This window comes from Myxococcaceae bacterium JPH2 (assembly GCA_016458225.1).
GTDB lineage: Bacteria > Myxococcota > Myxococcia > Myxococcales > Myxococcaceae > Citreicoccus.
In genome coordinates this window covers 172,192-229,862 of the sequence record JAEMGR010000006.1, presented here as the reverse complement: position 1 = coordinate 229,862, position 57,671 = coordinate 172,192, and the positions used below count along the sequence as shown (strand labels likewise).

Annotated in this window: 46 protein-coding genes and 1 tRNA gene (2 of these 47 only partly in view); 27 read left to right on the top strand and 20 right to left on the bottom strand. The window is 68.6% G+C overall.

Going from position 1 to position 57,671, the window contains the following annotated elements; all coding sequences use genetic code 11:
• Together JGU66_13585 and JGU66_13580 are read right to left on the bottom strand one after the other, a co-directional pair.
• On the bottom strand, positions 1–278 hold the start of the coding sequence (locus JGU66_13585; GenBank protein MBJ6761801.1) for a TetR family transcriptional regulator. 334 nt of this gene lie to the left of the window's left edge; 278 of the gene's 612 nt are visible here — the first part of the coding sequence; the start codon lies at positions 276–278; its stop codon lies off the left edge, out of view.
• 54 nt (positions 279–332) lie between these two features.
• Positions 333–1,517 (bottom strand): FAD-dependent monooxygenase, encoded by a 1,185-nt coding sequence (locus tag JGU66_13580; GenBank protein MBJ6761800.1) that lies wholly within the window; start codon positions 1,515–1,517, stop codon positions 333–335.
• Between the two features lie 307 nt (positions 1,518–1,824).
• On the opposite strand from JGU66_13580, the gene JGU66_13575 reads away from it, so the two are divergent.
• The gene (locus tag JGU66_13575; protein MBJ6761799.1) at positions 1,825–2,094 is read left to right on the top strand and encodes a hypothetical protein; all 270 of its coding nucleotides are present in this window, start codon (positions 1,825–1,827) and stop codon (positions 2,092–2,094) included.
• A gap of 194 nt (positions 2,095–2,288) precedes the next feature.
• A complete protein-coding gene (locus tag JGU66_13570; protein ID MBJ6761798.1) occupies positions 2,289–3,371 on the top strand; it encodes a helix-turn-helix transcriptional regulator in 1,083 nt (360 codons plus the stop codon).
• A 15-nt stretch (positions 3,372–3,386) separates the two neighbouring features.
• Here JGU66_13570 and JGU66_13565 read toward each other — a convergent pair whose 3' ends face one another.
• Together JGU66_13565 and JGU66_13560 are read right to left on the bottom strand one after the other, a co-directional pair.
• A complete protein-coding gene (locus JGU66_13565) occupies positions 3,387–4,100 on the bottom strand; it encodes an iron-containing redox enzyme family protein (GenBank protein ID MBJ6761797.1) in 714 nt (237 codons plus the stop codon).
• 80 nt (positions 4,101–4,180) lie between these two features.
• The gene (locus tag JGU66_13560) at positions 4,181–4,993 is read right to left on the bottom strand and encodes a GNAT family N-acetyltransferase (protein MBJ6761796.1); all 813 of its coding nucleotides are present in this window, start codon (positions 4,991–4,993) and stop codon (positions 4,181–4,183) included.
• 264 nt (positions 4,994–5,257) lie between these two features.
• Between JGU66_13560 and JGU66_13555 the strand changes: the two genes are divergently transcribed.
• Both JGU66_13555 and JGU66_13550 read left to right on the top strand, forming a co-directional pair.
• Positions 5,258–10,438, top strand: a complete 5,181-nt coding sequence (locus tag JGU66_13555) for a DUF4011 domain-containing protein (protein ID MBJ6761795.1) — start codon at positions 5,258–5,260, stop codon at positions 10,436–10,438.
• Between the two features lie 13 nt (positions 10,439–10,451).
• On the top strand, positions 10,452–12,014 hold the full coding sequence (locus tag JGU66_13550) for a DUF4041 domain-containing protein (GenBank protein MBJ6761794.1): 1,563 nt from the start codon (positions 10,452–10,454) through the stop codon (positions 12,012–12,014).
• A 16-nt stretch (positions 12,015–12,030) separates the two neighbouring features.
• On the opposite strand, the gene JGU66_13545 is transcribed toward JGU66_13550, so the two are convergent.
• Positions 12,031–14,775 carry a hypothetical protein gene (locus JGU66_13545; GenBank protein ID MBJ6761793.1) on the bottom strand — a complete coding sequence of 915 codons (2,745 nt, stop codon included), beginning with the start codon at positions 14,773–14,775 and terminating at the stop codon, positions 12,031–12,033.
• The gene (locus JGU66_13540) at positions 14,772–15,899 is read right to left on the bottom strand and encodes a DNA repair exonuclease (GenBank protein MBJ6761792.1); all 1,128 of its coding nucleotides are present in this window, start codon (positions 15,897–15,899) and stop codon (positions 14,772–14,774) included. Before JGU66_13540 ends, JGU66_13545 begins: the two co-directional genes overlap by 4 nt.
• 397 nt (positions 15,900–16,296) lie before the next feature.
• Here JGU66_13540 and JGU66_13535 point away from each other — a divergent pair, with 397 nt between their 5' ends.
• From JGU66_13535 to JGU66_13510, 6 genes are all read left to right on the top strand, one after another.
• The gene (locus JGU66_13535) at positions 16,297–17,223 is read left to right on the top strand and encodes a response regulator transcription factor (GenBank protein MBJ6761791.1); all 927 of its coding nucleotides are present in this window, start codon (positions 16,297–16,299) and stop codon (positions 17,221–17,223) included.
• Positions 17,224–17,415: 192 nt separating this feature from the next.
• Positions 17,416–18,009 carry a sigma-70 family RNA polymerase sigma factor gene (locus tag JGU66_13530; GenBank protein MBJ6761790.1) on the top strand — a complete coding sequence of 198 codons (594 nt, stop codon included), beginning with the start codon at positions 17,416–17,418 and terminating at the stop codon, positions 18,007–18,009.
• Complete coding sequence (locus JGU66_13525) at positions 18,002–18,385, top strand: hypothetical protein (protein MBJ6761789.1); 384 nt, start codon at positions 18,002–18,004, stop codon at positions 18,383–18,385. The genes JGU66_13530 and JGU66_13525 overlap by 8 nt, the downstream gene beginning before the upstream one ends.
• Entirely contained in the window at positions 18,382–19,116 is a 735-nt protein-coding gene (locus JGU66_13520; GenBank protein ID MBJ6761788.1) for an ImmA/IrrE family metallo-endopeptidase, read from the top strand. The genes JGU66_13525 and JGU66_13520 overlap by 4 nt, the downstream gene beginning before the upstream one ends.
• A gap of 2 nt (positions 19,117–19,118) precedes the next feature.
• Complete coding sequence (locus JGU66_13515; protein ID MBJ6761787.1) at positions 19,119–20,300, top strand: hypothetical protein; 1,182 nt, start codon at positions 19,119–19,121, stop codon at positions 20,298–20,300.
• Positions 20,301–20,513: 213 nt separating this feature from the next.
• The gene (locus JGU66_13510) at positions 20,514–22,463 is read left to right on the top strand and encodes an ATP-binding protein (protein MBJ6761786.1); all 1,950 of its coding nucleotides are present in this window, start codon (positions 20,514–20,516) and stop codon (positions 22,461–22,463) included.
• A 78-nt stretch (positions 22,464–22,541) separates the two neighbouring features.
• Here JGU66_13510 and JGU66_13505 read toward each other — a convergent pair whose 3' ends face one another.
• Both JGU66_13505 and JGU66_13500 read right to left on the bottom strand, forming a co-directional pair.
• A complete protein-coding gene (locus JGU66_13505) occupies positions 22,542–23,153 on the bottom strand; it encodes a HAMP domain-containing histidine kinase (protein MBJ6761785.1) in 612 nt (203 codons plus the stop codon).
• Positions 23,154–23,391: 238 nt separating this feature from the next.
• Positions 23,392–23,685, bottom strand: coding sequence for a hypothetical protein (locus JGU66_13500; protein ID MBJ6761784.1), 294 nt, complete (start codon positions 23,683–23,685; stop codon positions 23,392–23,394).
• 212 nt (positions 23,686–23,897) lie between these two features.
• On the opposite strand from JGU66_13500, the gene JGU66_13495 reads away from it, so the two are divergent.
• Together JGU66_13495 and JGU66_13490 are read left to right on the top strand one after the other, a co-directional pair.
• On the top strand, positions 23,898–24,761 hold the full coding sequence (locus tag JGU66_13495; protein MBJ6761783.1) for a hypothetical protein: 864 nt from the start codon (positions 23,898–23,900) through the stop codon (positions 24,759–24,761).
• 99 nt (positions 24,762–24,860) lie between these two features.
• Positions 24,861–26,342 (top strand): DUF5066 family protein, encoded by a 1,482-nt coding sequence (locus JGU66_13490; protein MBJ6761782.1) that lies wholly within the window; start codon positions 24,861–24,863, stop codon positions 26,340–26,342.
• Positions 26,343–26,406: 64 nt separating this feature from the next.
• Here the strand turns inward: JGU66_13490 and JGU66_13485 are convergent, their stop codons facing one another.
• On the bottom strand, positions 26,407–27,726 hold the full coding sequence (locus JGU66_13485; GenBank protein MBJ6761781.1) for a hypothetical protein: 1,320 nt from the start codon (positions 27,724–27,726) through the stop codon (positions 26,407–26,409).
• Between the two features lie 162 nt (positions 27,727–27,888).
• Here JGU66_13485 and JGU66_13480 point away from each other — a divergent pair, with 162 nt between their 5' ends.
• On the top strand, positions 27,889–28,287 hold the full coding sequence (locus JGU66_13480) for a hypothetical protein (GenBank protein MBJ6761780.1): 399 nt from the start codon (positions 27,889–27,891) through the stop codon (positions 28,285–28,287).
• Positions 28,288–28,301: 14 nt separating this feature from the next.
• Here JGU66_13480 and JGU66_13475 read toward each other — a convergent pair whose 3' ends face one another.
• On the bottom strand, positions 28,302–28,760 hold the full coding sequence (locus JGU66_13475; protein MBJ6761779.1) for a GNAT family N-acetyltransferase: 459 nt from the start codon (positions 28,758–28,760) through the stop codon (positions 28,302–28,304).
• A gap of 284 nt (positions 28,761–29,044) precedes the next feature.
• On the opposite strand from JGU66_13475, the gene JGU66_13470 reads away from it, so the two are divergent.
• The 3 genes from JGU66_13470 to JGU66_13460 all read left to right on the top strand — a co-directional run bounded on the left by JGU66_13470 (position 29,045) and on the right by JGU66_13460 (position 34,290).
• Positions 29,045–30,757, top strand: coding sequence for a hypothetical protein (locus tag JGU66_13470; GenBank protein ID MBJ6761778.1), 1,713 nt, complete (start codon positions 29,045–29,047; stop codon positions 30,755–30,757).
• Positions 30,758–30,934: 177 nt separating this feature from the next.
• Positions 30,935–31,969, top strand: a complete 1,035-nt coding sequence (locus JGU66_13465) for a DJ-1/PfpI/YhbO family deglycase/protease (protein MBJ6761777.1) — start codon at positions 30,935–30,937, stop codon at positions 31,967–31,969.
• A gap of 200 nt (positions 31,970–32,169) precedes the next feature.
• Complete coding sequence (locus JGU66_13460; protein ID MBJ6761776.1) at positions 32,170–34,290, top strand: S9 family peptidase; 2,121 nt, start codon at positions 32,170–32,172, stop codon at positions 34,288–34,290.
• A gap of 489 nt (positions 34,291–34,779) precedes the next feature.
• Here the strand turns inward: JGU66_13460 and JGU66_13455 are convergent, their stop codons facing one another.
• Positions 34,780–35,181 carry a VOC family protein gene (locus JGU66_13455; GenBank protein MBJ6761775.1) on the bottom strand — a complete coding sequence of 134 codons (402 nt, stop codon included), beginning with the start codon at positions 35,179–35,181 and terminating at the stop codon, positions 34,780–34,782.
• 86 nt (positions 35,182–35,267) lie between these two features.
• On the opposite strand from JGU66_13455, the gene JGU66_13450 reads away from it, so the two are divergent.
• On the top strand, positions 35,268–36,071 hold the full coding sequence (locus tag JGU66_13450; GenBank protein ID MBJ6761774.1) for a TetR/AcrR family transcriptional regulator: 804 nt from the start codon (positions 35,268–35,270) through the stop codon (positions 36,069–36,071).
• 643 nt (positions 36,072–36,714) lie between these two features.
• On the opposite strand, the gene JGU66_13445 is transcribed toward JGU66_13450, so the two are convergent.
• Positions 36,715–36,921, bottom strand: a complete 207-nt coding sequence (locus JGU66_13445; protein MBJ6761773.1) for a cold-shock protein — start codon at positions 36,919–36,921, stop codon at positions 36,715–36,717.
• Between the two features lie 302 nt (positions 36,922–37,223).
• Here JGU66_13445 and JGU66_13440 point away from each other — a divergent pair, with 302 nt between their 5' ends.
• The 4 genes from JGU66_13440 (at position 37,224) to JGU66_13425 (ending at position 40,422) form a co-directional block, all read left to right on the top strand.
• Entirely contained in the window at positions 37,224–37,766 is a 543-nt protein-coding gene (locus JGU66_13440; protein MBJ6761772.1) for a periplasmic heavy metal sensor, read from the top strand.
• Between the two features lie 36 nt (positions 37,767–37,802).
• Positions 37,803–38,327: a hypothetical protein gene (locus tag JGU66_13435; GenBank protein ID MBJ6761771.1), complete on the top strand. Its 525-nt coding sequence runs from the start codon at positions 37,803–37,805 to the stop codon at positions 38,325–38,327.
• A gap of 14 nt (positions 38,328–38,341) precedes the next feature.
• Positions 38,342–39,022 (top strand): response regulator transcription factor, encoded by a 681-nt coding sequence (locus JGU66_13430; protein MBJ6761770.1) that lies wholly within the window; start codon positions 38,342–38,344, stop codon positions 39,020–39,022.
• 113 nt (positions 39,023–39,135) lie between these two features.
• A complete protein-coding gene (locus JGU66_13425; GenBank protein MBJ6761769.1) occupies positions 39,136–40,422 on the top strand; it encodes a HAMP domain-containing histidine kinase in 1,287 nt (428 codons plus the stop codon).
• A 54-nt stretch (positions 40,423–40,476) separates the two neighbouring features.
• Here JGU66_13425 and JGU66_13420 read toward each other — a convergent pair whose 3' ends face one another.
• From JGU66_13420 to JGU66_13400, 5 genes are all read right to left on the bottom strand, one after another.
• Positions 40,477–41,292 (bottom strand): carboxypeptidase regulatory-like domain-containing protein, encoded by an 816-nt coding sequence (locus JGU66_13420; GenBank protein MBJ6761768.1) that lies wholly within the window; start codon positions 41,290–41,292, stop codon positions 40,477–40,479.
• A gap of 96 nt (positions 41,293–41,388) precedes the next feature.
• Complete coding sequence (locus JGU66_13415) at positions 41,389–42,243, bottom strand: ABC transporter permease (GenBank protein MBJ6761767.1); 855 nt, start codon at positions 42,241–42,243, stop codon at positions 41,389–41,391.
• Positions 42,240–43,232: an ABC transporter ATP-binding protein gene (locus JGU66_13410; protein MBJ6761766.1), complete on the bottom strand. Its 993-nt coding sequence runs from the start codon at positions 43,230–43,232 to the stop codon at positions 42,240–42,242. The genes JGU66_13415 and JGU66_13410 overlap by 4 nt, the downstream gene beginning before the upstream one ends.
• A 33-nt stretch (positions 43,233–43,265) precedes the next feature.
• The gene (cyoE, locus tag JGU66_13405; GenBank protein ID MBJ6761765.1) at positions 43,266–44,150 is read right to left on the bottom strand and encodes a protoheme IX farnesyltransferase; all 885 of its coding nucleotides are present in this window, start codon (positions 44,148–44,150) and stop codon (positions 43,266–43,268) included.
• 304 nt (positions 44,151–44,454) lie between these two features.
• Positions 44,455–46,803, bottom strand: coding sequence for a tetratricopeptide repeat protein (locus tag JGU66_13400; GenBank protein ID MBJ6761764.1), 2,349 nt, complete (start codon positions 46,801–46,803; stop codon positions 44,455–44,457).
• Between the two features lie 209 nt (positions 46,804–47,012).
• On the opposite strand from JGU66_13400, the gene JGU66_13395 reads away from it, so the two are divergent.
• The 4 genes from JGU66_13395 (at position 47,013) to JGU66_13380 (ending at position 52,514) form a co-directional block, all read left to right on the top strand.
• Positions 47,013–47,088, top strand: a tRNA-Ala gene (locus JGU66_13395).
• Between the two features lie 97 nt (positions 47,089–47,185).
• On the top strand, positions 47,186–47,794 hold the full coding sequence (locus JGU66_13390; GenBank protein MBJ6761763.1) for a DUF2760 domain-containing protein: 609 nt from the start codon (positions 47,186–47,188) through the stop codon (positions 47,792–47,794).
• A gap of 51 nt (positions 47,795–47,845) precedes the next feature.
• A complete protein-coding gene (locus JGU66_13385; GenBank protein MBJ6761762.1) occupies positions 47,846–49,708 on the top strand; it encodes an Hsp70 family protein in 1,863 nt (620 codons plus the stop codon).
• Between the two features lie 25 nt (positions 49,709–49,733).
• Positions 49,734–52,514 carry a hsp70 family protein gene (locus JGU66_13380; GenBank protein ID MBJ6761761.1) on the top strand — a complete coding sequence of 927 codons (2,781 nt, stop codon included), beginning with the start codon at positions 49,734–49,736 and terminating at the stop codon, positions 52,512–52,514.
• Positions 52,515–52,592: 78 nt separating this feature from the next.
• On the opposite strand, the gene JGU66_13375 is transcribed toward JGU66_13380, so the two are convergent.
• From JGU66_13375 to JGU66_13365, 3 genes are all read right to left on the bottom strand, one after another.
• The gene (locus JGU66_13375; protein MBJ6761760.1) at positions 52,593–52,976 is read right to left on the bottom strand and encodes a hypothetical protein; all 384 of its coding nucleotides are present in this window, start codon (positions 52,974–52,976) and stop codon (positions 52,593–52,595) included.
• 223 nt (positions 52,977–53,199) lie between these two features.
• Positions 53,200–54,999, bottom strand: coding sequence for a bifunctional metallophosphatase/5'-nucleotidase (locus tag JGU66_13370; GenBank protein ID MBJ6761759.1), 1,800 nt, complete (start codon positions 54,997–54,999; stop codon positions 53,200–53,202).
• A 44-nt stretch (positions 55,000–55,043) separates the two neighbouring features.
• Positions 55,044–56,303, bottom strand: coding sequence for a phytase (locus JGU66_13365; GenBank protein ID MBJ6761758.1), 1,260 nt, complete (start codon positions 56,301–56,303; stop codon positions 55,044–55,046).
• Between the two features lie 150 nt (positions 56,304–56,453).
• Between JGU66_13365 and gmd the strand changes: the two genes are divergently transcribed.
• Positions 56,454–57,428, top strand: coding sequence for a GDP-mannose 4,6-dehydratase (gene gmd / locus JGU66_13360; protein ID MBJ6761757.1), 975 nt, complete (start codon positions 56,454–56,456; stop codon positions 57,426–57,428).
• On the top strand, positions 57,429–57,671 hold the 5' end (the start) of the coding sequence (locus JGU66_13355; protein ID MBJ6761756.1) for a GDP-mannose 4,6-dehydratase. 693 nt of this gene lie beyond the right edge of the window; only the first 243 of its 936 coding nucleotides appear in the window; its start codon is at positions 57,429–57,431; the stop codon falls past the right edge of the window.

Sequence of the window (57,671 nt, the reverse complement as noted above, 5' to 3'; positions counted from 1 at the left end):
CGGAGCATCGCCTCGATGGCCTGACGAATGGCCGTGAAGGGGGGCTCGTCCGGGGGTCTCGACTCCAGCAGGCGGATGAAGAGCGGATCGTACTCGTCCCCGACGAGGGCTTCCTTGTTCGGGAAGTAATTGAAGAGCGTGCCGAGCGAGACGTCCGCCGCGCGGGCGATCTCCTCGGTCGTCGTCTGGTCGTACCCCTGCTGCGTGAAGAGCTGGAGGGCCGCGCGTTGAATGGCCGCGCGCGTGGCCCGCTTCTTCCGCTCGCGCAGACCTTCCACGGGAGGCGTCGTCGGCGTGGGAGGGCTCAGGAGTGTCTCCGCATGGGCTGGACTCTACCCTGCGCACTCCTGCACACGAGCGCGAACGTCGGTCAGGTTGCGGCTCAGGCATCCGGCGGCGGCGGCCACGGGCCACAGGCGCGTGGCCAGGTTCCGCGCGCGGATTCCATACCCCGTGGCCGGGACGAGCAGCGAGGCCGCCAGCGTGCTGTTGCGCTGCTTGGGCGCCACCCAGGTCCGGTGGTCGGCCTCGTACTGACGGAAGGCCAGGCGGTGGTCGCTCGGATGCGCGGCCAGCGCCTTCGCCAGCGTGAAGGCTCCAGCCATGGCCAGCGAGGAACCGTCGCCAAACAGCGAGATGCAAGACGCGGCGTCTCCCAGCAGCGCGATGCGGCCGTTGGCCCACTGGGACAAGCGCACCTGGCTGACGGAATCGAAGTAGAGCTCGGAGGTGGCTTGGATGGACCGCCGCAGCTCGGGGACTCGCCACGTGTCGTCCGAGAACGCGTCCGTCAGCAACCGCTTGTGCTGGGGGGTGTCGCGGTGGTCAAAGCCCTCTTCGAGCGGGGCTCGGAACATGAACGCCGCCAGCGCCTTGCCTCGCGACGGATGGAGGGAGATGGCCCGGCCCGGCGTGTTGTACAGGATGACCTCTCGCGCATCGTCGAGCGGTCGTTCCAGCGGCAGGGTCGCGATGAAGATGCCCATGTGCCGCACGAAGTCCGACTCGGGACCGAAGGCCAGACGACGCACCGCCGAGTGCAAGCCGTCCGCGCCAATCACCAGGTCGAACCGACGCGCCCCGGCCTGTCCGAGGGTGACGTCCACGCCGTGCGCGTCCTGGCTCAGCCCGGTGATGGAGTCGCCGAAGAGGAACTCCGCCGAGTCCTGGCTCGCCTGATACAGGATGGTGGCGAGATCGCCGCGAGGCAGCTCCACCTCGCGGCTCCCGCTCGCGCGCTGGAGGGCCCGCAGGTTGACCCGGCCCACCTCGTGCCCCGAGCCATCGATGAAGCTCAAGGCCGAGACCTGCGTGGCCGCGTCGCGCAGGCGGGGCATGAGGCCCATCTGCTCGGCCACCGCCACCGCGGGCCCTCGGACGTCCACGGGGCTGCCACTGGAGCGCAGCGCGGCGCCGCGCTCTACCACGGTAGGACGGAAGCCGCGCCGTGCCAGCCAGTACGCCAGCGTGGGCCCTGCGATGCCTGCTCCGGAGATCAATACGGTCGGGTGGCTCATGCTGCGCTCCTGTCGGTGTCTCAGCCACCATCCTGGGCGGCGGCTAAATTTGTAGCGACTTCAAAAATAAAATCACTACAATCTCTCCAGCCACTTCGACGCACACAGCCGTCCCCAAGGGAGTCCCGCCCTGCCAACAGCTCGACAGGCCGAGGCCATGCGTCCCATTCCCGGACAGGCCACGCCTCCGAGAAGAGCATCCATTCGGCCCATCAAAATCCAACCGGGCGCCACCCCTCCGGGCACCCTGGACACCAGACACACCGCGAGTAACATTCGCAACGCCTCTCAAGCCAAGGAGTCCCAGATGCTGCGCAAGCTCGTTTGTGGAGTCGCGGTGAGTTTCGCCTTCGTGGTGGGAATGGCTGTCCTTTCGTCCTCGCAGAGCGCCGCGAGCGAAGTCTCGATGAATGATGCGGCACTCGTTTCAACCGCGCCTGGCAGCGAGGCCTCGGATGAGAGCGGTCTCGAGCCGGCCCGGCTGCTGGGCTGCTGCACGGGAGATGGGCAGTTCTGCATCAACACGGCGGCCTGTCAGGCTCGCGGCGCCGGCGTCTGCGGCGCGCCCTGTAACTAGACACCCGATACCCAGACATCAGGGCCCTGGGTCGCGTTCTCCAGGGCGCTGGCGTCATGGCGCATGCCCTATCTGTTCAGTTCGCGCAATACCCCCAGAAAGGGAGGGCGAAATCTGCAGCCCGGACCTATGGAGAGGGTCCCACATGCGAACCGTCGGGGTTGCCTGACCAGGAGATGAGGATGCTCCGTTCCATGACGCATTCTGCCCAGGAGCAAGTGCTCCGGGAGCGGGTCATCACGACCCTCCACAGCTCGCTGTCCCTCACGGACTCGCTCGAAGCCGCGCGAGAGCCCCTGCTGGAGCTCATCCCGGCCGACGCCTTCGCCATGTGCCTCATGCGGGTCTCACCGGAGCTGAGCTTCCAGTGGCTCGTCCCGGGTCCGCCCATCCCTCTCATGGCGGAGTACGCCAGCCTGTCCGACCACGACTTCGTCCGGCCGCCCATCTTCGCGCAGCCCAACGTGGTCTTCCGCGATCCGGAGATGCTGACTCGCAAGGAGTACGACCACAACCTGCTCTACCAACGCAGCCGCGAGCTGGGTCTGGGCCTGGAGCACGTCATGGCCGTCCTGCTCCCCATTGGCCCCGGCTTCGTCTGCGCGGTCGCGCTCTACCGCACCCGGCGCCGCGCGTTCTCCGCGCAGTGTGCCAACAAGCTCTCCAGATTGACCGCGACGCTTGGGGATGCGGTGCGCAACTGCACGGACTTCGAGGCCTACACCACCGGCGCGCGCCTCCTGGAAGGGCTCTACAACCACCCAGACAGGGCGTTCCTCATCGTGGAGCCCCACCGGCATGAGGTGGCGCGTTCCCAATACGCGACCACCCTCCTGGAGCGCTGGTTCGCCCGGTCCGACTTCGCCTCCTCGGGACTTCCTTGCGTGCTCGAGGACCACCTGGCGGCCCTGGTTGGCATGCCTCCGGACCTGCGTCACGGCCGGGACACGTGGGTCATCCTCCATGACGATGTCTACCGCCTGGTCCGGTTCCTCGAGCTGCCCGCTGCCGAGGGCCCTCGGCAGTGGGCCCTCCTGATGCACGAGATCCCCACCTCCATCCCGCTCCCCATGGAGATGCGGCGCAAGCTCACACCTCAGCAAGCCAAGATTGCGGAGTACGTGCTCCGCAACTGGCAAGTTGGAGCCATCGCCGGGGAGCTGCACATCTCGGAGTACACCGTGGAGACCCACATGCGAGAGATTCGCAACCGGCTGGGAGTCGACAGCCGCGCGGACCTCATCTACCAGGCCGCGCGTCTCAACCGGCCTGTCTGAGACAAGGGGCCTGCGCTATCCCGCGAGTCGGTAGCGGACGGGCTCCTCCTCCGCGCGGAAGATGTTCGGGTAGAGGTTCCGGACGACCCGCGCCGAGAGGAGGATGGCCGCCCGGTCCTCCGGAGCCGTCAGCCCTCCGAGCACGCGCGACATCTCGTCCACGTGGTCTCCGTCGAGCTCCCCGTGGCTGCGCAGGAACGTCACCGACTTGTGGATGTTGGGAATGGCCGCGACCTCCAGCAAGCGCGCCGCCCCCACTCCCGCCCGCGTCTGCGAGAGGTACTCCAGCACATACGCGGTCCCCAGGACCGCCGTGGGCACGCCCGAGCGTGACGTGAAGAAGTTCCATCCGGTGTAGGCGTCCACCGCGGGGCTCCGCGTCGCCGCCTCCACCTGCGCTCGCGAGCACCCCAGGTTCTTCAGGTCGGACAGCAACCACCGCTCGTGGCCCCGCTCCTCGCCCGCCTTCTGGATGAGCAGCTCCGCCAGCTCCGGGTTCCGGCCCGAGCGCTTCAGCCGCACGCCCGCATCACCGAGGATCGGCGTGCTCCAGCGGGCATAGTGATACGTCTGGATGAGATAGTGGATGTAACCCGCGGTGTCGATGGTGCCATTGAAGAGGCGGCTGGCGTCCGGATGCGCATCCACGGCCGCCACGAGTCCTCGCGCCTCTTCGTCCAGCACCGCCACCCACTGCGTCCCCGACTGATTCTGCGTCTGCGTTTGCACGGACGTCTCCTGTCCTGGCGCGGGCTCGCGCCTGGCTGCTGCGTGTTGAAAGTGAAGGGAAAGAAGGATTCGCCCCAGGCCTAGACGGCGGGGCTCACGCGGGGGTGCAGCGCCTGGAAGCGAGCCAGGGTCGCCGCCGGGACCTCATCGAGCGTGACGATGAGCGGCAGCGTGAACCAGTCGAAGTAGGCGTCGTAGAGCGGCTTCGCGATGAAGCGCGCGCCCAGCTTCTTGGCGAAGAGCAACGGCGCCTTGGGCAGCCGCAGCCCCTCCAGCCTCCCCTGCTCCGCCTGCGCTCGCTCGTCGGGCGTGTAGAAGGGGCTGCGCGGATGCGTCGAGGCCTGCCACGGGTCGGGCACCTCGACCCGCCAGCGAGAACTCACCCAGCCCTTGGACTCGGCCACCCGCCAGGACAGCCGCGCGTCGTCGTGCGAGTCCGTCTCCAGGTTCGCGGACCCAATCCAGTGCGTCACCCCGCGCCGACGACTCTCGGCATAGAGCCCCGCCTGGAGCCACGCGAGCGCCTCCGAGCGCCGCCACTGCGGCAACACGCAGAAGCGCGAGGGCTCCGCGAACACCCGCTCTGGCCCGAAGAGGCTCGAGAGGTCCAAGCGCTGCTCCATGTCGAGGCCGGTCGTCCCTCCCGCGTTGGCCGCCACCTCCGCGTTCGGCAGCAGCAGTCGAACGGTCGCCACGGCCTCGGTGCCGGCGTAGACGTTCACATGCAACGTGGTGTCGAGCGTGTCGAAGCACGTCACTTCGCGCCGCGACGGGGATGCCTTGCCCGACAGCAATCCCAGCTCTCCTCCAAACACCGACCAGCGGATACGGGCTGCGTCATCCAAATCCCGCTGGGTGGTGGCAACACGCCAGCGCCATTCTCTGCACGGCATAGGACTCTCCTGGTAGCGAGACGAGGTCGGTGTCTCACCGCCTCTGCACCTTCTTTCGCGGCCGTGGGCTGAAGTTCGAGCCGGCTCGTTATCTGGCGCGAACCGAACATCCGCACGCGCCCTTCCGCGACTGGAAACACCTGGGGTCCGCGAGCCCCGTGTCAATACCGTCCCCGAGGGATCCTCCTGGTTCGAGGAATGGGCCAGAACCCGCGGTACCCGGTCGCTCTTCTTCATGACGACCCGGGGGAGGGGCATGGCGTCATGAATCCGAACGAGGCGCATCTGCTGAAGGAGCTTCAACGGCAGCGCACCCGGCTTCTGGACCTGAGCACATCCAACCGGCTCCTCCACTTCAGACACACCGCGAGGACGTCGCTGCGCGTGGTGGATGAGCTGCCCGGCATCATCTTCGAACGCCTGAGCAATCACCGTGTGCTCACGTTCCTGCCCATCCCCGAGCCCGCGCGCGCGACACCTCTCCAGGACTCCGGCGTGCTCACGATGAAGGCGGTCGAGTCACCCGCGGCCTCACGGCAACGCCTGGCCTTGCAAGAGGCCGAGCGCCTGGGCATCGACACCCGGTTCGACTTGCCGCTGGCGCCAGCGGATGAGCCCGCCTCGCGAAAGCACCACGACCGACACCTCCAGACGCTCTTCTTCCCCGAGGAGCTGGAGGCACACCTGCACAAGCTCCAAGGGCTCGCGCAGATCGCCATCCAGGAGACGGGAGCCAACCTGCTCCACATGGTCTTCGGATTCCTTCGGTGGTTCGAGGCCGCCGATCGCCACCAGGAGAAGCCTCACAGCGCACCCTTGCTGCTCATGCCCGTGAGCCTCAAGCGAGGACCCGCCGACGCGCGCACCCAGGTCCATGCCTACGAGGTGGACTACAACGAGGGCGAGTCCATCGAGCTGAACCTCACGCTCAGCGAGAAGCTGAAGCAGGAGTTCGGGATCGCGCTGCCCCCCTTCACGCCCGAGGAGGGACTGGAAGCCTATTTCGCAAAGGTGAATGCACTGCTCCAGGAAGTGCGCCCGGGCTGGGGCCTGGAACGACAAGTCACCGTGACGCTGTTGTCTTTCGGACGCCTCCTCATGTGGAGGGACCTGGAGCCCAGCCGCTGGCCCCAGACGAGCCCCTTGCTGGCCAGCCCTCAAGTGCAGACCCTGCTCGGAGCCCGAAGCGAAGCACTCCCCTCAGGAGATGCGACGGCGGGCCGCGCAGCGCGACGCGGCGAGGTCTATGACCTGGACACGCCCGCGCTCGCAGCGCAGCTCCCGCCCCTCATCATGGACGCGGACAGCAGTCAGCACAGCGTCCTGGTCGATGTACTGCGCGGCGAGAGCCTGGTCGTGCAGGGCCCGCCTGGCACCGGCAAGTCCCAGACCATCACCAATCTCATCGGCGCCGCGCTCGCCGCGGGAAAGACCGTGCTCTTCGTCACCCAGAAGCTGGCCGCGCTAGAGGTCGTGTCGCGGCGCCTTCAGGAGGCAGGCCTCGGGGACTTCTGTCTGGAGCTGCACAGCCACAAGACCCAGAAGCAACAGTTCATGGAGGACCTGCGCAGGCGCGTGGGACGCCGTCATGCCGCCGTGACGAGCAGCACCTTGGGAGCCCAGGTCTCGACTGCCATTGGCAACCTGCGAGCGCACACCGAGCGGCTCCACAAGCCCTTCGGGGCACTCGGCGTGTCTCCGCATGACATCTTCTGGAAGGTGGGGCGCGCCGAGTCGGAACTCCAGGCCGCGCTCGCGGAAGTGAAGGACCTCCGGTTCGCGACCGCGGAGACGCTGTCAGCCTCGACACTGGATGAGCTTCGCGAAGCGGTCCGTGGGCTCGCGGCGCAGTTGGCGGAGATTCGGCGGATCGCCCCACTGCCCTCGGACCATCCCTGGTTCGGCGTCACGAATCCTCGCCTCTCCGAGCGGGACTGCCATCAGCTCATCGAACGGGTGGTGGCCTGGGAGGAAGCCGGGCTGCGATTGGGGAAGAGCGTGGAGTCCTTCGCGCCGCTCACGGGCGTCCACCTGCGCGACAGCGCGCTCGCCGCGGATGCCCTGGTGTCCACGGTGCAGCTCCTCTCTGCGCCACCCAGCGAGAGCATCCCCGGGCTGATGCCGGCCCTCCTCGACACCATGAGACGAGAAGCGCTGCGCTCACTCCTCGATGCCATCGAGTCGGTGCAGCGGAAGTGGACGGACCTGGAAGCGGGCTGGCGCCCACGCGAGGACCTGACCACGGCGGTCCTGCGCACCGCGGAGTCAGGGGTCGAAACGTGCCTGCGCCTCTTCACGCCCGACACCTCCCTGGTCACCGTCGGACGTGCGCGTGAGTCCGTCGAGCAGGCCGTGCTGGCGGTGGCGTCGGGAGCGGCCTTCGCGGAGGCCCTCACGCCAGGACTCGGCCTGGAAGGGCCCCTGCGGCCTCCGGAGCTCCAGGCACTCGCCCGGGTCGTGGATGCGATGGCCGAGCTGGATGAGAGCACCCTCGAGTGGCGAGAGGCGCGGTGGCTCCCCCGTGAAGCGGAAGACCTGCTGCGGTCCGCGGCAAGCACGTGCGCGGACCTGAAGGAACAATCGCGGGCGCTCGCGGTCCGGTTCATGCCCGACCTCGTCCCGCCCCTGGCGACGCTGAGGGCGCATGCGGTCGCGGTCGCCACCCCGCCCTTCATCCCCTGGTTGTCGAAGGGCTGGCGTGCCGCGCGGCGCGATTTCCGAGCCATGGCCCATGGCGTCCGCCCGTCACGGCCCACGCTCATCCAGGCGTACAACGACTTGCTGGCCCACCACGCGGCAAGGCAGCGCTTCGAGGAGGATGCCGCGCTGAAGGACCTGCTGGGGACTCGATTCCAGGGCGTCGAGACCCGCTTCGATCGAATCCTCGCGTGGGTGGATGTCTATCGAAAGGTGGATGCCCTGGCGCTGCCGCTGGGGGACGCAGGCGCTGCGTTCGCCCGAGCGGCGAGGGAGCTGCCCGCGAGCTCTTGGCGCGAGGCCCTCGCCAAAGCCAGGGTGCGCGGCGACGACCATCTCCGGGCCCGGGACGTCGGCACGACGGTTCAAGCGGCGGCGACCCGCATGAATCTGCCCAACGCGCCGTGGAACACCGACCCTGCATCAAAGACGCACGCCAGCCTGGAAGCACTCCAGCGACATCTGGACGAAGTGCTGGGATGGGCACGCCAGGGAAGTGCGGCCCCTGAGCTGTCGCTGTCTCAGCTTCTCGCGCGGGTACGGAGCCTCCGGGAAGCCTGTGAAGCGGCGGACCAGTTGGTGGAGCACTCCGCGGCGGCGCAGCTCCTCGGCGTGGCGTATCAAGGCAGAAAGACCTCCACCTCCGGCGCTCGGCGTGCGTTGCAGTATGCCGATGAGGTCATCGCCGCGCCCCTTCCGGCGGGCCTGGCGGACTGGCTGCTCCGTGAGGACACCTCACGGCGACATGCGACGCTGAGCGCCTGTGCTCGCGACCTGGCAACGCGACTTGGCGACTACCGGGAGTGCGCGAGCCAGACGTGGAGTCTGGCCGGAATGTCCCCAGGGACCTGGGAAGACGCCGCCTCCGAGGCGCCACTCACCGGAACGGTGAAGCGGTTGCAACGTGCGAAGACCCGAGCGTCCACCCTTCCCGGCTGGGCCGCGTATCAGCGCCAGCGCCACGCGGTCGCACGCCTGCACGGGGCCGAAGCGTTCCTCGAGCGCATCGACTTGCGCCCCTCCCTCGCGGCGTCGCAGGTGGGCACCGCCTTCGAGGCCGTCTTCTTCCGCTCGTTGGCCGAGGCCGTGCTGCGAGACGAACCCGAACTCGACGCGTTCACCGGAGCCATGCAGACGGCCCGGAGAGAGGACTTCGCGCGACTGGACGCGGAATGCATCCGGCAACAAGGTCCGAGCCTCGCCCGTCAGCTCGGCCGCCGTCACGTCCCCGCTGGCGTGCATTCAACGAAGGTGGCGGGCCTGACGGAGATCCACCTCATCCAGCATGAGCTGGGCAAGAAGCAGCGCCACGTCCCCATTCGCGAGCTGGTCCAGCGCGCGGGCAATGCACTCCAGGCACTGATGCCCTGCTTCATGATGGGCCCGCAGTCCGTCTCCCAATACCTGCCTCCAGGCCAACTGCAGTTCGACCTCGTGGTGATGGACGAGGCCAGCCAGCTGCGTCCGGAGGACGCGCTCGGGGCCATCGCGCGCGGCAGGCAACTCGTCGTGGTGGGGGACCCGGAGCAGCTCCCGCCGACGAGCTTCTTTGCTCAGCTCGAACACGAGGACAGCGACTCGAACGACGACGCCGAGGGTGGACAGGAGGCACGCGGCCCCTCGCTGTTGGACGAGTCCGAGAGCATCCTCGTGGCGGCGGCGCAGTGCTTCCCCATGCGGATGCTGCGGTGGCACTACCGCTCCAGGCATCCGGCGCTCATCGCCTTCAGCAACAAGGAGTTCTACGACGGGGACCTGATTGTCTTCCCGGCACCCGGCATGCACCTGGACGGCCTGGGCGTCCACTTTCGCCGCGTGGAGGACGGACTCTATGAGTCCAACCGCAATGAGCCCGAGGCCCGCGCGGTCGTCGAGGCGGTGAAGGAGCACGCGCGCACCCGACCGCAAGAGAGCCTGCTGGTCGTCACGCTGAACTCGAAGCAGCGCGACCTCATCGACGAGTACGTGGCAGCGGAAGAGAAGAAGGACAAGGACCTCGCGGCCTTCTTGGCGCGCTGGGCCCACTCTCCCCTGCCCTTCGAGGTGAAGAACCTGGAGAACGTCCAGGGCGACGAGCGGGACGCGGTCTTCGTCTCGGTCACGTTCGGCCCAGATCGGGAGAGACGCTTCCGCAAGAACTTCGGGCCCATCAATCAAGCCGATGGTTACCGGCGATTGAACGTCCTCTTCACCCGCGCCCGGTGCGCCTTGACGGTGTTCGCGTCCTTCGACCCCACGGACCTCGAGTTGAGTGAGAGCAGTCCCCGGGGGATGCGCGTCCTGCAGAGGTATCTCCTCGAGGCGCAGGGCGCGGTGGTGGCGCATGGGGTTGGCAGCGGGCGACCTCCGGACTCGGACTTCGAGGTCGCTGTCGCGAAGGCACTCGCGGACCATCACTACGAGGTCGTGCCTCAGGTCGGTGTCGCGGGCTACTTCATCGACCTGGCCATCCGGCATCCCCTGCACCCGGGGCGCTACATCCTCGGCGTGGAGTGCGATGGCGCGCGGTATCACAGCTCACGCTCAGCCCGAGACCGCGACCGCCTGAGAGACCAGGTGTTGATGGGCTTGGGATGGAAGCTCCACCGCATCTGGTCCACGGACTGGTTCCGGTCCCCCGAGGAGAGCGTGGCGCGGATCCTCGAACGAATCGAGACCCTGCTCCGAGAGGAAGACGCGGCGAGATTGCCTCCCGTCGTCCCTGAAGAAGCTCCCGCGGAAAACCAGATGCGCGCGGTCAGTGTTTGACCAGGAGACAGCCATGCCCATGATGCTCATTGGACTCGGATTGCTGACACTTGTTCTCGGGGGACTGTGGTTCCAGTCTCGCGGTCGCCTCCAGGCCTTGCAGGAGCGGTTCAAGCCCATCCTGGACCTGGAAGCGGAGCGGCGCAGGGTCGCCGAGGAGTTGACGAAGGCCCGCGCGGATTTCGATGCGGCGTTGGCCTCGGAGCAGAAGCGCGTCCGTGACGAACTCGCGAAGGCGCGGAACGAGGCGGACAGCGCGCTCGCCTCGGAGCAGAAGCGCGTGGCGACCCAGCTCGCGCGAGCCAAGGCGGACGCGGAGCAGGCCATCGCCGCCGAGCAGACCCGGGCCAAGGCGGAGTCCGACCGCATTCGTGACGAAGCGGCTCGCACGGCGCAGAGCGCCACGCGCGCCATGGAAGAGGCCGAGTCTCGACGCAAGCAGGCCACCACCGACCGGAACATCCTGGAGCAGAGCCTCGCCCGGCTGAAGCAAGAGCTGAAGGCCTTGGAAGAGGAGGCCGTGCTGCTCTCGTTCGGCTTCTACAAGCCGGTCTATGCCTTTGCTTCGGTCAAGGAGTACGAGCAACGCCTGGATGCGGTCCGGGAGCGCCAGAAGCAGATGCTCAAGGACAAGACCGCCGCCACCTGCTCCACTCAGTGGGAAGTCAACGGCAGCAAGGTCGAAGGAAAGAAGCAGACCGACCGGACGCTGAAGCTGATGCTGCGCGCCTTCAATGGCGAAGCGGACGCATGCGTGGCGAAGGTGACCTACAAGAACGTGAAGGCCATGGAGGCGCGCATCGAGAAGGCCGCGGAGGCCATCAACGGGCTCGTGGAAATCCAACAGTGCGTCATCGCCCAGCGCTACGTGAAGCTGAAGGTCGAAGAGCTGATGCTCGCGTACGAGTACGAGGAGAAGGTGCAGCAGGAGCGCGACGAGCAGCGGCGCATCCGCGAGCAGATGCGCGAGGAAGAGGCCGCCCACCGCGAGCTGGAGAAGGCGAAGCTGGAGGCAGAGCGCGAAGCCCGGCGCGACGCCGAAGCCCTGGAGCGAGCCAAGGCGGACTACGAGCAGGCCAAGGGGTCCGAGCAGCAGAAGCTGCTCGTGCGCATCGCCGAGCTGGAGCGCCGCGTGGCCGAGGACATGGAGAGGCAGCGGGCCATCTCCCAGGCCCAGCTCACCCGAACCGGGCACGTCTACGTCATCTCCAACATCGGCTCCTTTGGAGAAGGCATCTTCAAGCTGGGCATGACCCGGCGGTTGGTGCCGCAGGACCGCATCGACGAGCTGGGAGACGCCTCGGTACCCTTCGAGTTCGACGTGCACGCCATCATCCGGACGTCGGATGCGCCCGCGCTGGAGAACGCCCTGCACAAGACCTTCGCGAACCAGCGCGTCAATCGCATCAATGAGCGCAAGGAGTTCTTCCGCGTCAGCCTGGAAGAGATTGCCGAGGCGGTGCGCAAACACCACGGCGACTTCGAGATGACCCGCCTCGCCGAAGCCGCGGAGTATCGCAAGTCCCTGGCGCTTCTCGACGAGGAGCGCAGAGCACGGGGCGAGCGGGCCGCGTGAGCGCCGGCCCGCTGGCTCACGTCGCCTCGGACGCCTCCACCAGCGCGCGCAGGTCGAACTCCTTGGACCCGCGCAGGCTGCGATAGCGCTCCGGGAAGGCCGTCAGGATGAGCACCTGGAGTGACTCCCCCGCGGCCTCGATGAGTTCCAGCGCGCGCTGATGGCGATTGGCGTCCGTGTTCACCAACGCATCATCCAGCACCACCAGTTGGGGCTCCGCGCGGCGGCCCTGGCTTGCCAGCAGCTCGCCCAATGCCAGCCGCAGCGCGAACAGGGTCTGTTCCTGCATGCCCCAGGAGAAGCTCCCCAGGGCCCGTCCTCCCTCGGGAGTCTGCATCGACGCCCCGCTGAACCCCGCCTCCAGGACGAACGGCTCCACCCGACCCGCGGGCCGCAGATACGCCAGGCGAGCCTGAACCGCCTCCTGGATGGGCGACACGAACGTCCGGTCCATCTGCTCCAACCAGTGACGCACCAGCATGCGGAGCTGCTCCGTCGCCTCGGCCCGCGTCTTGAGGCGCGCATGCTCCTCGGTGGCCAAGGCGAGCCGCTCCTCCATCTCCGCCCACTGCGAGTACACCCCGTCCTCCACCGCCTGACCGAGGAGCGCTTCCTCGCGGACGATTCGCTCCCGCTCCACCGTCTCCGCTCGCTGCACTCGCTCCAGCGTCTCCTGGACGTGACGATGTTGCGTGGCGGCGCGTGCTTCAGGACGCGGGAGCTGCGACAGCAACGCCTTCCTCCCGTTCTCCAAGTGCGCCAGCGCTTCGCCTGCGCTCGCGAGCCGAGCCGAGCACTGCGCGAGCGACATCCCCTCGGCTTCGAGTTGGGCCTCCAGCCGCAGCGACAAGGCCCTCGCCGTCTGCCGCGCGCCATCGCACGCCTGCGTGAGTGACTGAAGCTGACTCTCCGCCTGTCGAGCCTCGGACTCCGCCTCGTCCTTCACCTGCGCCTTCGCCCGCACCTCTTGCTTGCGCGCCTTCAGCTCGTCCGCGAGCGTGGCGAGTTCCGGATACGGGTACGTCCGCAGCGACTCCACGCCCAGGTCGAGCTGTCCCGCCAAGGCTCCAACCTGTCCCGCCAGCTCCCGCTGCCGCTCGCGGAGCGACTCCACGCGCTCGACGTTCGCGGCCGCCAGGAGCGCGGCGAGTGCTCCCTCATGCTTCTCCTGCTCCTGGAGCAACGCTCGGCGTGCCTCACACCTGGCGATGAGTTCCTCCAGGTTCCTCGCACCGTGCTCCATGAGTCGCCGCGACACCTCCTTGCGGTGCTTCTCCACCTCGGCCTGAAGCTTGCCGATCTCCTCGGCCCCCGTGCGCACGCGGACTTCGCCCACGCCGTCGATGCGCAGGCTGGCCGCGCTCACCCCCGCGAAGCGCTTCTGCTCCCCCTTGACCACCGTGTGGTGCTGAGCGTGCCCCTGCGTCTCCCATTCGATGCGCTGCGAACCTTTCGGAACGAAGAGCACCTCGATGCCCTGGGCCTCGAGCCGGTCCTGCGCCTGTCGCTGCTTCCTCTCAGCGTCCTCCACCTTCTTCACATCGCCTTCGGACACGGGCTTCGACGTCGCGGCCCTTCTCCTCAGCTTCTCCACGACGGCCTCCAGGCGCTCGGCCTGGGTGAGCTGTGTCTCCAGCCGTTGCTGCTCCAGCAGCGCCTGACGCGCCTTCTCCAGGAGGCGGCCACGCACCTCCCGTTGCTCGGACGCCCCCTGGGCTTCCACCGCATCCCGGAATGACTCACGCGCGGCGCGACACGCGACCTCCGCCCTTCCCCACGCCTCCCGCGCCTTGAGGCGCTCTGGCTCCTTCGCCGTCGCGGTGGCCTCATGCCGAGCCACGTCAGCCCTCAACGCAAGCAGCTCCCCGTGCTTTCGCGACAGGGCCGCGCATTCCTGCCGCTGTCGTTCCACGTCCTTGTCACAGAGCGCGAGCTGCTGCTCCAACTCCGATTCTCGCGCCAGGCGCTCGTGAAGCAGTGCCCCTTGTGCCTCCAGGGCCTCTCGCTCCTTCGCCAGCCGCGTCCGCGCTTCGGCGGCCTCCTCGAGGGTGCGAGAGTGCCTCGCGGCGGCCTCCTGGCGAGCCTGCAGTGCGCGAGCCTTCTCCTCGAGCGAGGCCACCTCCGCCGCCGCCTTCTCGAGCGCGCTGTCCGCGACAGGCTTCCGGGTCTTCAGCGTGTAGAACTGGTGATAGGCCGCGTCCACCGCCGCCAACAACCGCTGCTCCGGCTCGCTCGTCGCGACGACCCCCACGGCCTCCATGAGTCGTGACTTGAGCGAGGAATCCAACGTCGGCAGCTCGTGCCGCTCGGGAGACTGGTTCAGCCACAGCAAGCGCGCCAGGCCCCAATGCCCCAGCTTCGTCGCGCCCACGGAGGCTCCACTCGCCAGGAGGAACTTCCTCACGTGCTCGTCCGCGGTCTGCGAGTCCGCGAGCCGCTCGAAGCGCGCCCCCGTCCACTCATCCAGGAGACTCGAGGCGCCGTCCAGGAAGCCCTTCTCCAGGCGATAGCGCTTGCCCCCGGCCTCGAACTCCACCGTCACGCGGGGAGACAGCGCCGTCCCCCATGGCCGCAGGTTCTGGACCTCTCGGTCCTTCGTGTTGTGCTTGTCGAACAGCGCGCGCGCCAGCGCGAGAACGAGGCTCGACTTCCCCATCTCGTTGGGTGCGTGGACGACATGGACGCCCACGCCCATGTCCGCAAGCTCCACGGGGTTGCGAAAGCAACGGAAGTGCTGAACGCGAAGCCGGCGGACGATCATCGCCACGCCTCCATCACCAGCTCCGCCAGCAGTCGCCGGGCCTCGAGCCGACCCGACTCCGTGGCCCCCGTGAGCCCAGGTGTCAGGGGTTGGGCCAGGCCCTCCAGAAGCGCCTCCACCAGCGGACTCGAGGCCGCGACCTCGGCGAGCCGCCCTTCCACTTCCGCCCTCGGCATATCGCGTCGCTCGACGATGACGGACAAGACGCCTCGCCCCAGCAACTCCTCGCGGAGTCCCTCCAGCTTCGGCGCCGCATCCTCGGGGGCGGCCCCGTGGGTCCGGATGCGCAGCAACAGCTTCTTCGGCGGGCCCTCGTCCTTCACCCGCTCACGGACCCGCTGGACCTCTCGGTCCACACCTTGCCCCAGGTCCAGGTCGACGGCACACCACCTCAGCGTTCCCGTGGGCACGGGCGTCAGGAGCGGCACCGCCCCTTTCGAGGCAATCTCCACCAGCAACGCCTGCCCCGCCCCCGCCTCGTCGAACTTCGTCGTCTCGTGAGCCCCCGCGTAGGCGGCGCGCTCTTCGTGGATGTATTGCCCATGCCAGTGTCCGAGCGCGAGGTAGTCGAGCCCCGCTCGCGTCACCACATCGGTGGCGATGGGGAAGTCATCCGCCGAGTGCTTCCCGGCGATGCGCAGCGAACCGTGCGCCACCCCGATGCAGATGCCTTCGGACCTGGGGTGCTCGCTCCAAAGCGTCGTCGGGTCCTTCATCCCCTTCTTCTGCCGCAAGGGCGCGGCAAGCAGCACGGCCGTCGTTCCCGGGATGGGAACGGGTGCATCTCCTTCCAGTAGGGAGACGCGAGCGGGGCGCTGCTTCCAAGACGCGCGCCGGTAGACCGCGTCCGGCGTCAACGCATCATGGTTGCCTGGGAGGATGAACACAGGCGAACGGCACTCCTCCAAGACACCCAAGACCGCGTGGACAAGCCGGTCTTCGACGAGGTTGTCCTCGAAGATGTCGCCCGCGAGCACCACCGCGTCCACGCGCGCTGCATTGGCCGCCTGGATGACATTGCGCGCCGCGGCCAGTCTCGCCTCGCGCACGGTCGCGGCCACGTCCGCCACGTGCCGAGCCCGCAACCCCATCTGCCAGTCCGCGGAATGAAGAATCTTGACCATGCCTCACCGGAGGGCCGCGAACACCAGACGCGGCAATGTGAAGGGCGGCGAATACACAAGCGCCAGCATCCGGCGGACCGTATCGGTACCGAGCGACCCGGGACATACCTCGCAAGGGGTAGAGACATCCTGTCGCGCGCCGACCCACCGAGTGACAACGCACCCATCCGATGGCCAACACATGCATGCGCAAGGGGGGGGCTGGTCACTGTCCAATCCACGCGGATAGGATCGACTACGGGCCTGGGGTTCAGGAGCAGGCGGGGAACCCAGGCCATCCAGTCCCCTACCTTCGGAGTGGTAGGGACAGCTACAGCGCAGGCGCCTTAAGAGGGATGGCAGTCTTGAACCGGCCGCGGGGTGAAGCTCCGCGCGATGGGGACGGAGGCACGCATCCATGGAGTTCGATACTCGCGAGTTCGCCCTGAGGGAACGAGTCATCGCCGCGCTCAACAGCACGCCGCAAATCCTCTCCGTCGTCCTGGAGAAGGTCCGGGTCCTGCTCCTGGAATTGATTCCCGCGGACATCATGGGCTCCCGTGTCGCCAGCCCCAGACAGCTCCCCGAGCCCGCCTGGGAAGTGCCAGTCCAACTGGAACACGCGATGGCCGTCCTGGTGGATGTGCAACCGGAGGCGCCGGGAGAGCCCTCGCTCGCGCGCGACCATTGGCAATCTTTCATCGAGCGAGCCAAGGCCCTCCTCTCCAGCCTCTTGCCTCACCTGACGCAGACCGTGCGCAAGTGCCGCGCCATGGAGGCGGTGTCCGCGCGGTCCCAGCTCGTGGATAGACTTCATGAGCCACCGGATGCGGCATATCTCGTGGTCGAGCCTCCCGCGCGCGAGCGGCTTCGCTCCCCCCACGCCACCGAGCTGCTGGACCGATGGTTCGAGCGCTCGGAGCGCCACGGCTCCGGACTCCCGCTCGTGCTCGTGGAGCGACTGGATGCACTCACCCGCATGAGCGCGGACCAGCGGCTGGAGAACGCGGTCTGGGCCCGGACGTATGAAGACTCCTGCCGCGTGGTGAAGTTCATCGAGCTTCCCCAGACAGGAGGCCCTCCCGCGTGGGCCCTGCTACTGCACGAACTCCCCAGCTCGCTCCCGCTCCCAGACGAGCTGCGGCGGCGGCTGACCACGGCGCAGGTCCGGATTGCCCAAGCCATCCTCAGGAACTGGAACAACGAGCAGATTGCCTCGGAGTTCCACCTCACCCGCGAGACGGTGAAGACGCACGTCAAGAACATCTTCAGCAAGGACCGGCTGAGCTGTGACAACCGAACCGACTTCCTCTACCAAGCCGCGAAGTTGATGCGACCGATTTGAGCCTTCGCGCCTCCCTCGCGTCCTGTCCCGCACGCTCCACCTGGGAGGTGCAGCCCGCGAGCCCGCGCCTCCCACACCGTGGAGGACACGACACCTGCCCACCTCCGTCGAACTCATCGGGACGGGTACGAAGGAACACACATCACGCAGTCCAACCGCGAGCGGGTACGGGGATCCCGGCGAGGAGTGGGGATGAGCTTTCCATCGCAACCGGAGGAGCAGGCACTTCACGAGCGCGTCCTGGCACGCGACTCACTGGCCACGGAGGATGTCTTCAAGGTCTTCGTGGACCCCATCATCAAGTGGCTCTGCAAGCAGCCGGGGCGGTCGCCGGAGGATGCGCGCGACGCGACCATCGACGTCATCTACGGCTATCTGAACCATCCGGAGCGGTACGCCCCCGCGAAAGGGCGCCTCCACACCTACCTGATGCAATCCGCCCGCAAGCGAACCCTGGACCGGTACCGCTCCAACGCAGCGCGCCACCGCCGAGAACAGGAATACGGGGGCGTTTTCGAACTTCGCGCGATGCCTCCGAAGGACAGCTTGGAGATCACCGTGGAGGCGCGACTCATGGCGGACCGACTGGCACAGGAACCGCTCACGAAAACGGACCATAACGTCATCAAACTCGTCATGGAGGGCGAGCGCTCCACCCACGTCCTGGCTGAAGCCATGGGCCTCCCAGAGTCCGCGGAGCCCATCCGCCGGCGCGAGGTGAAGCGGAACCGAGACCGCCTCATGAAGGTGCTGGGGCGACTCCGAAAGGAGGACTCCGATGTCTAACCCCGAGTGGCTCGAACACGCCGCACGGCGTGGCCAAAGCGAGACCTGGACCCTGGCTCACGTCTTCGAGCAGTACCGCCAACTGGAGCAACTGAGTCCAGAGGACCTGGCCCGCGAGCTGAACTGCACGCGCGACGCACTCTTGTGGATGTCCCTGTGCCGCAAGCCCGAGGGCGACTCCTTCAAGGAACAGGTGACCGCCATCGCGGAACGCCACGGCGTGGCGCCCCTGTCGCTCGCCAGGATTCTCCGCCACGTCGACATCCTGAAGCCCCTGGCGGCGTCCACCCGCGACGAGCAGCACGGCACGAGCAGGCTTCAGCTCGCCGCGAGGGACCGCATCGCCCGCGGCGGCGATGATGAGCCGACGCCATGACCGGGGACTGGCTGGAGGAGGCCACGCGCGCATGCGGCTTGGCGGCCCCCACCCAGTTTCCGCGCGACCTCCTCGGTGAGCTGCCCTGGTCTCCGCTGCTCGTCGAGGCGGTCGCGCTACCCCAACTCACTCCAGAAGTGATGCGCGACTGGCTCCAGCGCCGAGGCATCCGGCACCCGGCCGGGGAGGACTCGCGCGAGCTGCGGGGATGCATGGTCGCGGACCGTGGCCGGGGCATCCTCTTCTATGACAACACGCAGGGGCGCAACGAGACGCGCTTCACCATCGCGCACGAGCTCTCCCACTTCGTGCTGGAGCAGTGGCTGCCTCGACGCAAGGCGGTTCGTGTCTTCGGTGAGTCCATCCTGCCGGTCCTCGATGGGGACCGCGAGCCGACCGACGACGAAGTCGTGACCGCGCTGTTCGAGCGGGTGCCTCTGCAGAACGCGCGGAGCCTCATGGGCCGTGACGCCTCGGGGCTCCTCACCCGTCGAGAGGTGCTGGAAGCGGAGCATCACGCGGACCTGTTGGCGCTGGAGCTGCTCGCGCCCGCCGCCCTCGCCGCGCCGCTCGTGAGCGATGCCCTGCCCGACAACGAGGTCCAGGGTCGGCTGGTGTTCCGCTTCGGGCTCCCCTGGGACATGGCGGAGTCCTACGTCCTGCGGCTGCGCAGACGCCTGGGCATTCCACGCTTCTCCATCGATCAATTCCTGGGAGTGGACGGAGAGTAGACATGTCGCGAGGGGCACCACCTGAAGTGCCGGACACGATGTATGGAGATGACGACTACCGGGAGGCGTTTGGCGAGGAGCTCTCCTCCACGCTGGACCTCGACCGCTGGTCCACGGGGCTCGACCTGGACCGCGTCATGGAGCGCTTCCGCCAGGAGATCGCGACAGCGGTCCACAAGGAGGGGCGCCTGCGCGCGGCCGTGCGGTCCGAGATCTTCCCCATGTTGGGGACGCGAAGCCGCGCCCTGCCCGAGGCGGGCGTCTACAAGGTCACCCCCGAGGAAATCTCCCTCATCCACGAGCGGCTGCTGTTCCGGGGCAAGGTCGACGCCGTGGCGGGGAGTCATGCCGCGCATGACAGTCTGCCCATTGGCATCTCCCAGCTCGGGGTCGGCATCGTGGGTTATCAGGGCACCACGGGCGCTTTCTCGCAGCGGCTGTTCCGCAAGGAGATGTCCTCGCGCGCCACGAACCCACTCCAGGAGGCGAAGGACTTCATCGCGATGCGGCAGAATCGCTACAAGGGCCCCAAGGACACCCTGTCGCGCATGGCGTGTCGGGGCATCCGGACGTATGCCGAACGCGTCGCGCTCCTGACCAAATCCTCCGCGGAGTGGCGGATGGGATTGGGCAACCCTTGCGCCCACGAGCTGCTCTCGGGCTCTGGCTTCGCCAGCCTGCTGCGCTGCTCGCTGTCGGTGTTGCAGCGACTCATCCACGAGCACAAGAAGTTCGTCTTCGTCTCCGGCGCGCTGCATGACCGGGGGTTCCTGACGATGGGGTTCGCGCTCGACGCGGGCGAGTACTGCCTGCTGGAGACACTCCAGAGCGACAGCGAGGACATCGTCGAGGGCTGGGAGTACGGCGCGAAGAGCAAGCGGATGGCCTGGGAGTTCGTGCGGGACTCGACCCCCAACATCGTGAAGGGGCTGTATCGCGTCTCGGATTACTCCGCGCCTCGGCTGTTCTACGCCCACCGGGAGCACGTCCACGAAGCCGCGTGGATCGCCATGGCGGACAGCATGCTGCGTCCGGAGCGGGGCTTCCCGATGCTGCTCGACGTCGCGGAGATGACGTGCCGCACCGCCTTTGGCGACGACGGATTCCTTGGGCTGGTCCATGACGCCTACGCCCAGGCCGGAGCCAACCTTCAGTTCTTCAGCGAGCGCACGCCGCGCCGCTAACGGGGGAACACCATGAACACGGATGGGAAAGGGCCGAGGCCGCCCAGCAATGGAGTGTTCGAGTTCGAGACCGGGCGGGGCTCCCCCCACTCCGGCGTGAACGGTCGTGCGCCGTCGTTCCAGGTAGTCGGGGGACCGCGCGGAGAGTCCCCTCGGACTGTCACGGAGGGGGCCGGGAGCGCGCCCCGGAACGTGCCGCAGACTCCGCCGCCCATGCCGCCCCCCGCCGCGCGAGCAGCACGCCCGGACGTCATCCGCACCACCCCGCCCGAGGCCCGCGCGGTCCTCGATGAGATGCGGAACGACGCGACGGCGCCCCAGATCGATCCCGAACTGGAGAAGGCGGCGGGCTTCACGCACTTCGACACCTCCTCGAGCGCGGACAACCTCCTGACCGTCCTCCTCACGCGCGACGATCTCCACCTGCTCGCGTCGCAGACGCTGGTGCGGGTGAAGTCACGCGAGGACGGGCGCGCCTATCTGGGCGTCGTCGTCCGAGGTCCCTTCGCGGAACCCAACGCGGTCCCCGCCAATTCGACAATGGCCATTGGCGTGGTCACCCATGGCAAGAAGCTCACCTATACGTTCGACTATCACGGCCGCGCCGAGGTGGAGCTGCTGGGCGAGGAGGTCGAAGGGGCACTGAAGCCGCCTCGCTTCCGGCCGCGCCCCCAGAGCCCCGTGTTCGTGCTGGATGATGCGGAGAGCGAGCGCGTGCTCGGCGTGAGCGGAGACCTCTGCCTTGGCGTCGTCGTGGGCTACGAACGAATGGAGGCCCGACTCAACGCACGCGACAAGGGCATCCTGCCTCGTCATACCGGAATCCTCGGCACCACGGGCGGAGGCAAGTCCACCACGGTGGCCACGCTCATCCATCGCGCCCAGGCGGAAGGCATCGCCATTGTCGTGTTCGACGTGGAAGGTGAATACACACGCGTGGACGAGCCCACCGAGAACGCGGCCATGCTGGAAGCCCTCAAGCGGAGGAACCTGCGGCCCCAGGGCGTCCGAGACCTGCACATCCACCACCTCGCAGGACGCTCCAGTCGCAATCCCCAGCACAAGAACTTGCACCGGTTCTCGCTGAACTTCTCCAGCCTCTCGCCCTACGCCCTGGCGGAGATCCTGGACATGTCGGACGCGCAGCAAGAGCGCTTCCTCAAGGCCTACGACGTCACGAAGCTGCTCCTGGAGGACTTCGGCATCTACCCCCAGACCGAGCAGGACCGTCGCGAGGCGCTCGACGTGGACGAGCTGTCGACGGGCTATCCTCGGATGACCATCCAGCACGTGCTGGACGTCGTGAGCGCCTACATCTACAGCCTCAGTGACGAGGGACGCGCCGAGTCCAAGAGCCGCTCCCGCTCCACGTCGAAGCGCAAGGAGTCCTTGCTCGATGGGCTCGGGGACCTGGAGGGAGCGGCTGCGGACGACGGCTTCTCCTCGGCGGCCCACGGGCCCACGCTCTACAGCGAGTTCAAGGCCAACCCGGGCCGCGTCATGGCCCGGGTCATGGCCCAGAGCAGCAAGCACGAGATCAGCTGGAAGGCCCTGGCCAGCAAGCTCCACCGCCTCCGCCGGCTCAACATCTTCGACGTGGGCAACATCCCGGGGGTCGCCTATGGCGCCATGCTCGCACCCGGCCGGGTGTCTGTCGTTGACCTGTCGGACACGGACTCGCCCCAGCTCAACAACCTGGTCATCGCGGACATCCTGCGCGGCATCCAGGACGCCCAGGAAGCACGCTACGAGAAAGCGAATGCCCGCGAGCAGGCCGTCACCCCCGTACTCATCATCATCGAGGAAGCCCACGAGTTCCTGTCCGCCAGTCGCATCAGTCAGATGCCCGTGTTGTTCGAGCAAGTGGCGCGCATCGCCAAGCGTGGCCGCAAGCGATGGCTGGGATTGGTCTTCGTCACCCAGCTACCCCAGCACCTTCCCAACGAGGTGCTTGGACTGCTCAACAACTTCATCATCCACAAGATGACCGACAGCGCGGTCATCTCCCGGATGCAGCGGACCGTGGGCACCATCGATGAAAGCCTGTGGAACCGAGTGACCCGGCTCGCACCGGGCCAGGCGCTCGTCTCCTTCAGCAACTTCACACGGCCTCTGATGGTGGCCATCGACCCCGCGCCCGTGAAGCGACTGCTCGTTGATTGAGGATGCCTCGCACGCAGAGGAGGCATCGTCGCCCGAGTCGCTTGTCGCTCGGACAAAGACAAGGGTCCGCGTCCAGACCTAGGAGGCTTGTTCTTGCATCGTGAAGGAGGGCGTGCCCGCACGCGCGCGGACTCTCGGAGACGTGTCGTCGCCTCCGTCACGGATGAGGATGCTCACACCGTCAGCCTCCCTTATCGCCTGGACTCCCACTACGGCTCCGTGCGCGCACGCCCCCACGGCGTTGGCCATCACGTTGAAGAGGGCTTCTCCGAGCCGATGCGGGTCGACGTTCGCCAGGAGCGGAGGGCCTTCCGTGGACACCACCACATCGCGCGCCCGCGCGCGGGTCTCCACCTCCGCCGAGGTCTGCAGGAGCAATCGCTGGACGTCGACCTCCTCTCGCCGGGGCTCCACCCAGGGGCGCGAGAAACCCAGGGAGTCCCGGAGGATGTCTTCGAGGCGTGTGACCTCGAACATCACCCCGCCCAGGCGAAGGCGTGCGCACGAGCTGCGGGAGCCCTCGGCGGCGAGGTCCAGCATCACGCGAACCGTGACCAATAGATTCTCGATGTCCTGCGCCGCCTGGCCACCCACGGCCTCCGGCGGGCGGGCGCGCGGCGCCGCGGCGTTGAGCAGTTCCTGGCGGGCAGCGGCGAGCCGTCGCGCGGTGTCCACATAGGCCCCCGTCACCCCCGAGACTCCCTGTCTGAGCAGCAGCGCGCAGGCTCTCGCGGCGCAGACCGTCATCGCCTCTTGCCAGGGGGATTCGCTGGGTGGGCAGGAGAGTGAGGGCCAGCACAGAAGCCCGCCCAGGCTCGCCAGGAGCGTCCCCACCGCGAGCGCACTTCGCCAGGAGCGCCCGAAGGCGGCGAAAGCCGTCACGGAAGGCGCGAGGAGCAGCGAGAGAAGGGGCTGCGCGCCCCGCATGTCACCCAGTGATGCCCACCCCAGAGAAGAGAAGGGAGCCCAACAGATACCGCTCGGAGACAGGGCGCGTCCGGAAGCGCAGCGCCTCGACGATGAAGAAGCCGAGCATGACCGCTGCGCCCAGCAGCAGCGTGAGCGTCTGTTTCCTCGGAGCACCCGAGAAGTGCAGCATCCCCGCCGCCAGCAACACCACGGGGCCGAACATCCGGGGCCACCGCACGAGGAAGGACGCGCCCACCGCGTGCAGCGGGGCTTGGGTGATATCCGGTGTCGGGAGGTCTGGCGTGTTGCTCACGCGCCTCACTCTATCCAGCGCCTGTATCCCGGGATGTGTCCACCCGGGATTATCAGGAATTCCGACAGGGTGTCGCTGAACCAGACTGCACGAGGATGCCCCGCACGGAGAGTAGGCATCGACGGGTCCTCCTGGCATCGCGCCTTGACCCACGACGGTGAACACACGACCATCGATTTTCGTGTTTCACGCCCCGAAGTAGGAGCCCGTCGATGCGCAAGGCGCAGTGCCCTTTCAACCAGACCAAGGTCGCCTTCTTCGAGAAACAGGCGAGCATCATCGAGAAGTACAAGTTCCGCGGCATCTGCTTCATCCTGTCGCTTCAGTGGCTGGAGCTTCGGAGCTCAGGGAAAAGCAATACAGCGAGCATCTCCACGCTCTTGCATGGCGGAAAGTTTCGCGAGCTTTGGGTGGACTTCGAGACCCAGGGCCTGATGGCGAGCCGCCTCCAGAAGGAGCTGCGCACCGAGATTGAGCAGGCGCACGAAGCCGCGGAGAGCTTCGTCCCCGCCATCACGGGGCTCAAGGGGATGATCAACCAGCTCCGCACCGACGAATCCGACATGCACATCCAGTTGCTCGGGCAACTGCAGACGTTCCGTGCGCAGCGGCGAGAACAGCTCCTGCGCGAGCGCGGCGCCCAGGGCCAGCTCCAGCACATGTTCGCTTCGGAATACGAGCAACTCCTCGGGGAGACGGGGACGGCCTCGGAGCAGATCATGCGCAAGGTCTTCTCCCTGACGCTCAAGATGGTCGTCGCCGAGGACCTCAAGGTCGAGAAGAAGCGCACCCTCTTCGCTGACGCCCTGAACTGGTCACACGCGGGCACCATCGCCAGCCAGTTCGCCTTGATGGCGGGAAAAGATCCCGCCATGTTCGAGATTGGCTTCTACGGGGATGGCGCGCACTCCATCGCCCTGTTCACGGAAGGCGACGGGACCTATTCGCTCTTCGACCCCAACTACGGGGTCTTCGAAGGCGACGGCAATGCCAACACGCTGAGCCAGGACCTCGCCAAGCTGATGGAAGACAAGTACGCCAAGATGAACAAGATCGTCATCTCCTGGCTCACGTAAGACCGAGCTTCCGCCGCTTCGCCTGGGGCATGGGCAGCGACCCAGCCCATGACCTTCAGGATGACGCAGCGGGTTTCTTCGTCGGTATATGCTGCCCTGATGGCCACGAAGAACGCACCAGGCTCGCCGCAGTTGGCCGACCTCAAGAAGAAGGTCGCTGAATACATGGCGCTCGAGTCGCCCACGAAGCGGCTCGCGATCCTCGAATGGCTGGCCGCGCTCGAGCCGGCGCTCCGCAAGCGGCTGCGCTATCCGAACGGCGGCGGCCCCTTCGTTCCCGAGTCGGAGATGGGTCTCAGGCGCCTCGAGATCGCTCTCTCGCTCTTCGCAAAAGCGGATCGCCTGTACTGGGCGCAGCACGACCCCGCCGCGTTTCCTTTCATCCCGAATACGACGCTCGGCGAGGCATGGGACCCAGCGCGAAGAGCCATCGAAGCAGCGACGAAGCGTTGGCGCGCGAAGACGGAGGGTTCGCGGCCAGACTACGCCGAAGCGAAGAGGCTGCTCGAAGCGGTGGTTGCCGACGCGCACTCCCACTTCCTGCGGGAAGCGACGCAGGTCCTCGCCGTCATCGCGCTGCGCGAGGATCAGCCGAAGCAAGTGTTCGCACGCATCGGTGTGAAGCAGGGCGCTATTCCGGTCGAGTACGCGCTCTTTGCAGGCGCCGCCTACCTCGCGCTCGGCGACACAAAGCGGGCCGAAGCTTGCTACACAGGCAGCGACGTGAACCGGGGCTTCCTCGCCGAGCAGCGTGGCGACTTCGCGACAGCCGACCGCCTCTATCGCGCGGGGCTCGAGGCCAGTTGGTATGCGGTGCGCCCCTACGCGAAGCTTCGCCTCACACGGCTCGAGCAGCGCGTCAGCAAGCGCGAGCTCGAACGCCTGCGCGCCAGCGACAAGATCGTCGTCAAGAAGCCGGCGGACTTTCACGCTCAGTTTTCGGCGATCGCCGAAGCGCTGCGCGCCGAGCTGGGAATCACAAGCAAGAAGCAGCCGCTGTCCGCCGCGGAGATCGCGAAGATCCGCATCGCCACGAAGCGCGACGGGCGGGGCGAGAGCGTCGAGCTACCCGAGAGCGCGAAGACGATCCTGCGCTACGACCGCAACTTCACGCTGTTCGCGGGTGCACTGCCTCTCTTCGAGCCGCTCTTGCGTGAGCGCAAGGCGCCGGTGTCGTCCGTCGACGTCGAGAAGCTCGTGCGCGCGGCGGTGAAGCACGACGACACGACGGGCCTCCGTGCGCTGGCGAAATTGCCGAAGGACGTGCCCGTGTGGAACAGCGCAGACGACCTCCCTGCGTGCATCAAACTCGCGAGCCCCGGCGATCAGGAGCTGTTCCTCTATACGGGTGCGCCCGACGCGCACGGCGAATATCCGATCGCGCGCTTCGACGATCAGCCAGAGCTGTGGCTCAGCGCAGCGTCGCTCATTCACTACGTGCTGGAGGAGGCCAAGGCCGTCGTCCACTGCACCATCGATTTCGCCTCCCTGCTGAAAGCCGCGAAGAAGCGCAACGCGAAGCACAAGGAGACGTTCAGCACGCACCCACAGGTGACCGCCGCGCGGAAGCGGGTCGGATAGACAGACCTCGCCAAGCGGAGGGAAGACACGTACGCCAAGCTGAACAAGTTCGTCATCTCCTGGCTCACGTAGGGCCGAGCTTCCGCCGCTTCGCCTGGTGCAGGGGCAGGTCGTCCTCGTCGTCTCCTCCGATGGGCTTCCACTCGATGGCCAGGGGCTGACGCGGGCAGGTCAGGTGCTTGCCCGCGAGCAGGTCCAACGCGGTCAATGGCCGCCGGCAATCCGAGCACCGCTCCTCTCGGCGCTTCTTCTCGCGCCGGGCGGGCTCGTCCTTCCAGCGCAGCACCTCCACGATGACGCCATTGTGGTCGCTGTAGGCGTAGGCCTTGCCTTCCAGCGTCGTGTACTTGTCCGTCAGGCCGTGGAAGACGAACACCGGCTTGACGTGAGGGTCTTCCACGTCGAACCCCAGGGCCTTCCCGTCTTGGATGACCGCCGTCACCTGATGGGAGCACGCGATGTCGAAGTGCGTCTTGTAGTTGCTGTTCGTCCCCGAGATGCTCAACGTGTTGTGCCCACCGAACCCGACGAGTTCCTGCTTCTCGTCGATGATGCTCGTCACCCAGTCCCCGCCACCCAGCTGGTTCTTCAGCGTGGAGGGGACGAAGTCACTGGTCTTCTGGTTCGTGTCCCCCATCACCAGATCGAGCTGTTCCTGCGTCGTGGTGTTGCGCGCGTTGTTCGCCAGATAGCGGAGGACGCGGGGGCCGTCGTTGCAGATCTTGTTGGGCGTGTGCACGAACGCCATCACCCAACCCATGACCTTCAGGATGACGCAGCGGGCAAGCTCGTCCTTGTTCTCGCTGGAGGTGAGTTCGTAGGGGAAGAACTCCACGTCACCCAGGCTGGAGCGTGAGTGCTCGTTCCGCAAGACGACGAATCGATGGCGCGAGTCTCCGGTGGGGTTCATGCCGGTGACGATCTCGTAGCCGCCCACGGACTTCACACCCAAGTCCTTCTGGATGTCCGTCGTGAAGGCCTCGCCCAGCACGATGAGGTCTGGCAGCCGGGTGCTGGGAAGCACGCCCCGCGACTGCGTCCGGTTCATCGTGCTCTTCTTGATGGTGTCGATGACGCCTTCCAGGAAGGCCTTCAGCTCCGCCTTGCCCTGGCCCGTCGTCTCCAGGAGTCCGCGATATCGCTCCGACAGGGCCTTGGACTCCGGCCCGGTGGCGAACTCAATCTCCGACCAGGGATAGGTGATTTTCTTCAAGCCGGTGTCATAGACCGGCGTCTGGTAGGAGAGCTTGCGCTTCGCGTCCAGGGAGTAGATCTCGCCCGCATTGGATTGGGCCTGGTGCTTGAACGAGTTGCCCATCAACGCCGTCCCGAACGAGTCCTCCGTCTTGCCGGTCGATTCCAGCGATTGATAGACGATGATCATCCCCGGCCCCTTCCTCGTGCGGTAGCGCTCGGGACACTAGCAGCGCGGCGCGCTGAGTGGGCGAGCGGCGGTCACCGCGGACCCGCGCACGACGCGGCAGAGCTGGGGGTGGAGCCCATGGGAGGCCCAGTCAGGGTATGGTCGAGCGAGGAGGTTCCTCGCATGGCACGAATTGCGCGTGGCACGCAGCCTCAAAGCTCCTGGGCTCCCCGAATCCTCATGGCCGCCTTGGGCATTCCCTTGCTCTGCGGAAGCTGTGGCCTCGCGGGCTTCTTCTACATCCGCAGCGCAAGCCCTTACGAGCAGGCCGTCGAGCGCGTGCGGAATCACCGACAGGTCACCCAGGCCTTGGGCAGCCCTGTCAGCTCGGACTTCATGTTCAAGGCGAGCATGAAGTCCCAGGGCGACAATGGCGTCGCGGTGATGGAGATTGGGCTCTCGGGTCCTCGGCAAGACGCTGTCTTGTATGTGAATGGCGTCCAGACCAGCGGCCTGTGGGGCTTCAATCGCCTCCGCGTCGTCGCGCACGACGGCACGGTCATCAACGTCATCGGAGAGTAGGCCCTTCGCGCCGTTCAGAGGAGGCGCTTCATGCCTTCGTGGCTCGCCGCGAAGCCCAGCCGCGCATAGAAGCGGTGGGCCTCGAGGCGGCGCTTGTCCGTGGTGAGCTGCATCATTCCGCAGCCCCGCGCACGCGCGCGCTCCATGGCATCGTTCATGAGCGCCTCGCCGATGCGGCGGCCCCGCAGGTCGGAGCGCACCCGCACCGCCTCCACCAGCGCCCGTCGCATCCCACCGCGACTCAGGCCCGGGATGTACGTGAGCTGCAACGTGGCGATGACCTCCCCATCCAGCTCCCCCACGATGAGCTCATTGTTCGGGTCCGCGGAGATCTCATCAAAGGCCGCGCGCACGGACGGCACAGGCTGTTCGGTGTAGCCCGTACGAGTGCGCGCGATGGCGTCATCCGCGAGCAGCGCGAGGATGGAGGACAGGTCGGCGGCAGTGGCGATGCGGAAGGTCACGGGGGACATGCCCCGGAGACTATTCTCTCGAGGCGCAGTCTCGGGTGCATTCTGAGGTCAGCGGGCTTGCCGAGCGCTCTGCGCCGTCGAACGAAAGCGAGACGTCCTCCTGCGGCTGCGTTTTCTGCTCTGGCTGCGTGGTGCGGGGAATCCCTGACAAACGAGAGATCGCCAACGCGTCCTTGCCGGGCGCGCATGCTGGCGCCGAAGAAGAGTGCCCATGTGCAACTGCAAATCCTTTCCGGAGAACCTCTGGAATGTCGCCCACGTATCCAGGACGATGCACAGACACCGTGCTCGACAGCCGCCAACTGGGGTCAGTGTCCCGAATGAACCCGAATGCCTCATTCCAGCCCAGTGATGCTCGCCCCTCTTCACAGAGGAATACCGACCCCATCGGGCCCCCTCAGGCAGGGCTACCGGGCACACCCAGGCGACCCGAGCCCAGCTCGTGGCTTTCACATCGAGCCCGCGGCGCGGCACTCCTGGCCCTGCCGCTGATTGGGCTCGCGTTCTCCCAAAAGGAGATCGTCGATGACGCCTACATCAGCTACCGGCACGCCTGGAACTTCATCCACGGGCACGGGTTCGTCTACAACACGACGGAAAGAGTCGAGGGGTTCACCAACCTCCTCTGGACGCTCATCACGGCCATTCCCTTGTCGCTCGGTATCCGCCCGGATCTCTTCTGCAGCATCCTCGGCGGGGCGCTCGCAATCGCCGCGGTGGTGCAATCCTGGAGATTCCTCCTCAGGCTGCGCGTGCCTGTGAATGCAGCGTGGGGCGCAGCCCTGCTGGCTGCCACCCTCCCGGGCTATTTCGTCAACGCCGTGAACGGGCTTGAGGCAGGGCTCTTCAGCCTGCTCTTGGTCCAAACAGCGGGCGCAGTGCTGACAAGCCGCCGGCCTCTCGTACCCGCCATCCTCGGAGGTCTCCTCTTCACGACCCGCCCCGAGTCCGCCGCGCTGCTCCCTCTCTTCGCCGTCTTCCGGTTATTGGTGGCTCGGCGGCTGTCCAACGACGCGCGCGAGTCCCAAAGGGATGTGCTGCGGATGGCCCTGGGGTGGGGCGTCATCATCACCACTGTGACGGGAGGTCGCTTGTTCTTCTACGGGCACGCGATGCCCAACAGCGTGGCGGCCAAGGCGGTCACCCTCTCGAATGTCCCCGAGCTGCTCGTGAATGCGCGCAACGGCGCGAGCTATCTCTGGGGATTCTTCCTCACGACCCCGCTCCTCATCATCTTGTCCGTCCTGGGCACCATCCTCCCCCCTCGCTCGCCATCGGCGTGGCTCGGCAGCTTGACGGGGATGGGCGCCTCACTGCTCGTTCTGCTTCAGGGAGGGGATTGGATGCCGCACTTCCGGCTGCTGACCATGTACACCCCCCTCTTGATGTTTCCTGCAGCAGCGGGCCTGAGCGCCCTGGGCACCGGGGCACGGCGGGTGCGCGCTGGGCTTCGGCCGGTGGCAGGGATTGCATTGGCCACAGCAGCGGGCCTCGGGATGTACGTGGAGGCATCGCAGGTCCACTTCTTCCCTCGCATGCACTGGGAACTGGAGCAACCTGCCGATTTCTACGGAGTCATTGCGCGCGCACTCCGCACAGGACTGCGAAAGGAAGACGTGGTGGCTGGCGAAGGAATCGGACTGCTCGGGTTCGAGCTTCCCGATACGTATATCCACGACATCCTGGGACTCACGGATGAGCACCTCGCCCACCATGGAACACGTCGGAATTTCTATGGCCGAAGTGACTACCGCTACACCGCGAACGAGGTCCGGCCCGCGGTGTACGTCCTCCATTCAGGATTCCATCACCTGACGCCGTTCAGGGAGAACTTCCAGGGGGACTTCAATACCGCGTACGAGACCTATGACGTCCTACGTCTTCCGGGCTCGAGCACGCATCGGATGATGGTGAGCCTGCGCGCTGATGTGGCCGAACGGCTCAGGCCGCTCCTCAGCCCGTTGAACCCAGAGCGCACCATCGTTCCGCTGCCGTAGCGCAGGCCGGAGTTCCCTCGGCCCTGTTTGCATTCCTCTCAGGGGAGCGGACCGCGCTTCGCCGCCGCTCACCGCTCATGGCTGCCGCTCACCGCTCCGCCCCACCGCTGGCGGAATGTCCCCGCTGGCTGGGCGATGCGCACGCAAGAGTGACGGGACACCCTCTCGGAGGAATCCATGATGCTGTCTCCCTTGGCCTCGACCCTGCTCGCCACCTGGTTGATGGCCACCCCCAACGAAGACGTCGACGCCATCCGCGCGACCGTCGCTGACTACACCGAGGGGGTGAAGTCCGGCGACGCCGCACGACTCCAGCGCGCGTTCCATCCCGAGTCGAAGCTCCTCTTCGTGAGCCCCGAGGGCGCATTCACGGCCTGGACGAGCGCGGAGTACATCCAGAACGTGGCGAAGCACCCCTTCCCCGAGCGCGAGGACCGGGTCCTCCAGGTGGATGTCTTTGGCACCGCCGCCGTCGCCAAGGTCTCCATCCGCGCGCCGAAGTGGAACTTCATCGACTACATCTCGCTGCTCAAGCTCAACGGCCAGTGGACCATCGTGAGCAAGGTCTTCCACAAAGAGCCACGCCCGGAGGTCCCCGCGCAGACCACCCCTCCCTCGCCGCCCGTCGCCTCAAAGGCCATTCCAAACGCGCCTGCCCTGGCAGCAGGCCCGCTCGCGGGCAGGACCGTGGCGATGCTCGTCACGAACGGCTTCAACGTTCCCGAGATGACCGAGACGCGTCGCGCTCTGGAGAACGCGGGAGCAAAGGTGGAGCTGGTAGCACCCAAGGCCGGGAGCGTGCGCGCGTCGGCGGGACCAGGACAGGTGAGCGAGTTCCCGGTGGACCGCGCCCTCGGTGACGTCCGCGCCGACACGTACCACGCGCTCTATCTCCCCGGCGGCACCGAGAGCGCGGACAGCCTGCGGCTCGTCCCCGAGGCGGTGACCTTCGTGCAGGACTTCCTTCGGACAAAGAAGCCGGTCGCGGCCATCTGCCACGGGCTGTGGCTGCTCGCGGACGCCGGTGGCGTGAAGGGGCGTCGCGTGACGTCCTACCCTTCCCTCCGCCGGGACCTGCAGAATGCCGGAGCCACCTGGGTCGACGAGGAAGTGGTGATGGATGGAACGCTCGTCACCAGCCGCCAGCCCGCGGATCTCCCCGCATTCAATCGACAGGTGGTGGCGCGCTTCGCTCGGCCCACCTCGCCCTGAACGAACTCCTCGCCCGCAGGACGGACACCCGGCGCCTCGTCTGGAAGCGGAACCTCGCCGGGTGGCTCGGCGATGGCGTGGTCACCGGTGCGCCCGTGCCGGCGGGCCTGGCGCCCACAGCGCCACGCCATGCTCGCTTTCAAGGCGCTGGGCGTGGTCCTGTACCGCATCTGACATTGAGACAGAGGATGGTGGGCTGGATGAACGCAATGAACATCATGCCGTGGGCCCTCGTGCTGACCGTCGCCTGCGCGACGCCGCCTCGCGCCGCCTCCTTCGTCGTCGCGAGCCCACTCGCGCCACCGATCGCGAAGCGCGTCCCTCATGCCATCACCCTCCATGGGGATACGCGCCAGGACGAGTACGCGTGGCTTCAAGAGCAGAACAACCCCGAGGTGCTCGCCTACCTCCAGGCGGAAACGGACTATGCACGGGCGTTCATGCAGCGCTCAGCCGTTCTCCAGGAGCGCCTCTACCAGGAGATGCTCGGACACCTCCAACAAACGGACTCCAGCGTGCCCCATCGCAAGGGTGGATACCTCCACTACTCGCGGACCGAGGCAGGCAAGCCCTACCCGATCCACTGTCGCAAGCGCATCTCCCCCGAAGGGCCCGAAGAGGTGCTGCTCGACCTGAACGTGCTCGCCACCGGACACCGCTTCATCAAGCTCAAGGCCTTCACGGTCAGCGACGACGGTCAACTCCTGGCGTACTCCATCGACACCACCGGAGCACGCGACTACACCCTTTTCATCAAGGACCTTCGCACCGGGACACTGCTGCCTGAACAGCGCGACCATGTCGATGGCGTAGCCTGGGCCGCCGACAATCGCACCCTGCTCTATGTCACCGAGGACGCGGCGAAGCGCTCACACCGCCTCTGGCGTCATGTGTTGGGCGAGCCCCAAGACACCCTTGCCTTCGAAGAGACGGACGAGCGCCTCAACCTGGCCCTTTCCCGCTCGCGGTCGGGCGACTACCTCTTCATCCAGAGCCGGGGAAACACCCTGAGCGAGGTGCGCGTGCTGAAGGCAGACACGCCCGCGGCAACGCCTCGCATGGTGGCCCCGCGAGAGGAAGGTCACACGTACAGCGTGGACCACCGGGGCGGACTCTTCTACATCCGAACCAACTCCCACGCCCCCCAGTTCCGCCTCGTCACCGCCCCAGTGGAGGCACCTGGCCCGGAACACTGGAAGGAGCTGCTGGCCCCTCGGCAGGCGGTGATGTTGGAGGGCGTCGAGCTCTTCGCGGACCATCTCGTGCTCTCCGAGCGTGAGGCAGGGCTGCAGTACCTGACAGTGCTCGACCTCACCACGGGGGAGCGACACCGGGTGAGCTTTCCCGAGGAGGTCTACGAGGTGGACCTGGAGCGAAACGAGGAGTGGAACACGCGCGTCTTGCGGTTCCGCTATCAGTCGCCCATCACCCCTGCCGCCACCTTCGACTACGACATGAGGACGCACCAGCGAACACTTCTCAAGCAGCAGCACGTTCCTGGCTATGAGCCCTCACGCTACACGACGGAGCGGCTGTCCGTGACGGTGGCGGACGGGACGCGAGTCCCGGTCAGCCTCGTGTACCGCAAGGGTTTGCGCCGGGACGGCAGCGCCCCCATGTACCTCAAGGGCTATGGCGCATACGGTGACACCCCGTCCCTGGGCTTCTTCTCCAATGACATCTCCATGCTGGAGCGCGGCATCGTGGTGGCCACGGCGCACGTGCGCGGCGGCGGAGAACTCGGCGAGGCGTGGCACGACGCGGGTCGTGGACACCAGAAGATGAACACCTTCACGGACTTCATCTCCGTGGCGGAGGCGCTCATCGACCGGGGCTACACGTCTCGGGAGCGACTGGCCATCTGGGGTGGCAGCGCCGGTGGGCTGCTCGTGGGGACGGTCCTCAATCTGCGCCCGGACCTGTTCCGCGTAGCGCTCCTGCACTACCCCTTCGTGGATGTCCTCGACGCGATGCTGGACGCCTCCTTGGCCCTCACCATTCCCGAGTATGCGGAGTGGGGAAACCCCACCCTCGCCGCGGACTACGCCAACATCAAGCAGTACTGCCCCTACACTCAGGTCAAACGACAGCCCTACCCAGCGATGCTGGTGATGGCCGCGCTGAACGACAGCCAGGTGAATTACTGGCAGCCCGCGAAGTGGGTCGCCCGGCTGCGGGCCAACAAGACGCGCGACACGCCCCTGCTCCTCCACATGGACATGGATACGGGCCACGCAGGTCCCTCGGACCGGTATGCGTTCCTGCGCGAAGTGGCATTCACCTTGAGCTTCGTCTTCACCGAACTGGGCATCGACCCATAACGATAAAGCGGATGACCACAGCAGCGCCGGAAGCCCCTCCGATGCCACTTTGGGCTTGAGCCGCATCGGTGGACACACGTGCTGCGCACTGGGTGACTCGTGCGTGTGTACCGCGCCTGATTATTGAGACACCAGATTGATAGTCATCAGACTGCTTGCCGTTGCATGAGCTCTCGCCGGGCCTGAGTCGGCGAGAGGAACTCGGCAGCGGCTTCGTTCCCTTCAGCCCCTTGGGCAAGGGCTTCCGAACGGGGAAGATTTCCGAGCGCACGAACTTCGGGAGCGGCGGCACGGCTCACCCTTCACGGTGACCGCTCCCCCGTGCACTTGCCCGACTGCCCCAGGCCGCTTTGACGAGGCACCTCCACCTTCACCGTCACGCGAGTCCTGGCGCCTGCGCGCGCTCCGCCCAGGCACCGCGCCGGACTTCGAACACCGGCGTCGCACGGAAGGAAAGCCTGTTCACCCGGACGCGAGCGGACCGGCGAATCAGGCCCCCGCACCCGGCGGCGCCTGGACCCACTGGACGAGCTGGATGATGACGCCATTGCCGTCCGCCACCTGGAAGTAGCGCTCGCCCCACGACTCCGTCTCGATGGGCGTGAGCACCGCCACCCCTTCCGTCTGGAGCCGGCGGTACTCCGCGTCGACGTCGTCGACCACGAGGACCACGAGCACCCCCTCCGCCCGCTGGTGCTTCAGCGACTCCGGCTTCAGCGTCGCCAGCCCCTTGCGCAGGTAGATGAGCTGGAAGCCCACGTCCTTGCGCGACAAGGACACGAACCCGTCCGCCGACATGTCCTCGGTGAAGCCGAAGTGGCGCTTCACGAACGACGCGGACGCGACGACATCATCGACATTCAAGGAGACAGCGGACGCGGTGACGCGCATGGGGAGCCCTCGGCGACCTCGTGGAACTCAATATTCCGTACATCGTACGGAGTAGCCAGTCAAGGTCATCTCTGGCACTGGGAGACATGGCTTCTCATCGCAGCGGGGCGGGCGACCCGGCCCGGACGCTGGAGCTTCTGTGGCGCAAGGACCTCCCCACTCCTTCGGGGCAGCGTGGCCCCAAGCCCACGCTGAGCGTGGACGCCATCGTCGTCGCGGGCATCGCGCTCGCGGATGAGGAGGGCCTGGACGCGCTGACCATGCGCAAGCTGGCCGAGCGCCTGTCGGTTGGCCCGATGACGCTCTACACCTACGTCCCCGGCAGGGCGGAGGTGGTGGACCTGATGCTCGACTGGCTCTATGCGCGCATGGAGCGGCGCGCACCGCGGGGCACGGGCTGGCGCGCGCGGCTGGAGGCCGTGGCTCACGACAACCGCGCCCTGCACGAGCGCCACGGCTGGCTCGCAGAGGTGTCCACGCTGCGCCCGCCGCTCGGCCCCGGGTTGATGGAGAAGTACGAGTACGAGTTGGGCGCGCTCGATGGCATCGGGCTGGAGGATGTGGAGAGAGATGCCGCGCTGAGCTTCGTGCTCGGCTTCGTCGAGTCCACGGCGCGCGCCTCCGCCGCGGCCACGGCCGCCAAACGGGAGTCCTCCCAGAGCGACGCGGAGTGGTGGAGCGCGAACGCGCCGCTCCTGGGACGCATCCTCGACCCGGCACGCTACCCCCTCGCGTCTCGGGTCGGCTCCGCCGCGGGCGCCGCGCACGGCGCCACGCTCGACCCGGACCACGCCTTCCACTTCGGCCTCGAGCGCGTCCTTGACGGCCTCGACGCCCTCGTCTCGCGCAAGGGCCGCAAGCGCCCAGGGCCGCCGCGACAGGCCCCCTGACGCACCGCGCATCACACGTGCACTCGGAAACGGGAACCCGCACCGCACGCTATGTGCCCAGCCCTCCCGAGTCTCACGTCGAAGTGTCGAGGCACCACGCTGGACACGCGCTGGAGCAGGCGTGGCGTTTCAACTGCGTGAGCCACGAACGCAGGAAGAGAGAGACGCCCGGCAGAGCGAACACGAACTCGCCGGCCAGCCACGTTGCGGCGGGGTTGAATCAGGCCGCGGCGAACGCTCGCGACTGGTCGGAGCGGCAGCCTCTCAAGGTTCAGGTGCTCCGAGAATCCCAGGGCATGTCGGGGAGAGTCGCCTGGAGCGGGCGAGCCACGACACCTGGAGCCTTCACATACGCGGGCTCGCCGCGCCGCTGGCGTTGAGCCGACACGATGCCGTGCGCGTGAGGGAACTGTCGGCCTGAGCCCCAGCGCGCGCAGGCCTGGGTGCGTGTGCCGTCATCGAAGCCGCAGGGCAGGTGGCGCGCATCGGAGCGCGGCCACGCTCTTGACCTCAAGACAGACAAGGTGCCGGGTGTTGGCGGGAGAACAGCCACGGGCTGGCTGTCCGCCCACGGACGGGGACGCCGAGGGCCCAGTCCTCCGAGAGAAGACTGGCCCACCCGGCGCGGAGTCCCGAGTCCTGCTCAGCTCTGGGAGAGGCGCACGTTCTGGGCCTGGAGTCCCTTGGGACCGCGCGTCACGTCGAACTCCACCTTCTGACCCTCTTGGAGGGTACGGAAGCCATCCATGTTGATGGCGGAGTGGTGGCAGAAGACATCCTCACCATTCTCCTGGGCGATGAACCCGAACCCCTTCGCGTCGTTGAACCACTTCACAGTTCCAGTTGCCATGTGACCTTCTTCTTTCTGCTCTGACTGGGGACCCGGCGTCACCAGACCCCCCGTGACGGGACGGACATCGCTCCGGCACGCAGGGAATTCTACTCACTTGCCAGCTGGAGCCAGGAGCCCACCCGACCACCGGGCCGCCAAGCGTCGTCCAACCGACAATCGGGCTTTCAGAAGTGTTCTCCGCCCCCTTCACACTTCTTCACCCGTCCCGGGCGTGCGCTTCACACCGCCTCTCTACTTTCTGCTCCGTCAACAACGCCCGCGCCCTTCGCAGTCCGCTCGGGCCTACCCAGGAGCAGTCCATGTTTGGATTTGTCTTTGGAACCGCGTGCCTCGCCGGACTCTTCGCCACGGTGCGCCGGGGCTATCACCACCGCTGGCACTCGCATCACCCGTTCGGACACGGCGAGCGCCGCGGCTTCGGTTGGCGTCCCCGCCTGCACTGGCTGTTCGAGCGGCTGGACGCGACGCCCGGCCAGGAGAAGGTCATTTCGAAGGCCGTGGATGACGTGTTCGAGGCGCTCGGCAAGGCGCGCTCGGTGCTCGGTGACAGCCGCTCCAGCCTCGCCCAGGCCATGCGCGGCGAGCAGTTCGACGGCGCCGCCGTGCGCGAGCTGTTCAGCCGCCAGGACATCGCGCTGGAGGAAGTCCGCCGCACCGTGCAGGGCGCGCTCGCGCAGGTCCACGAGGCCCTGGAGCCGCACCAGCGCCGCGAGCTCGCGGACCTGATGGAGCGCGGCTGGCACCACGGCTGGCAGGGCCGCCACCACGGCCGCTGCGGCTGGCGCGGTCGCGGGCACCACCACGGGCCGCACTCCGATGACGCCCGTCCCCCCATGTACTGAGGCCCGTTCCCTTCAGCGCACGCAAGGAGCCTACCCATGCCTCGCCGTCTGTTGATCGTCCTCCTCGCCGCGGGAACCCTCGGAGGCTACGCCTCTGGCTTCGCGAGCCTCGCGCACCGGAATCGTGCCTGTCATTGGGGCGCGTCGGGTTCACCGTGGGAAGGTCCCGCCCCCCGCGCGCCCCAGCCCGCTCCGGCCGCGGCCAATCCTCCGCCGCCTTCCGCCGCGAGCAGCGGCCCGGTCATCGTCTCCGTCACCGCGCCGCCGGCCTTCGCTTCGCTTCCGGTCGCCGCGACGCCCATGCCTGGCCTCACGCCGTCCGCGCAGGCCCTCTACGTCGCGACCCCCACGGGCCTTCAGCCCGTCGTCATCGCGACCGCGGCGGGACCGCAGCCGGTGTATGTCGCCTCGGCCCCGGTGCCGGCCGGCGTCACGGGGTTCGCCCTCTCGTCGGGGAACATGGTGACGCTCGACGCCAGCCCGGCCGTGCGGCCAGCCCCCACCCTGGCCCTGCCCGCTTCCGTGGGCAGTGCTCCCGCCGCGACCGCCGGGGCGCGTTAGAGTCCCGGGCCTCCATGTCCACACGCGTCCTGCTCATCGACGACGACACCCGGATGTACGAACTGCTCGCCGAGTACCTCGGGAAGAACGGCCTCACCGTCAGCCATGCGGTCGACGGAGGTCGCGGGCTGGCGGCGCTGGAGGCCGGGGCCTACGACGCCGTGCTCCTGGACGTGATGATGCCGGGCATGGATGGCCTGGAGGTGTGCAAGCGCATCCGGGCCAAGAGTCGCATCCCGGTCCTCATGCTCACCGCCAAGGGCGACGAGACGGACCGCGTGGTGGGCTTGGAGCTGGGCGCGGACGACTATCTGCCCAAGCCCTTCAGTCCGCGCGAGCTGCTCGCGCGGCTGCGCGCGGTGCTGCGACGCTCGCAGCCCTCGGCGGTGGCGGACCGCCTGGAGTCCGCGGGCGTCTCCATCGATGTGGCCGGACGCGAGGTCCAGGTGGACGGCAAAGCGGTGGACCTCACCGGCCTGGAGTTCGACCTCCTGGTGGCCTTGGTCCGCCGCGCGGGGCGCGTCATCCCGCGCGACGCGCTCCTGGGTGAAGCCGGCCGCACGGACACCGTTGTCGGCGAGCGCACCGTGGACGTTCACATCTCCCATCTGAGACAGAAGCTCGGCGACGCGGGCACCCGGCTCATCAAGACCGTGCGCGGCGTGGGCTACGTCTTCGCCAAAGAGGGCGCATGAGGCCCCGTCCTCCGCCCCGGCCCCATCCCCGCTCGCACGGCCGGGGCCGCCACCCACCGCCCTTCCCGCATCACCATCACTGGCACCAGTGGCACCACTGGCATCACTGGCGGATGGGGCGCCTGGGCCACTACGTGCGCGCCCGGCTGCACCGCCGGCTCTTCATGTGGTTCGGCGCGAGCATCCTCGTCACCAGCATGTTGGTGGGCGCGGTGATGAACCTGGTGGGCGGCACGCTGTGGAGCCAGGAAGCAGAGCGCATGCGCCACTACGTCGGCAATCGCTTCGCCGAGGCCTGGGACGTGCCCGCGCAGCGGCAGGCGCTGATGGAGGGCATTGCTCGCGACTTGAACGTGTCCGTGGAGCTGCTGGACACGAGCGGCGCCGTCATCGCCCACGCGGGCGAGCCCTGCCACGGGCCCGACATCTCCGTGCCCGTGGAGCGCGACGGCACGCGGATGGGCCAGGCGCGCGCTTGCTACGGCAACACGCGCAACCGGCCCATCTGGCGATTCATCCTGCCGCTGGCGTTGTCGGCGACCGTGCTGTGGGCCGCCTCGGGAGGCATCGCCCGGAAGCTGGCGCGCCCCGTGGACATCCTCGTGCGCGCCACCCAGGCGCTCGGCGCGGGCAAGCTGGATGTCCGAGCGAGCCTGGACTGGCACGCCACGGGGGAGTTCGCCGAGCTGGCCGAGGCCTTCAACGACATGGCCGCGCGCATCGAGAAGCAGGTGGTGGATCAACGCGAGCTGCTCGCCGCCGTCTCGCATGAGCTGCGCACGCCCCTGGCTCGCATGCGCGTCCTCACGGAGCTGCTGCGTGACAGCGGCGGCAGCCCCCGCACGCTCGACCAGATGGACCGCGAGGTGGTGGAGCTGGACGCACTGGTGGGCGAGCTGTTGGCCAGCTCGCGGCTGGACTTCGGGCAGCTCACGCCCAAGGTGCTGGATGGCCGGGAGCTGGCGTGTCGGGCGCTGGAGCGCGCGGGCCTCGCGGCCGAGAAGCTCGACGTCACCGCCGAGGAGCCGGGACTGGTGGCGGACGCCACACTGCTGGGGCGCGCCCTGGTGAACCTGCTGGACAACGCGCGCAAGCACGGCGGCGGCGCGGAGTCGCTGCGGATGATGCCGCGCGGCGATGCCGAGGTGGCCTTCTGCGTGGACGACCGCGGCCCGGGCCTCCTCCCAGGTGAGGAGACGCGCATCTTCCAGCCGTTCTATCGCAAGGACCGCGGCGGAGAGGCCCGCGAGGCCGGCTCCCTGGGCCTGGGGCTCGCGCTCGTGCAGCGCATCGCGCGGGCCCACGGAGGAGAGACCTTCGCGGAGAACCGCCCAGGCGGAGGCGCGCGGGTGGGCTTCACGGTCCGCCGTCAGGGTCCGCCGAACCGCGCGGAGACCTGACGCGGCGGAGTCTCCGGGGCGTGGAACATCACAGCCCCGGAGCACTGCTCGCGACTACTTCTTCGCCGTGGCGTCCGCGGCGGAGAAGTCGAAGGCCGCCTCGGCAGGAGCGTCGTCCTTCACCGTCACCTCGGCCGTCTTCGTGCCGAGCGTCTCGTGCCATGCCTCCAGCGTGTACGTGCCCGCCGGCAGGCCCGTGAGCGTGAAGGCGCCGTCCTCGCCCGTGGTCGCGAAGTACGGGTTCGCGTTGGCGACGACGAAGGCCGCCATCCACGGGTGCACGTCACACTTGAGCTTGAGCACGTCCGCGTCCGCGGGCAGCGGCTTCTCGACCGGAGCGGCCGATGGCGGCTGCGCGACGTTGAACACGGGCTTGGTGCCCACCACGCCGCGGACGTTGTGGAGCGTGCCGTCGCTGTTCTTGAACATCACCTGCTGGCCGGGCATCGCGCCCTGCACGCGCGGCAGGTACGTGCACTTGGACTGGTCCACGAGGACCGGCGTGGAGGGCGCGGGCGGCGCACCGGCCACGGGCCCCTTCACGCGCACCAGCACGTTCTGCAGGTGCCCATCCTTCACGAGCACCGACTGCTCCTTCACCGGCCGTCCCTCGCAGGCGGTGTCGAGGCTCGCGGGCAGGTCCGCCATCGCGGGCGCCTCGCCCGTGAACTTCACCACGCCCTTCACCACGCCCTTGCCCGCGGGCGCGATCGGCGCTGCGGCAGCGGCCACCGGCGCTGCGGGCTTGGCGGCAGAGGGAGTCTCCGTCGCGGGAGCAGGCGCGGGCGGCGCCTCGTCCTTCTTGCAAGCCGGCAGGGCCATCAGGCCCGCGGCACCCACCACCGCCAGGCCGAGCGAACGCAGCGTCATGAGGCAGTCTCCTTGATGAGCTTCAGGGTTCCAACGTGGGTCCCCTCGTAGTGGAAGGGCGACCTCAAGTCCAACGACGGGGCTGGCTCGGCGGAGCTACTCGCGGCGGCTCACGCTGAAGGCCGCTAGCCCCAGGAACACCACCGCGAACGCGAGCAGCACCGGGACTTCCAGCCCCAGGCCGCTCTGGGCGGAGCCCACCGCCGCGGACGCCTCGACGCCATAGAGCGCCCGGCGCACGCCTTCGACGGAGAAGCGCATGGGGTTGAGCCGCATCACCCACGCCATGACCGGCCCCGCGCCCTTCAGCGGGAACATGGCCCCGGACAGCACCCACATGGGCAGGAGCACGATGCTCATCACCGCGTGGTAGCCCGCGCTGGAGCGCACCCACCACGCCAGCGACATGCCCATGCCCGTCAGCGCGAGCGCCGACAGCACCATCACCGTGGCCAACAGCGGCAGGTTCACCGTGTCGCCACGAACCCCGGCCAACGGCGCGAACAAGAGGAACAGCGACGCCTGCATCAGCGCGATGGTGGACGAGCCCAGCGCCTTGCCCAACACCACCGCGAGCCGAGAACCCGGCCCGGCGAGCACCGCCTGGAGGAAGCCCTCCTTGCGGTCCTCGATGACGGTGATGGTGGCGAAGATGGCGCTGAAGAGGACCACCATGGTGACGACGCCCGGGAAGAAGAACTGCTGGTAGCCCAGCCCCTGCGCGCCCTCCACGCGGAACGAGCCCGCGAAGCCCGAGCCGATGACGAACCAGAAAAGGATGGGCTGCGCGAGCGCGCCCACCACGCGGCTCGGCTGCCGGAAGAAGCGCACCACGTCGCGCGCCAGCAGCACGCGCACCGTCGCCCATTGCAGCGCCAACGCCCCGGGCTCGGGACGCGTGGCCACGGGGGCCTCCAGCGCGGGCTGATCCGCGGACACCTCGGCGCTCATCGGCGACTCCTCTTCGCGACAGGCTGCGGGGCCGGAGCATCCGCTCCGAGCGCGCGCCCGGTGAGCTGGAGGAACACGTCCGCCAGCGTGGGCCGGCGCAGCGACACGGAGGCGAACCGCCCCGGAGGGAAGGCCTCCACCAGCCGCGGCACCAGCGCATGTCCTTGCGCGACCTCCACGCGCACCTGCCCCTCCACCACGCTCGCATCCAGGCCCAGGCGCTCTCGCACCTGCGCGGCCAGGGCCTCGGGCTCCGGCGCCTCCAGGGTCAGGATGTCTCCCCCCATGCGCGCCGCGAGCGCCGCCGGCGTGTCACACGCCACCAGCTTCCCTCCGTCCAGGACCGCGAGCCGGTCGCACACCTCCGCCTCGTCCGCGCGGTGGGTGGTGAGCAGCACCGTGATGCCCTCCGCGTCGCGCAGGCGCTTGAGGTGCGCCCAGAAGGTGCGGAAGGAGCCCTCGTCCAAACCCTGGGTGGGTTCGTCCATCAAGAGCACGCGAGGCTGGTGCACGAGCGCGCGCGCCAGCTCCAACCGTCGCCGCATGCCGCCCGACCACGTCCCCACGCGCTCGTCGCCCCGGTCGCTGAGGCCGATGAGCGTGAGCATCGTCTCCACCCGCTCGCGCGCCCGCGCGCCGGACAGGCCGTACAGCCGGGCCCCCAGGAGCAGGTTCTCGCGCGCGGACAGCAGGTCATCCAGGCTGCCCCGCTGGAAGATGATGCCCATGCGGCGGCGCAGCGACGGGTCGCTCAGGGACAGCGGCTGTCCCTCGAAGCGAACGTGCCCCGCGTCGGGGGCGAGCAGCCCCGCCAGGAGCTGGAACGTGGTGGACTTGCCCGCGCCATTGGGGCCGAGCAGGCCCAGGATCTCGCCCTGTCGCACGGACAGCGACAGGCCATCCACCGCGGTGCGGCCAGCGAAACGGCGCGTGAGCCCCTCCAGTTGCAGCAAGGGGGGAGGAAGCGAGGGGACCGGGCTCTCAAGCATGGGCGTCTGCTCCCCGGCGTGCGCCCGCGAGCGCTAGCCGCGAGGGACGCGGTCGAGCATCAGCGCGGCGAACAGGCCGGTCAGGTACAGCAGCGAATAGAAGAACGTCTGGCGCGCCCACGGCTTCCCCAGCTGCTTGAAGAAGCCCCACGCGCCCATGGCCAGGAAGGCGAGCCCCAGCCCGGCCGCCGCGGCCAGGTACCACACGCCCGCGATGTTCAGCTGGAAGGGCAAGAGCGTCATGGGGACGAGCGCCACCACGTAGAGCACGAGCTGCGCGCGGCTGGACTCGTCGCCGCGCTCCAGCGGCACGGACTTGAGGCCCGCGGCGGCGTACTCCTCCTTGCGGAACAGCGCGATGGCGAGGAAGTGCGGCATCTGCCAGAGGAACAGGATGGCGAACAGCGCGAAGCCGCCCGAGTCCAGCACGTTCGTCACCGCGGTCCAGCCCATCAGCGGCGGCAGCGCGCCGGGCACCGCGCCCACGAGCATCGCCGCGGACGTGCGCGCCTTGAGCGGCGTGTACGCGAGCACGTAGCTCAGGAGCGCCAGGAGCCCCAGGCCCGCCGTCAGCAGGTTGGCGCCCAGGGCCAGCGCGGGCAGCGACACCGCCGCCAGCGAGATGCCGAACCAGAGCGCGACCGCGGGGTCCATGCGCCCGGCGGGCAGCGGCCGGTTGCGGGTGCGCGCCATGAACTGATCGCTGTGGCGCTCCAGGTAGCAGTTGAGCGCGTTGGCCGCGCCGACGGTGCCCGAGGTGGCCAGCAGCGTCACCAGCGCGCGCCCGGGGCTCAGCGAGCCAGGCGCCAGCCACATGCCTCCGGCCGTCGTGATGATGACGAGGCTGGAGAGGCTGGGCTTGGTGAGGGAGACCAGGTCGGACGCGGTGGACGACAAGGACACGGCACGCGCGCTCACGCAGACTCCCGGGATGTGGCTCAGGCAGCCCTCGCTGCCGGCGCGGGTGGAAGACGGGACGCCGCTCCCGTCCAAGTGCGCCCTCCCATACAAGCACCGGGAGGGGGTGGCAAGGCCGCCGCCGCCCGGCAGGGAACGCGCGGGGCGGGCATATCGGCCGCCCGGCCGGGCATCAACCCGGCCTCCAGGACGAGCCTCGTGTCCAACTGCCGGCGCGCATCAGCAGCGCTTGTCGCGAAAGCACGACGCCGCGAGCCCTGGGGGCCCGCGGCGTCGGGGTGAGGCCAGCGGAGGACCGCTCGGGCTAGTTGCCCGCCATCCGCTGAGCCTCGGTGGCGTACTCGCCCTTCGGCTCACGCTTCATGTACTCCTGCGCCAGCATCCGGGCCTTGGAGCCCTGCTTGGAGTCCTTCGCCAGGAGTGAGGCGTAGAAGTAGTACGCCGGGGCGTAGTTCTCGTCCGACGTGAGCGCGCGCTGGTAGGTCTCGTCCGCCTTCGCGGCGTCGCCCTTGCCCTGGTAGACGCGGCCCATCTCGGTGAGCGCCAGGGCCGCGCGGTCCGTCTGACCGACGAACTCCTGGTTGGCCTTCTCAAGCTGCTCCAGCGCCTTGTCCCACTCGGAGCGCTCCCGGAAGATGGCGCCCATGGCCAGCCGCGCCTCGGGGTTCTTGGCCTTCGGGTCCTTCACCGCGCGCTGATACTGCGCCAGCGCCTCGGGGAGCTTGCCCTGCCGGCGGTAGGCGTTGCCCAGCATCACGACCAGCTTGGGGCTTTCCCCCATCGTCTTGAGGGCGGTGTTGAGCGCGTCCGCGGCTTCCTTCTCGCCGCCCGGCTTGCCCATGAGCGCCTTGGCCAGCTCCACGTAGAACTGGGCGCGCGAGGCATCCAGGCGGATGGCCTTGCGGATCTCCTCGGCGGCCGCGTCGAAGTTGCCCTCGACGAGCAGGCGGCGCCCCTTGATGAGGCTCAGTTCCGGGTTCTGCTTGTCCAGCGCGAAGCCCGTCTCCTCCGCCTTGAGCACCTCGGCGCGCGCCTTGTCCTTGTCCACCGGCACGCCGGTGACCTCGGAGAGCTTCTGCTGCACCTCGGGCTTGAGCGAGGGCATGGCCAGCGACACGCGGCTGATGAGCAGCGAGCGCGCCAGGTGCGCCGTGGCGAGCTGCCGCGGGCTCGGCGGCGGGTCCACCTCCAGCAGCGCCTTGAGCAGCCGGTTGGCCAGCTCGTAGTTGGGCTCGTCCTGCTCCAGCATCAGCAGCGAGCGCCCGAGCAGCGACTCCGGGTGGTTCTTCTCGTAGCGCAGCGCGAAGTCGTAGTTCTTCCAGGCCGTGGCGTCCTGGCCCATGCGCCGGTACACCGCGCCCAGGCCGGCATAGACGCGCGGATCATCCGGAGACAGCGCCTGCGCGCGCTCCAGGCTGTCGCGGGCGCGCTCCATGTCCCCCGCGTTCATCTGGATGAGGCCCAGCGTCAGGTACAGGAGCGACGACGCCTTGCCCTCCGCGTCGAACTTCTTCACCCGCTCCTCGAGCTGGCCCAGGGCCTCCTTGCCCTTGCCGCTGTAGGTGAGGATGAGCGCCTCGGCCGCATAGAGGTGGCTCGACAGCTCCTTGCCACTCTTGGCCGCGGCCAGATGCTCCTCGGCCTGCTTGCGCGCGTCGTCACCGCCGCCGTGCTCACCCCAGCGGATGGCGTAGGCGTAGGCGAGGTAGCCATGGGCGGCGGTGGACTCGGAGTCCACCTCGAGCGCCTGGTTGGCCGCGTCGCACGCCTTCTTGTAGCTGGCGAACGAGTCGTGCTTCAGCTCGTTGGTGGCCGCATCCAGCGCCTTCTTGAGCGCGTGGGCCCGAGCCTTCGCCCGAGACGCGTAGAACTGATAGCCGCCGGCGAACAGCGGGATGAGGACAAGGAGCGCCAGCGTGACGACCTTGCTGCCACGTCCCGCCGGAGTGGAGACCCGACGCGGCGGGGCATCATCCTCGTCGTCGTCCACCTCGTGCACCACCACCGGGGCGCGGCGCACGGGCGCGGGACGGGACGCGGGCTCCGCGCGGGCCGCCGCGGAACGAGCAGGCGCCGCGGAAGACGGGGCCTGGGCAGCCGAGGCCGCGCGAGCGGCGGCGTTCGAGCGGGGCTCCGGAGCGAGGGTCGGCGCGGCGCGCGGGGCGGCCTCGACGGGAGCGGGCGGAGGCGGGGCCACCGGCGCGGGGGGCGGCGCGGCGGGCTTGGGGAGCTCCACCTTGTGCTGCTGGAGGAGCGTGACGGTCTCCGGATCTCCGGGATCCGCCTCCCACGCCTTCAGCAAGCTGGCGCGGCCCGCATCGGCCTCACCCGTCTTGAGCTGAAGCACGCCCGCCAGGCGCAGCGCGGCCTTGTCCGCGGGCTGCGCTTGAAGCGCGCCCTGGACCTCCTCGAGCGCCTTCTTGTCCTTGCCCTGGTCCGCGTAGACACGGGCAAGGAGGATGCGAGGCGCCGCGAGCTGAGGGTGGGCCTTCACACCCTTCTTGCAGACGACCATCGCCTCCATGAAGCGGCCCATCCCGAGATAGGCCTCGGCCAAGGGCTTGTAGGCGTCCGACGAAGGATCGGAAGCGAACGCATGCTCAAGCTTCGCGAGCTCGGCGGGGCTCAACGTTTTCGAAGGGGACGTAGACATTATCCGGGAGGGGCCGGGGAACCGGGAAGGATGCTCCGGAGAAGAACGGTTTTTATGGCATCCGCTGCGCGGCACGTCAATCGCACGGTTCTGGGCAGAAATTGAGATGCTTGACAGCCGGAGAATGGTTCGGTATCAGCCGCATCCACCTCGTCGGCCCCAAACCGGCGCGGCGGGACGAGAGTCCCGAAGTACGTCGTACCCGTTGTGGGGGTGTAGCTCAGTTGGGAGAGCGTCGCGTTCGCAATGCGAAGGTCGTCGGTTCGATCCCGTCCACCTCCACCATGTTGAAAACAAAGGGCCTCACGGGAAACCGTGAGGCCCTTTGCATTTGCGGCGTCTGCCGAATTGCAAAGCAAGCGGGCTTTGTTATCCGGAGCCGATGACTGCCGACCCGTCCGCCTCCCTGTCGTTCTTCGCCCGCCTCTGGCTCGCCTGGCTGTGCTTCTGGCGCTGCCTCGTGTCCCGCGATTTCGCGCAGGCGGTGCTTCCGGCCAGTCGTGCGTACGACTCGGGGACGCTGAAGGAGCTGCCCGCCGGCACGCCGGCCCCTCGCCAGGAGGCCCTGCCCGTCTCCGTGGTGGCCCCTGCCGCGCCGCCCCCGGAGAAAGAGCACGCCAGCGCGCTCGGCCTCTTGGGGATGCTCCAGCGCGAGGGCCGCTTCCTCGACTTCGTGCAGGAGAACGTGGCGGCGTTCCCGGACGCGGACGTGGGCGCGGCGGCGCGCATCGTCCATGAGGGCTGCCGCAAGGTGGTGCACCAGTACCTGACGCTCCAGCCCGTCCTCCCGGAGGGCGAGGGGGCGCGCGTGACGGTGCCCGCCGGGTTCGACGCCCAGCGCATCCGGCTCACCGGCAACGTGGCGGGTGAGCCTCCCTTCGCTGGCACCCTGCGCCACCACGGCTGGGTGACCACCGAAGTGAAGTTCCCGGCGGTGAGCCCGGCGATGGATCCCCGCGTGCTCGCGCCCGCCGAGGTGGAGCTGGCCTGAGTCGCAGCGCACGCACGCACGCACGCCCTTCTTCAGGAGTCCCCGTCCGATATGGCCCGGTACGCAATCGGCATCGACCTCGGCACCACGCACTCCGCGGTGTCGTACTTCAACCTCGAGGACGGCAAGGCCCGAGGCCGCGCGCAATCCATGCTGCCCGTCCCGCAGCTCACCGCGCCCGGCACCGTGGAGGCGCGCCCGCTGCTGCCCTCGTTCCTCTACCTGCCCAGTCCCCAGGAGTTCCCCGCTGGGAGCCTGGCCCTGCCGTGGAACGCGGACGCCACCTCCATCGTGGGCGAGTTCGCCCGCGCGCACGGCGCCAAGGTGCCCACCCGGCTGGTGTCCTCGGCCAAGAGCTGGCTGTCCCATCCCGGGGTGGATCGCCGCTCGGCGCTCCTGCCGTGGCAGGCGCCCCCGGAGGTGCAGCGCGTCTCGCCGCTGGACGCCTCCGCGCGCTACCTGCGTCACCTGAAGGAAGCGTGGGACCACACCTTCGCCCGCGCGCGCGAGGACGCCGGCAACGCGCTGGCCGAGCAGGATGTCATCGTCACCGTCCCGGCCTCGTTCGACGCCGCAGCGAGGGACCTCACCCTGGAGGCCGCCAAGGCCGCGGGCATCGCGAACCCCACGCTCCTGGAGGAGCCGCAGGCCGCGCTCTACGCGTGGCTGGAGGCGATGGGCGAGAACTTCCGCCAGCAGATGAAGCCCGGCGAGGTCATCCTCGTCGTCGATGTGGGCGGCGGCACGTCCGACTTCTCCGTCATCACGGTGAAGGACCGCGACGGCGACCTGGAGCTGCTGCGCGTGGCGGTGGGCGACCACATCCTCCTGGGCGGCGACAACATGGACCTCGCGCTGGCGCACACGCTGAACCAGCGGCTCGCCACCGAGGGCAAGAAGCTCGACACGTGGCAGTTCAACGCCCTCACCTATGGATGCCGGCAGGCGAAGGAAGCGCTGTACGCCGACCCGTCCATGAAGAGCGCGCCCATCGCCATTCCGGGCCGGGGCTCGTCGCTCATCGGCGGCACGCTGCGCACGGAGCTGACGCGTGAGGATCTGGACCGCGTCCTCACGGATGGCTTCTTCCCCGTGTCCCCGCTGACGGACCTGCCGCGCACGGCGCGCCGCACGGGCCTGGCGCAGATGGCGCTTCCGTACGCGCAGGACGCCGCCGTCACCAAGCACCTGGCCGCGTTCCTCACCCGTCAGGCCCAGGCGCTCGCGGCCAGCCACGACGCGCCGGTGGATGTCACCGGCAAGGCCTTCCTCCACCCCACCGCGGTGCTCTTCAACGGTGGCGTCTTCAAGGCCGGACCCCTGAAGGCGCGTGTCCTGGAGGTGCTCAACGCGTGGCTCGAGGCCGACGGCGGCGCGCCCGCGAAGGAGCTGGAGGGCGCGGACCTGGACCTCGCGGTGGCTCGCGGCGCGGCGTACTACGGCTGGGTCCGTCAGGGCCACGGCCTGCGGATCCGCGGCGGCACGGCGCGCGCCTACTACGTGGGCGTGGAGACGGCGATGCCGGCGGTGCCCGGCATGGAGCCACCCGTGAAGGCGCTGTGCGTGGCCCCCTTCGGCATGGAGGAAGGCACCCAGGCGGACGTTCCCCCGCAGGAGTTCGGCCTCGTCACGGGCGAGCCCACCCGCTTCCGCTTCTTCTCCTCCTCGCTCAGGCGCGACGACGCCGTGGGCGTCATGTTGGAGGACGTGGACGTGGAGCTGGCGGAGGGCACGCTGGAGGAGCTGGCCCCCATCGAGACCTCGCTCTCCGGCCAACCCACGCCCTTTGGAGACCTGACGCCCGTCAACCTCCAGGCGGCGGTGACGGAGCTGGGCACCCTGGAGCTGCGGTGCCTGGAGAAGGGCGGATCCGGTCGCTGGAAGCTGGAACTCAACGTGCGGATGAAGGAATAGAAGGGCCGGCGTCAACCGGAGGCGTATGCGAATCGTCGGCATCGACCTGGGCACCACCCACTGCGCGGTGGCGTCCGTGGACCCCGCGAAGGGAGCGGGCGCGCCCGTCGAGGACTTCCCCATCCCGCAGCTCGTACGACAGGGCGAGGTCAGCGCGCGCGCCCTCTTGCCCTCCACCGTCTACGTCCCCGCCGGCGCCGAGTTGGCCGCGGGCACCACCCGCCTCCCCTGGGGCGATGACGGCGGGCCGTGGGTGGTGGGCGAGTTCGCCCGGTGGCAGGGCGCGCGCGTGCCCGGCCGCCTCGTGGCCAGCGCCAAGAGCTGGCTGTGCCATCCGGGCGTGGACCGCTCCGCGCCCATCCTCCCGTGGGGCGCTCCCGCGGACGTGGCCAAGCTGTCCCCCGTGGACGCCAGCGCGCTGCTGCTGACGCACATGGCTCGGGCCTGGGACTTCGCGCACCCGAGCGAGCCCTTGTCCAAGCAGGAAGTGGTCATCACCGTCCCCGCCTCCTTCGACGAGGCCGCGCGCGCGCTGACGGTGAGCGCCGCGCGCAAGGCGGGCCTGGAGAGGTTCACGCTCCTGGAGGAGCCCCAGGCCGCGTTCTACGACTACACCGCGCGCCACCGTGCGGGCCTGGAGGCCGCGCTCGGACAGGTGCGGCTGGTGCTGGTGGTGGACGTGGGGGGCGGCACCACGGACTTCACCTTGGTGCACGCGGGCGTCTCGCCCGAGGGGCCCATGCTCCGGCGCCTCGCCGTGGGCGAGCACCTGATGCTGGGTGGCGACAACATGGACGCCGCGCTCGCCCGTCGCGTGGAGGAGAAGCTCTTCCCTGACGGACGGCGCCTGTCCGCCGCGCAGTGGACGCAGGCCATCCAGGCCGCGCGCACCGCGAAGGAGTCCCTGCTCGGCCACACGCCTCCCGAAAAGTACGGCGTGTCGCTGCTGGGCGAAGGCAGCCGGCTGTTGGGCGGAACCTTGTCCGCCGAGCTGGGGCGGGATGAGGCCCAGGCCCTGGTGCTCGATGGCTTCTTCCCGCGCTCGGCGCCCACCGAACGCCCGCGCCGAGCCGCGCGCATGGCGCTCCAGGAGCTGGGCCTGCCGTACGTGCAGGACGCGGCGGTGACACGCCACCTCGCGGCCTTCCTCGCGGCGCATGCCGCGGCGGGCTTCGCGGCGCTGGGCCAGTCACCTGGCGACGCGAGCGCCCTGCCCCGCCCGGACGCGGTGCTGCTCAACGGCGGCGTGTTCAACTCGCCCCAGATTTCCGAGCGGCTGGTGGAGGCGCTGTCGGCCTGGTGGCCGGACGCGCCGCGCATCCCCTTGCTGCGCCACGAGTCACTGGAGCTCGCCGTGGCGCGCGGCGCGGCCTACTACGGGCTGGTGCGGCGCGGGCATGGCCTGCGCATCGGCGGTGGCGCGGCGCGCGCCTACTACGTGGGACTCCAGCGCCCGGCGGACAGCACCGAGCAGCCCGCGCTGTGCCTCATCCCCCGCGGCTTCGAGGAGGGGCAGAAGGTGGACCTGGGCGAGCGTCCCTTCACGCTCACCTTGGGCAAGCCCGTGCAGTTCCAGCTCTACTCCACCACCAGCGACCGCATCGACAAGCCGGGGGACCTGGTGCCGCTGGCGGAGGACTTGAAGGCGCTGCCGCCCATCCACACGCTGCTCCGAGGCACCTCGGGCAAGGCGTCGGATGTGCCGGTGCACCTGCAAGCGGCGCTCACGGAGATTGGCACCCTGGAGCTGTACTGCGTCTCCAACGTGGCGGACGAGCGCTGGCGCCTGGAGTTCGAGCTGCGCGGCACGGGCGGCTCGCACGAGCTGACCGTCACCGAGTCCATGCCCGCGCGCTTCGCCGAGGCGAAGGAGAACGTGGAGCGGGTGTACGGCAACAAGCCCCTGCCGCTGGGCCCCAAGGACGTGAAGCAGCTGTCCCGCACGCTGGAGAAGGCGCTGGGCCCACGCGACACGTGGCGCGTGCCAGTGCTTCGCGAGCTGTGGGGCACGCTGTACGCCGGCGCCAGCAAGCGCCGCCGCTCGGACGACCACGAGCGCGTCTTCTACAACCTCACCGGCTTCTGTCTGCGCCCCGGCTTCGGCTATCCCTTGGACGCGTGGCGCGCGGAGCAGACCTTCAGCCTCTTCGAGGGGCTGGTGCAGCACCACACCGACAAGGCCGTGTGGACCGAGTTCTGGGTGATGTGGCGCCGCGCCTCGGGCGGGCTCACCGAGGCCCAGCAACAGAAGCTCTACGCGTACCTCCAGCCGCACCTCGCGCGGCGCGTGCCGCCCAACGCCCCGACGACTCCGGGCAAGCTCAAGGGCATCCAGCCCGAGGGCCTGGAGGAGATGGTCCGCACCGCCGCCTCGCTGGAGCACCTGCCCGCCAGCGACAAGGCGGAGCTGGGCCAGTGGGTCGCCGCGCGCCTCCAGGCCGAGGCGAAGTCCGGCGGTCCGTGGACCTGGTCCCTGGGCCGACTGGGCGCGCGCGTCCCCCTCTACGGCAGCGGCCACAAGGTGGTGGACGTGGAGACCGCCGAGGCGTGGCTCACGCTCCTCTTGGACATGGATCTGCGCAAGCTCGACGGAGCGCCGTTCGCGGCCGCGCAGCTCGCGCGCCTCACCGGCGACCGGACGCGAGACCTCGCCCCGGCGCTGCGTGAGCGGACCGCGCAGGCGCTCGTGGCCGCGAAGGCGGCGGACACCTGGGTGCGCATGGTGCGGGAAGTGGTGGCCCTGGAGGCCGCGGATGAGGCTCGCGCCCTGGGCGACACGCTGCCCGCGGGACTGCGGCTCTCCTGAGACGGGGGCGGGGTAAAGCCCTCCCGTCGGGTCGGGCAAGTGCCTCGCGACCCGTCGAGAGACCTGCTGGGGAGTGGATCAGCCCTGGGCGACGGCCGGTTCGGCCACGTCGTCCACGGCGGGCTCGGGGACCGCGTCGGGCGCCGTGTCCGGAAGAGACTCGGCGACCGGGCTCGCGGCCACGGCCTCCTCGCCCTTCTTCGGCTTCTTCGTGCCCGCCCCCGAGCGACAGGTGCGGCACCATGGCTGGTTGCGGATGGCGCCATCCGCCATCTTCCGCAGGCCGAACTGCGCCAGCGGCTTCAGCGTGCGGCACTTGATGCACATCAGGGAGATGAGCACCTCGTGGCCATCCGCGTCGTACACCGCGGACTTGCGCCGCTTGCGCGGCTGCCCCGGCTCCCGTTGCTGAGCCTTCTCAGGCGCAGGCGGCGCCATCATCGGGGTGACCTTGTAAAGCATGTCTCTTCCTCCGCTGGCGGGCACACCGCGCGCGCAGGCAGGACTCCGCCGCGCTGGCACGGGCACTCGCCCTCCGTAGAGTAAGGAGGAATCCTCCCGTTGGAAACTGCTCCCAGGCCGAAAAGTCGGCCCCGGCGCGATTTCTTCGATCTTTCGGAGGGTTGCGACCCCGTGCAGTCCGGGCGGATCAGCACGGGTGGCAAATTTCCAGCGGCGCCCCGCCTCAGTGTCCCGCGTTCGGACACGCGCCCTGGGGCGGCGTGAAGATGACGCGCCCCACCTGGGGAGGCACCAACGTGCCGCCATGCGCCCGACCGTGGGCGATGAGCACCTGGCGCAGATCCTCCCCCCTCGCCAGGTCCACCCGCTCCGGTGGCAGGGTGTCCGTGAGCGGCCCCACGCCGTCGCCGCCGCGCGCCAGGAAGTCCGGCAGCGCCACGCGATACATGACGGTGGGCTCCAGCGGGCGCCCGTCCGAGAGCGTCACCGCCTGGAGCCGCTGAGGCCCCTGGCACGTGTCCAGCGTCACCCGGACACCGGACACGGCGAAGACGCCCTTGCGGCTGCCATAGCCCAGCGACAAGAGCCGGCGCAGCTCGGCACCGCTGAGGTTGAGCAGCGCCAGCCGGTTGTCGAAGGGCAGCACCTCGTAGACGTCGCCGAAGGTGAGCGGCCCCGCCGCGAGGTCCGCGCGCAGGCCTCCCGCGTTCATCACCGCCACGTCCGCGCCCGCCACCGAGCGCAGCGCATCCGCGATCAGGTTGCCCAGCGTCCCTTCCGACTCGTACGCGCGCAGGAGCTTCTCCGTCGCGGTGACGCCCACGGGCGCGCGCTGCATGGCCGCGACGCGGGCGAGCGTGGGCGCCATCACCACCTCCACCTGCGCGTCCGGAGTCACCGGGCCACCGCGGAACGTCGCGGGCACCAGGTGCACGGAGCGCTGCTCGCGCAACACGGCCGCGTCACAGCTCCCCGTGGCCTCGTCCACGCGAGGGCAGACCGGGACCGCGGCCTGGATGCGCGTCAGCTCGGGCCGCACGCGGTGGGTGCGCGGATCCACGTAGAGGTCCACGACGCCGAACGAGCGGCTCTGCCCGGACGTCTCGATGACGGGCACGTCTCCGAAGAAGTGGCCCATGGGCTGGTGCGTGTGGCCGGCCACCACCGCGTCCACGGTGCCCGGCGGCAGGGCCTCCAGCAGCGCGTAGATTTCACCGTCCTGGCGATCGCAGCTCGACGTGTCGCGCGGATCCTCCAGCTTCGCGCAGTGGCCTCCCGCGTGCGCGGTGATGACGACCACCTCCGCGCCCCGAGCACGCAGTGACTGCGCCGCCGCCAGCGTCACCGGCAGCATCGGCTGGAAGCGCAGCGCCGCGACGTTGGCCGGGTTGGTCGTCTGCGGCGTGCTCGGCGTGGAGAGGCCCAGGATGCCCACCTTCACGCCCTGCACCGTCACCAGCGCGGTGCCGTCGTTTCCCGTCCAGGCCGGGCGTTGACCATCGGCCTCGCGCAGGTTGGCGGCCAGGAACGGGAACCGGGCCTGCTTCACCCGGACCTTGAGCGCGCCCAGCGGATCCTCGCCGGGGTGGGTCGCGATGGGCGACGGGCCCTCGGGCCCGTAGTCGAACTCGTGGTTGCCCAGGGCCGCCGCCGCGTAGCCCAGGTAGTTGTACACGTCCACGACGAGGGCGCCCTCCGTGAGGTTGGAAGGCAGCGTGCCCTGGAAGAGGTCTCCCGCGTCCACCAGGAACACCCCCCCGGGGTTGTCCTGGCGCAGCCGCGCGACATAGCCCCCGTAGTTCGCCGCGCCCCCCTCCTCCACCACCTGCCCATCCGGGAGCGTCTGGCGACGGGCCCCCACCCAGCCGTGAAAGTCGTTCGTCCCCACCAGCGTCAGCCGCAAGGGCGCGTCAGAGGTGGGCGAGGCCGGAGGCAACCCAGGCGGCGTGGGCACGGGCCCGCCCCGGCAAGCCGAGGCAAGCGCCGCGAGCAGGACGGCGGTCGTTCGAAGGGAGCGAGGCATGGGGGGCGCACTTCAGCGCGCCGCCCGCCCGCAGGCAACGCGCTTCAGCTCCGACGCGCGCGACTCCGCCCCCACAGCGCCATCGCCAGCAAGGCCAGCAGCGTGGCGCCCGGCACCGAGGTCGTACCGCATGAGCAGCCGCTGCCCTCGTCCCGAGGGACGGAGGGGAAGCCGCCCACGGGGCCATTGCCTCCTGGCTGGGTGGTGCCGCCGGTGCCCCCGTCCACGCCACCATCCCCCACTCCGCCATCCCCCGGAGGCAGCTGCGTGGCGATGCGCAGCGGCGGCGAGAAGGCCCGCGCCACGGTGCCCCACGACACCAGCTTGAGGTTGTCCGCGGGCGCGTGGATGGCGTCATGCGCGACGAAGAGCCCCTCGGGGAACACGCTGCCCAGCGCGCCTGGATACACAGCCAGCGCCCGAGGCGAGTCCACCGCGTCCACGCCGCCGTCCTGGTCCAACCGGAAGCTCCCCACGCTCGCGAGCGAGCGGCGGTCGAACACGTCGAACGTCCCCGCGCCCGTGTCCGCGACCAGCAGGTAGCCGTCCGTCGAGGACGCCGAGTACAGCGCCAGGCGCCCCGCCTGCGCGGACAGCAACGCGGGGTCCACCACGCGCATCCCGGCGGTGCCCGCGTCAGGCTCCGCGGCGAAGCGGAAGATGCCCTGCCCCGAGCGCGTCACGTAGAGCGCTCCCGCGAGGTCATCCGCCACCGCGCCCGCCACCCCCGTGCCCACGTTGCCGAAGTCACGCACCGGGGTCGCCTCCACCCCACCGTCACTGACGGCCTGGAGTTGAAGCTGCCGCAGGGTGCCGTCCTGCGCGCCCGCGAAGGCGAAGAAGCTGCCCGTGTTGGGGCTGCGATAGAGCCGGACCGTGTTGTACCCGTGGGCCTGATCCATCACCGGCGACACGCGGCGCAGCGTGCGCGTCGCGGGGTCGATGACGTAGGCCACCAACCCGTTGAGGCTGGGATTGGCCGTCACCACCAGGGACTGCGACGTCGTCCCCAGAGGGAAACCCTCGTGCACGTCCACGCTGGAGACGATTCCCTCCGCCGCGTAGACCTGCTGCGCCCCGCCGTCCAATCCATACGTCAACAATCCGTTCTGCGTGTCGGCCGTCAGCAGCAGGCTGTTCGCCGGCACACTCGGATTCACCCAGATGGCGACGTCCTGGATGGTGTTCGTTCCCGTCACCGCGGGCTGGGTCTGTAACGACCAAGGCAACGTGACGGGCTGGGCCAGCGACGAGGCGCTCGCGAAGAGCACAGGCACGGCGAGAAGTGACGAGGGAATGCGCATGACCGTCTCCCAGTGGGCACCACGCCCGGACGCGACAGTCCGTAGTAGGCACGAGCCCGCACCCATTCAAGTTCCAGGCCCCGGGAACGGTTGGCGACCTGTGAGCGCGTCGAGTAGAAAGCCCGCGTCTTCCATCGAACGGGCGAGGCCATGGCGACCAAGCGCGCACTGATTACGGGCATCACGGGGCAAGACGGCAGCTATCTGGCGGAGCTCCTCTTGAAGAAGGGCTACGAGGTGCACGGCATGGTGCGCCGCTCGTCCGAGGAGAAGTTCGAGCGCATCGCGCACCTGCATGGAAAGGTTCAGCTCCATCAGGGCGATCTGCTCGACCAGTTCTCGCTCGCGGCGCTGCTGAACCTCGTGCAGCCGGACGAGGTCTACAACCTCGCGGCGCAGTCCTTCGTGCCCACCAGTTGGAACCAGCCCGTCCTCACCGGCGAGTTCACCGCGCTGGGCGTGACGAAGATGCTGGAGGCCATCCGGCACACGCGCCCGCAGGTGCGCTTCTACCAGGCGTCCTCCAGCGAGATGTTCGGCAAGGTGCTGGAGGTCCCCCAGACCGAGGACACGCCCTTCTATCCGCGCAGCCCCTACGGCGTGGCGAAGGCCTACGGCCACCACATCACCGTGAACTACCGCGAGTCCTTCAAGCTGTTCGCGGTCAGCGGCATCCTGTTCAACCACGAGTCGCCGCGCCGGGGCCTGGAGTTCGTCACGCGCAAGGTCACGTACAACGTGGCGCGCATCAAGCTGGGGCTCGCGGAGAAGCTGCCCATGGGCAACCTGGACGCCAAGCGCGACTGGGGCTTCGCGGGTGACTACGTGGAGGCCATGTGGCGCATGCTCCAGCAGGACGCGCCCGAGGACTTCGTCATCGCCACCAATGAGACGCACACGGTGCGGGAGCTGGTGGAGATCGCCTTCGGGCGCGTGGGGCTCGACTGGCAGAAGCACGTGCACATCGACCCGGCCTTCGTGCGCCCCGCGGAGGTGGACCTGCTCATCGGCGACTACGCCAAGGCGAAGAAGAAGCTGGGCTGGGAGCCCACCGTGCGCTTCAAGCAGCTCGTGGAGATGATGGTGGACGCGGACCTGGAGCGCGTGAAGGCGGGGCAGCGGTAGATGCGCATTCTGGTCACCGGAGCGGATGGCTTCGTCGGGCGGCACATGTGCGGCGCACTGCGCGCGGCCGGCGACGAGGTGGTGGAGGCCCACGGGCCTCGAGGTGAGGGCATCAACAGCACGGCCCTCCACTTCGACGTGGCGGACGAGGCCGCGGTGCGGGAGGCCGTGGCCGAGGTGAAGCCCGAGGCCGTCATCCATCTGGCGGGCTTCAGCTCGGTGGCCAAGAGCCACCAGAACCCC

Bases quoted from the DNA above. Each gene is read 5' to 3' on its own strand.
- JGU66_13580 (MBJ6761800.1), bottom strand. From the start codon at position 1,517: ATGAGCCACCCGACCGTATTGATCTCCGGAGCAGGCATCGCAGGGCCC.
- JGU66_13575 (MBJ6761799.1), top strand. From the start codon at position 1,825: ATGCTGCGCAAGCTCGTTTGTGGAGTCGCGGTGAGTTTCGCCTTCGTG.
- JGU66_13570 (MBJ6761798.1), top strand. From the start codon at position 2,289: ATGACGCATTCTGCCCAGGAGCAAGTGCTCCGGGAGCGGGTCATCACG.
- JGU66_13560 (MBJ6761796.1), bottom strand. From the start codon at position 4,993: ATGCCGTGCAGAGAATGGCGCTGGCGTGTTGCCACCACCCAGCGGGAT.
- JGU66_13555 (MBJ6761795.1), top strand. From the start codon at position 5,258: ATGAATCCGAACGAGGCGCATCTGCTGAAGGAGCTTCAACGGCAGCGC.
- JGU66_13550 (MBJ6761794.1), top strand. From the start codon at position 10,452: ATGCCCATGATGCTCATTGGACTCGGATTGCTGACACTTGTTCTCGGG.
- JGU66_13545 (MBJ6761793.1), bottom strand. From the start codon at position 14,775: ATGATCGTCCGCCGGCTTCGCGTTCAGCACTTCCGTTGCTTTCGCAAC.
- JGU66_13540 (MBJ6761792.1), bottom strand. From the start codon at position 15,899: ATGGTCAAGATTCTTCATTCCGCGGACTGGCAGATGGGGTTGCGGGCT.
- JGU66_13535 (MBJ6761791.1), top strand. From the start codon at position 16,297: ATGGAGTTCGATACTCGCGAGTTCGCCCTGAGGGAACGAGTCATCGCC.
- JGU66_13530 (MBJ6761790.1), top strand. From the start codon at position 17,416: ATGAGCTTTCCATCGCAACCGGAGGAGCAGGCACTTCACGAGCGCGTC.
- JGU66_13525 (MBJ6761789.1), top strand. From the start codon at position 18,002: ATGTCTAACCCCGAGTGGCTCGAACACGCCGCACGGCGTGGCCAAAGC.
- JGU66_13520 (MBJ6761788.1), top strand. From the start codon at position 18,382: ATGACCGGGGACTGGCTGGAGGAGGCCACGCGCGCATGCGGCTTGGCG.
- JGU66_13515 (MBJ6761787.1), top strand. From the start codon at position 19,119: ATGTCGCGAGGGGCACCACCTGAAGTGCCGGACACGATGTATGGAGAT.
- JGU66_13510 (MBJ6761786.1), top strand. From the start codon at position 20,514: ATGCCGCCCCCCGCCGCGCGAGCAGCACGCCCGGACGTCATCCGCACC.
- JGU66_13495 (MBJ6761783.1), top strand. From the start codon at position 23,898: ATGCGCAAGGCGCAGTGCCCTTTCAACCAGACCAAGGTCGCCTTCTTC.
- JGU66_13490 (MBJ6761782.1), top strand. From the start codon at position 24,861: ATGGCCACGAAGAACGCACCAGGCTCGCCGCAGTTGGCCGACCTCAAG.
- JGU66_13485 (MBJ6761781.1), bottom strand. From the start codon at position 27,726: ATGATCATCGTCTATCAATCGCTGGAATCGACCGGCAAGACGGAGGAC.
- JGU66_13480 (MBJ6761780.1), top strand. From the start codon at position 27,889: ATGGCACGAATTGCGCGTGGCACGCAGCCTCAAAGCTCCTGGGCTCCC.
- JGU66_13475 (MBJ6761779.1), bottom strand. From the start codon at position 28,760: ATGTCCCCCGTGACCTTCCGCATCGCCACTGCCGCCGACCTGTCCTCC.
- JGU66_13465 (MBJ6761777.1), top strand. From the start codon at position 30,935: ATGATGCTGTCTCCCTTGGCCTCGACCCTGCTCGCCACCTGGTTGATG.
- JGU66_13460 (MBJ6761776.1), top strand. From the start codon at position 32,170: ATGAACGCAATGAACATCATGCCGTGGGCCCTCGTGCTGACCGTCGCC.
- JGU66_13455 (MBJ6761775.1), bottom strand. From the start codon at position 35,181: ATGCGCGTCACCGCGTCCGCTGTCTCCTTGAATGTCGATGATGTCGTC.
- JGU66_13450 (MBJ6761774.1), top strand. From the start codon at position 35,268: ATGGCTTCTCATCGCAGCGGGGCGGGCGACCCGGCCCGGACGCTGGAG.
- JGU66_13445 (MBJ6761773.1), bottom strand. From the start codon at position 36,921: ATGGCAACTGGAACTGTGAAGTGGTTCAACGACGCGAAGGGGTTCGGG.
- JGU66_13440 (MBJ6761772.1), top strand. From the start codon at position 37,224: ATGTTTGGATTTGTCTTTGGAACCGCGTGCCTCGCCGGACTCTTCGCC.
- JGU66_13435 (MBJ6761771.1), top strand. From the start codon at position 37,803: ATGCCTCGCCGTCTGTTGATCGTCCTCCTCGCCGCGGGAACCCTCGGA.
- JGU66_13430 (MBJ6761770.1), top strand. From the start codon at position 38,342: ATGTCCACACGCGTCCTGCTCATCGACGACGACACCCGGATGTACGAA.
- JGU66_13425 (MBJ6761769.1), top strand. From the start codon at position 39,136: ATGGGGCGCCTGGGCCACTACGTGCGCGCCCGGCTGCACCGCCGGCTC.
- JGU66_13420 (MBJ6761768.1), bottom strand. From the start codon at position 41,292: ATGACGCTGCGTTCGCTCGGCCTGGCGGTGGTGGGTGCCGCGGGCCTG.
- JGU66_13415 (MBJ6761767.1), bottom strand. From the start codon at position 42,243: ATGAGCGCCGAGGTGTCCGCGGATCAGCCCGCGCTGGAGGCCCCCGTG.
- JGU66_13410 (MBJ6761766.1), bottom strand. From the start codon at position 43,232: ATGCTTGAGAGCCCGGTCCCCTCGCTTCCTCCCCCCTTGCTGCAACTG.
- JGU66_13400 (MBJ6761764.1), bottom strand. From the start codon at position 46,803: ATGTCTACGTCCCCTTCGAAAACGTTGAGCCCCGCCGAGCTCGCGAAG.
- JGU66_13390 (MBJ6761763.1), top strand. From the start codon at position 47,186: ATGACTGCCGACCCGTCCGCCTCCCTGTCGTTCTTCGCCCGCCTCTGG.
- JGU66_13385 (MBJ6761762.1), top strand. From the start codon at position 47,846: ATGGCCCGGTACGCAATCGGCATCGACCTCGGCACCACGCACTCCGCG.
- JGU66_13380 (MBJ6761761.1), top strand. From the start codon at position 49,734: ATGCGAATCGTCGGCATCGACCTGGGCACCACCCACTGCGCGGTGGCG.
- JGU66_13375 (MBJ6761760.1), bottom strand. From the start codon at position 52,976: ATGCTTTACAAGGTCACCCCGATGATGGCGCCGCCTGCGCCTGAGAAG.
- JGU66_13370 (MBJ6761759.1), bottom strand. From the start codon at position 54,999: ATGCCTCGCTCCCTTCGAACGACCGCCGTCCTGCTCGCGGCGCTTGCC.
- JGU66_13365 (MBJ6761758.1), bottom strand. From the start codon at position 56,303: ATGCGCATTCCCTCGTCACTTCTCGCCGTGCCTGTGCTCTTCGCGAGC.
- gmd (MBJ6761757.1), top strand. From the start codon at position 56,454: ATGGCGACCAAGCGCGCACTGATTACGGGCATCACGGGGCAAGACGGC.